Origin of the sequence: Desulfovibrio sp. SGI.133, from assembly GCF_050313955.1 — a bacterium.
Taxonomy (GTDB): domain Bacteria; phylum Desulfobacterota; class Desulfovibrionia; order Desulfovibrionales; family Desulfovibrionaceae; genus Desulfovibrio.
Map to the genome: position 1 here is coordinate 226,183 of NZ_JBNPMK010000002.1, position 57,671 is coordinate 283,853.

Annotated in this window: 43 protein-coding genes, 4 tRNA genes and 2 pseudogenes (2 of these 49 only partly in view); 8 read left to right on the top strand and 41 right to left on the bottom strand. The window is 59.7% G+C overall.

The window, feature by feature from the left end:
* Positions 1-3,076: the 5' portion of a DNA-directed RNA polymerase subunit beta gene (rpoB, locus tag ACQRBR_RS03775; protein WP_300706156.1), read on the bottom strand. It extends 1,061 nt beyond the left edge of the window; 3,076 of the gene's 4,137 nt are visible here — the first part of the coding sequence; the start codon lies at positions 3,074-3,076; its stop codon lies beyond the left edge, outside the window.
* Between rpoB and ACQRBR_RS03780 the strand changes: the two genes are divergently transcribed.
* Positions 3,075-3,581, top strand: coding sequence for a hypothetical protein (locus tag ACQRBR_RS03780; protein WP_303881404.1), 507 nt, complete (start codon positions 3,075-3,077; stop codon positions 3,579-3,581). The two genes, rpoB and ACQRBR_RS03780, sit on opposite strands and share 2 nt — an antisense overlap.
* 123 nt (positions 3,582-3,704) lie before the next feature.
* Here ACQRBR_RS03780 and rplL read toward each other — a convergent pair whose 3' ends face one another.
* From rplL to ACQRBR_RS03855, 15 genes are all read right to left on the bottom strand, one after another.
* Positions 3,705-4,091, bottom strand: coding sequence for a 50S ribosomal protein L7/L12 (rplL, locus tag ACQRBR_RS03785; RefSeq protein WP_006003610.1), 387 nt, complete (start codon positions 4,089-4,091; stop codon positions 3,705-3,707).
* A gap of 59 nt (positions 4,092-4,150) precedes the next feature.
* Positions 4,151-4,675: a 50S ribosomal protein L10 gene (gene rplJ, locus ACQRBR_RS03790; RefSeq protein WP_006003612.1), complete on the bottom strand. Its 525-nt coding sequence runs from the start codon at positions 4,673-4,675 to the stop codon at positions 4,151-4,153.
* 187 nt (positions 4,676-4,862) lie between these two features.
* Positions 4,863-5,570 carry a 50S ribosomal protein L1 gene (gene rplA, locus ACQRBR_RS03795; RefSeq protein WP_040368907.1) on the bottom strand — a complete coding sequence of 236 codons (708 nt, stop codon included), beginning with the start codon at positions 5,568-5,570 and terminating at the stop codon, positions 4,863-4,865.
* 109 nt (positions 5,571-5,679) lie between these two features.
* Positions 5,680-6,102, bottom strand: a complete 423-nt coding sequence (gene rplK, locus ACQRBR_RS03800; RefSeq protein ID WP_006003616.1) for a 50S ribosomal protein L11 — start codon at positions 6,100-6,102, stop codon at positions 5,680-5,682.
* 50 nt (positions 6,103-6,152) lie between these two features.
* A complete protein-coding gene (nusG, locus tag ACQRBR_RS03805; RefSeq protein WP_006003618.1) occupies positions 6,153-6,728 on the bottom strand; it encodes a transcription termination/antitermination protein NusG in 576 nt (191 codons plus the stop codon).
* A gap of 8 nt (positions 6,729-6,736) precedes the next feature.
* A complete protein-coding gene (gene secE, locus ACQRBR_RS03810; protein WP_006003620.1) occupies positions 6,737-6,973 on the bottom strand; it encodes a preprotein translocase subunit SecE in 237 nt (78 codons plus the stop codon).
* Positions 6,974-6,996: 23 nt separating this feature from the next.
* Positions 6,997-7,073: transfer RNA gene (locus ACQRBR_RS03815), tRNA-Trp, on the bottom strand.
* 45 nt (positions 7,074-7,118) lie between these two features.
* A complete protein-coding gene (gene rpmG / locus ACQRBR_RS03820; RefSeq protein WP_072334080.1) occupies positions 7,119-7,268 on the bottom strand; it encodes a 50S ribosomal protein L33 in 150 nt (49 codons plus the stop codon).
* A 4-nt stretch (positions 7,269-7,272) separates the two neighbouring features.
* On the bottom strand, positions 7,273-8,466 hold the full coding sequence (tuf, locus tag ACQRBR_RS03825) for an elongation factor Tu (protein WP_168935186.1): 1,194 nt from the start codon (positions 8,464-8,466) through the stop codon (positions 7,273-7,275).
* 173 nt (positions 8,467-8,639) lie between these two features.
* Positions 8,640-8,715 (bottom strand) — tRNA-Gly (locus ACQRBR_RS03830).
* A gap of 145 nt (positions 8,716-8,860) precedes the next feature.
* A tRNA-Tyr gene (locus ACQRBR_RS03835) sits at positions 8,861-8,946 on the bottom strand.
* Between the two features lie 258 nt (positions 8,947-9,204).
* On the bottom strand, positions 9,205-10,473 hold the full coding sequence (locus tag ACQRBR_RS03840) for a PqqD family peptide modification chaperone (protein WP_300706158.1): 1,269 nt from the start codon (positions 10,471-10,473) through the stop codon (positions 9,205-9,207).
* Between the two features lie 2 nt (positions 10,474-10,475).
* Positions 10,476-10,880 carry a hypothetical protein gene (locus ACQRBR_RS03845; protein ID WP_289615854.1) on the bottom strand — a complete coding sequence of 135 codons (405 nt, stop codon included), beginning with the start codon at positions 10,878-10,880 and terminating at the stop codon, positions 10,476-10,478.
* A 351-nt stretch (positions 10,881-11,231) separates the two neighbouring features.
* Complete coding sequence (locus tag ACQRBR_RS03850) at positions 11,232-12,668, bottom strand: sodium:solute symporter family protein (RefSeq protein ID WP_427812347.1); 1,437 nt, start codon at positions 12,666-12,668, stop codon at positions 11,232-11,234.
* Between the two features lie 48 nt (positions 12,669-12,716).
* The gene (locus ACQRBR_RS03855) at positions 12,717-13,154 is read right to left on the bottom strand and encodes a MarR family winged helix-turn-helix transcriptional regulator (RefSeq protein ID WP_427812348.1); all 438 of its coding nucleotides are present in this window, start codon (positions 13,152-13,154) and stop codon (positions 12,717-12,719) included.
* A 212-nt stretch (positions 13,155-13,366) separates the two neighbouring features.
* Here ACQRBR_RS03855 and dndC point away from each other — a divergent pair, with 212 nt between their 5' ends.
* The 6 genes from dndC to ACQRBR_RS03885 all read left to right on the top strand — a co-directional run bounded on the left by dndC (position 13,367) and on the right by ACQRBR_RS03885 (position 20,602).
* Positions 13,367-14,491 (top strand): DNA phosphorothioation system sulfurtransferase DndC, encoded by a 1,125-nt coding sequence (gene dndC / locus ACQRBR_RS03860; protein WP_427812349.1) that lies wholly within the window; start codon positions 13,367-13,369, stop codon positions 14,489-14,491.
* A complete protein-coding gene (locus ACQRBR_RS03865; protein WP_427812350.1) occupies positions 14,484-14,687 on the top strand; it encodes a DNA modification system-associated small protein in 204 nt (67 codons plus the stop codon). Before dndC ends, ACQRBR_RS03865 begins: the two co-directional genes overlap by 8 nt.
* Positions 14,687-16,723, top strand: coding sequence for a DNA sulfur modification protein DndD (dndD, locus tag ACQRBR_RS03870; protein WP_427812351.1), 2,037 nt, complete (start codon positions 14,687-14,689; stop codon positions 16,721-16,723). Before ACQRBR_RS03865 ends, dndD begins: the two co-directional genes overlap by 1 nt.
* 13 nt (positions 16,724-16,736) lie before the next feature.
* Entirely contained in the window at positions 16,737-18,278 is a 1,542-nt protein-coding gene (locus tag ACQRBR_RS03875; protein ID WP_427812352.1) for a helicase HerA domain-containing protein, read from the top strand.
* A 339-nt stretch (positions 18,279-18,617) separates the two neighbouring features.
* Positions 18,618-20,405: a 3'-5' exonuclease gene (locus tag ACQRBR_RS03880; RefSeq protein WP_427812353.1), complete on the top strand. Its 1,788-nt coding sequence runs from the start codon at positions 18,618-18,620 to the stop codon at positions 20,403-20,405.
* Between the two features lie 121 nt (positions 20,406-20,526).
* A tRNA-Thr gene (locus ACQRBR_RS03885) sits at positions 20,527-20,602 on the top strand.
* 873 nt (positions 20,603-21,475) lie between these two features.
* Here ACQRBR_RS03885 and ACQRBR_RS03890 read toward each other — a convergent pair.
* The 11 genes and pseudogenes from ACQRBR_RS03890 to ACQRBR_RS03940 all read right to left on the bottom strand — a co-directional run bounded on the left by ACQRBR_RS03890 (position 21,476) and on the right by ACQRBR_RS03940 (position 43,468).
* Entirely contained in the window at positions 21,476-26,152 is a 4,677-nt protein-coding gene (locus tag ACQRBR_RS03890) for a helicase-related protein (RefSeq protein WP_427812486.1), read from the bottom strand.
* Between the two features lie 639 nt (positions 26,153-26,791).
* Positions 26,792-27,640: pseudogene (locus ACQRBR_RS03895) on the bottom strand (DEAD/DEAH box helicase); the annotation flags it as partial.
* Positions 27,637-30,984: an STY4851/ECs_5259 family protein gene (locus ACQRBR_RS03900; protein WP_427812355.1), complete on the bottom strand. Its 3,348-nt coding sequence runs from the start codon at positions 30,982-30,984 to the stop codon at positions 27,637-27,639. The gene ACQRBR_RS03900 and the pseudogene ACQRBR_RS03895, both read right to left, overlap by 4 nt.
* Before the next feature lie 193 nt (positions 30,985-31,177).
* Entirely contained in the window at positions 31,178-32,614 is a 1,437-nt protein-coding gene (gene csb2, locus ACQRBR_RS03905; protein WP_427812356.1) for a type I-G CRISPR-associated protein Csb2, read from the bottom strand.
* Positions 32,614-33,618: a type I-G CRISPR-associated RAMP protein Csb1/Cas7g gene (cas7g, locus tag ACQRBR_RS03910; protein WP_337429325.1), complete on the bottom strand. Its 1,005-nt coding sequence runs from the start codon at positions 33,616-33,618 to the stop codon at positions 32,614-32,616. Before cas7g ends, csb2 begins: the two co-directional genes overlap by 1 nt.
* Before the next feature lie 14 nt (positions 33,619-33,632).
* Complete coding sequence (gene cas8g1, locus ACQRBR_RS03915; protein WP_427812357.1) at positions 33,633-35,702, bottom strand: type I-G CRISPR-associated protein Cas8g1/Csx17; 2,070 nt, start codon at positions 35,700-35,702, stop codon at positions 33,633-33,635.
* Entirely contained in the window at positions 35,695-37,989 is a 2,295-nt protein-coding gene (gene cas3g, locus ACQRBR_RS03920) for a type I-G CRISPR-associated helicase/endonuclease Cas3g (protein ID WP_427812358.1), read from the bottom strand. Before cas3g ends, cas8g1 begins: the two co-directional genes overlap by 8 nt.
* 2,319 nt (positions 37,990-40,308) lie before the next feature.
* Positions 40,309-40,479, bottom strand: a pseudogene (locus tag ACQRBR_RS03925) (HGGxSTG domain-containing protein); the annotation flags it as partial.
* A 199-nt stretch (positions 40,480-40,678) separates the two neighbouring features.
* Complete coding sequence (locus ACQRBR_RS03930) at positions 40,679-41,008, bottom strand: hypothetical protein (RefSeq protein WP_427812359.1); 330 nt, start codon at positions 41,006-41,008, stop codon at positions 40,679-40,681.
* 226 nt (positions 41,009-41,234) lie between these two features.
* Entirely contained in the window at positions 41,235-43,085 is a 1,851-nt protein-coding gene (locus tag ACQRBR_RS03935; RefSeq protein ID WP_427812360.1) for an AAA family ATPase, read from the bottom strand.
* A gap of 161 nt (positions 43,086-43,246) precedes the next feature.
* Entirely contained in the window at positions 43,247-43,468 is a 222-nt protein-coding gene (locus tag ACQRBR_RS03940) for a helix-turn-helix domain-containing protein (protein ID WP_278900502.1), read from the bottom strand.
* Between ACQRBR_RS03940 and ACQRBR_RS03945 the strand changes: the two genes are divergently transcribed.
* Positions 43,467-43,712 carry a hypothetical protein gene (locus ACQRBR_RS03945; protein ID WP_427812361.1) on the top strand — a complete coding sequence of 82 codons (246 nt, stop codon included), beginning with the start codon at positions 43,467-43,469 and terminating at the stop codon, positions 43,710-43,712. The two genes, ACQRBR_RS03940 and ACQRBR_RS03945, sit on opposite strands and share 2 nt — an antisense overlap.
* Before the next feature lie 24 nt (positions 43,713-43,736).
* On the opposite strand, the gene ACQRBR_RS03950 is transcribed toward ACQRBR_RS03945, so the two are convergent.
* The 14 genes from ACQRBR_RS03950 to prmC form a co-directional block, all read right to left on the bottom strand.
* Positions 43,737-44,705 carry a hypothetical protein gene (locus tag ACQRBR_RS03950; protein WP_427812362.1) on the bottom strand — a complete coding sequence of 323 codons (969 nt, stop codon included), beginning with the start codon at positions 44,703-44,705 and terminating at the stop codon, positions 43,737-43,739.
* A 155-nt stretch (positions 44,706-44,860) separates the two neighbouring features.
* Positions 44,861-45,217: a helix-turn-helix domain-containing protein gene (locus ACQRBR_RS03955; RefSeq protein WP_427812363.1), complete on the bottom strand. Its 357-nt coding sequence runs from the start codon at positions 45,215-45,217 to the stop codon at positions 44,861-44,863.
* Positions 45,186-45,464 carry a cytotoxic translational repressor of toxin-antitoxin stability system gene (locus ACQRBR_RS03960; RefSeq protein WP_427812364.1) on the bottom strand — a complete coding sequence of 93 codons (279 nt, stop codon included), beginning with the start codon at positions 45,462-45,464 and terminating at the stop codon, positions 45,186-45,188. Before ACQRBR_RS03960 ends, ACQRBR_RS03955 begins: the two co-directional genes overlap by 32 nt.
* Before the next feature lie 219 nt (positions 45,465-45,683).
* Positions 45,684-46,877 (bottom strand): tyrosine-type recombinase/integrase, encoded by a 1,194-nt coding sequence (locus tag ACQRBR_RS03965; RefSeq protein ID WP_427812365.1) that lies wholly within the window; start codon positions 46,875-46,877, stop codon positions 45,684-45,686.
* 477 nt (positions 46,878-47,354) lie between these two features.
* Positions 47,355-47,771 (bottom strand): hypothetical protein, encoded by a 417-nt coding sequence (locus tag ACQRBR_RS03970; RefSeq protein WP_427812366.1) that lies wholly within the window; start codon positions 47,769-47,771, stop codon positions 47,355-47,357.
* A 295-nt stretch (positions 47,772-48,066) separates the two neighbouring features.
* The gene (locus ACQRBR_RS03975) at positions 48,067-48,462 is read right to left on the bottom strand and encodes a YbjN domain-containing protein (RefSeq protein ID WP_427812367.1); all 396 of its coding nucleotides are present in this window, start codon (positions 48,460-48,462) and stop codon (positions 48,067-48,069) included.
* Between the two features lie 396 nt (positions 48,463-48,858).
* On the bottom strand, positions 48,859-49,257 hold the full coding sequence (locus ACQRBR_RS03980; protein WP_427812368.1) for a hypothetical protein: 399 nt from the start codon (positions 49,255-49,257) through the stop codon (positions 48,859-48,861).
* A 106-nt stretch (positions 49,258-49,363) separates the two neighbouring features.
* Positions 49,364-51,235 (bottom strand): ThiF family adenylyltransferase, encoded by a 1,872-nt coding sequence (locus ACQRBR_RS03985; RefSeq protein ID WP_427812369.1) that lies wholly within the window; start codon positions 51,233-51,235, stop codon positions 49,364-49,366.
* A gap of 13 nt (positions 51,236-51,248) precedes the next feature.
* Positions 51,249-52,058, bottom strand: coding sequence for an E2/UBC family protein (locus tag ACQRBR_RS03990; protein WP_303881140.1), 810 nt, complete (start codon positions 52,056-52,058; stop codon positions 51,249-51,251).
* Between the two features lie 86 nt (positions 52,059-52,144).
* A complete protein-coding gene (locus tag ACQRBR_RS03995; RefSeq protein ID WP_427812370.1) occupies positions 52,145-52,747 on the bottom strand; it encodes an NYN domain-containing protein in 603 nt (200 codons plus the stop codon).
* Between the two features lie 738 nt (positions 52,748-53,485).
* Positions 53,486-54,166 carry a phosphoribosylaminoimidazolesuccinocarboxamide synthase gene (locus ACQRBR_RS04000; protein ID WP_006003800.1) on the bottom strand — a complete coding sequence of 227 codons (681 nt, stop codon included), beginning with the start codon at positions 54,164-54,166 and terminating at the stop codon, positions 53,486-53,488.
* A gap of 452 nt (positions 54,167-54,618) precedes the next feature.
* A complete protein-coding gene (locus ACQRBR_RS04005) occupies positions 54,619-55,980 on the bottom strand; it encodes an alanine/glycine:cation symporter family protein (RefSeq protein WP_006003804.1) in 1,362 nt (453 codons plus the stop codon).
* 699 nt (positions 55,981-56,679) lie between these two features.
* Positions 56,680-57,144, bottom strand: coding sequence for a hypothetical protein (locus ACQRBR_RS04010; RefSeq protein WP_168935431.1), 465 nt, complete (start codon positions 57,142-57,144; stop codon positions 56,680-56,682).
* A gap of 341 nt (positions 57,145-57,485) precedes the next feature.
* Positions 57,486-57,671, bottom strand: the final stretch of a protein-coding gene (gene prmC / locus ACQRBR_RS04015) for a peptide chain release factor N(5)-glutamine methyltransferase (RefSeq protein ID WP_427812371.1). 663 nt of this gene lie beyond the right edge of the window; 186 of the gene's 849 nt are visible here — the last part of the coding sequence; the start codon falls outside the window, past its right edge; the stop codon is at positions 57,486-57,488.

Sequence of the window (57,671 nt, forward strand, 5' to 3'; positions counted from 1 at the left end):
CCTTGCTCTCGAACAGGCCCTGCAGCTTCTTCACCGGGATGGCGTCCAGCTGCTCGCGGGTCAGGGCGACACCGGCTTCCACCAGCACTTCGCCCTTCTTGTTGCCGGGGACGCTGACGGCGGTCAGCTTGCCCAGCACATGGGGGGCCAGCACTTCGCGGGTGCGGTTGCCCAGAGCGCGCATGTGATCGGATTCCTTCTGATCCAGCACGGCGGTGTCGTGGGCCTCGATGGCCAGGGTGCGGTCGTCCTTTTCACCGGAACGACGGTTGAACACCTTGACGTCGATGACCGTACCTTCCACTCCCGGGGGCACCTTGAGGGAGGTGTTCTTCACGTCGCGGGCCTTCTCACCGAAGATGGCCCGCAACAGTTTTTCTTCCGGGGTCAGCTGGGTCTCGCCCTTGGGGGTGATCTTGCCGACCAGGATGTCGTCAGGCTTCACGGCCGCGCCGATGCGGATGATACCGCTGTCGTCCAGGTTGCGCAGCATGTCTTCGCTGACGTTGGGGATGTCGCGGGTGATCTCTTCGGGTCCAAGCTTGGTGTCGCGGGCCACCACTTCGAATTCTTCGATGTGGATGGAGGTGAAGATGTCCTCTTTCACGGTACGTTCGGAAATGAGGATGGAGTCTTCGTAGTTGTAACCGCACCAGGGCATGAAAGCCACCACCAGGTTCTTGCCCAGCGCCAGCTGGCCTTCATCGATGCCGGGACCGTCAGCGAGGATCTCGCCTTTCTTGAACACCTGACCGGGGTAGCAGGTGGGCTTCTGACCAAAGCAGGAGTTCTGGTTGGACTTGTGGAACTTCAGCAGGTCATAGGCGCGCACGCCGCCCTGTTTTTTGTACAGGTCGCCTTCGTAGGAGACCACGATGCGGTCGGCGTCGGCGTATTCCACCTTGCCGTCGGCCTGAGCCACGATGCAGGCGCCGGAGTCGCGGGCCACGTCGATTTCCATGCCGGTGCCCACCAGGGGCTTTTCGCTGCGCAGCAGCGGCACGGCCTGGCGCTGCATGTTGGAACCCATGAGGGCGCGGTTGGCGTCGTCGTGTTCCAGGAAGGGGATGAGCGCGGCCGAGATGGAGACCATCTGGCTGGGCGAGATGTCCATGAGGGTCACCTCGTCACGGGAGCGCATTTCCACTTCACCCTTGACGCGCACGGTCACGAACTCGTCCAGGAAGTTGCCGTCGGCGTCCACGCGGGCGTTGGCCTGGGCCACCACCTGGTCGCCTTCGCGGGAGGCGTCCAGATGCACGATCTCGTCAGTCATGCGGCCATTGCGCACCACGCGGTACGGGGTCTCGATGAAACCGAAGTCGTTGACCTTGGCGAAGGTGGTCAGCGACACGATCAGACCGATGTTGGGACCTTCGGGCGTTTCGATGGGGCAGATGCGGCCATAGTGGGAGGTATGCACGTCGCGCACTTCGAAGCCGGCACGCTCACGGGTCAGACCGCCGGGGCCCAGAGCCGACAGACGGCGCTTGTGGGTCACTTCGGACAGGGAGTTGGTCTGGTCCATGAACTGCGACAGCTGGGAAGTACCGAAGAACTCCTTGAGCACCGCGGCCACAGGCTTGGGATTGATCAGGTCGTGGGGCATGAGCGTGGAGATTTCCTGGATGCTCATGCGTTCCTTGATAGCGCGCTCCATGCGCACCAGACCGATGCGGTACTGGTTTTCCACCAGTTCGCCCACCAGGCGCACGCGGCGATTGCCCAGATGGTCGATATCGTCGGCCGGACCGTGGCTGTCCTTCAACTGCACCAGCACCTTGATGGCGGTGAGGATGTCGTTGTCGGTCAGGGTACGGGAATCTTCGGTGTCGGGCAGGCCCAGGCGCTGGTTGAGCTTGTAACGGCCCACCGGCGACAGGTCATAGTAATCCGGGCTGCGGAACAGGTTGTCGAAGAAGCTGGCGGCGATCTCGGCGGTCGGCGGGCTGGAAGGACGCAGACGACGGTAGATCTCTTCCTGAGCCTTTTCCTGATCGGGGATGCGGTCCTGCATCAGGGTGTCGCGGATGGAGGAAGAGGTGTCGGTGCCCTTGGTGTGCAGCACGGCGATGCGCTCGATGCCGGCTTCGCGCATGCGCTCCAGCAGGCCGGGAGTGATTTCGTCGGCGGCTTCGGCCAGCACTTCGCCACTGCCGGGAGCGATGACGTCTTCAGCCAGGAACATGCCGTCCAGGGTGTCGGGACGCACTTCGATGGCCTTGATGCCCGCTTCACAGACCTGGCGCCAACCACGCTTGGTGATGGGCTTGCCGGCCTTGATGAGCACGGTGCCGTCTTCGGCCACGATGTCGGAGTAGGCGTTGTCCTTGCGGTACAGGGACTTTTCCACTTCCCACATCAGGGTGTTGTGCGGCTTCAGCAGGTAGTGCTCGCGGGTGTAGAAGTACTCCAGGATGTCCATCTTGCTCATGCCCATGGCCTTGAACAGGATGGTAGCGGGCATCTTGCGGCGACGGTCGATGCGGACATACAGGATGTCCTTGTGGTCGAAGTCGAAGTCCAGCCAGGAGCCACGCATGGGGATGACTCGGCAGGAGTAGAGCACCTTGCGGCTGGTGTGGGTCTTGCCGCCGTCGTGTTCAAAGATGATGCCGGGAGAACGCTGCAGCTGGTTGACGATGACGCGCTCGGTGCCGTTGATGATGAACGTGCCCTTTTCCGTCATCAGGGGCAGGGTACCAAAGTAGATGCCCTGTTCCTTGATGTCGCGGATGGTGCGGTTGCCCGTGGCTTCATCGGTGTCATAGACCACCAGGCGCACCTTGATGTGCACCGGGGCTTCGTAGGTCAGGCCCTTGGAGATGCACTCGGCCTGGTCGTACTTGGGCTCGCGGATTTCGTAGCTGACGAATTCCAGGCTGGCGGTCTTGTTGAAATCTTCGATGGGGAAGACGGTGTGGAACACGCCTTCCAGACCTTCCTCCTTATTTCGATCGGCTTCGGCAACGCCTTCCTGCAGGAACTTGCTGTAGGAGTCGATCTGAAGATTGAGGAGGTGCGGAATGGGGAGAGTAACGTTGATTTTGCCGAACTGTTTGGTAAGCTGGCCCATGCGATACCTCAAGGTAGGTAGCGGTTGCGCTTCGGCTGCCGGCGTTGCACCGGAACGTCCGGTCGGCATTCTGCCCGTGCAGACCGCTGTGGACAGACTGCCAAAACGCCAGTCATGCCGCGATCCGAAGCGTACAATCTATATCTCTCAGTGGGATCCGGTTTTCACAACGCGCAAAAAGGACAAACGACACTTCCCCGCGTTGCCGGCAGGGGTGAGGCCGCTTGTCTTGAAAGAAAAGGCTATGCGCGTCGGGCGTTATCTACCAGAAAAACCAGATACTTCTCCCACAACAGTTTTGGAACGAAGAGACATACCGCAAAAGCATGGTTTTTGCAAGCACTTTTTCCACAGCCCGGAAGCTCCCCTGGAAAGGAGAGAGGCGAGGGCGGGGCGGTTGCCGTTGAGCAGCCTGGGCAGTATCTACCATGCCTGTGCCGCCGGGGCAACGCCGAAAAAAAGAAACTCCGTCTTTTTTGTATGGAAAAAGACGGAGCGTCAATGAAAAAAAAGCAGGCTGCATCAAAAAGACACAAAAGGGACCCCGCAGGATACCGGCCGCCTGTGGGCAGGCAATAAAAAAGGCGGGGTTTGCACCCCGCCTTCAAAAAGATCGGAAAAACCGAACTTACTTCACTTCGACAACAGCGCCGGCTTCGGTCAGCTGCTTCTTGGCTTCTTCGGCTTCTTCCTTGCTCACGCCTTCCTTCAGGGTGGAGGGGCAGCCGTCGACCTTTTCCTTGGCTTCCTTCAGGCCCAGGCTGGTCAGAGCGCGCACGACCTTGATGACGCCGATCTTGTTGGCGCCGGCTTCCTTCAGGATAACGTCGAATTCGGTCTTTTCTTCGGCAGCGGCAGCGGCGCCACCGTCAGCGGGGGCGGCCATCACCATGGCAGCGGCGGGAGCGGCAGCGGACACGCCGAACTTTTCTTCCAGTTCCTTGATGAATTCGGACAGTTCCAGGACGGTCATGTTGGAGATGAACTCAACAACCTGTTCTTTGGTCACGGACATGGTAAACTCCTAGCTCTTTGGCTAAAATTTGGTTGATTGCTTTTCTTGCTGCGAAAGCCTTAGGCGGCTTCGCCCTTCTTTTCTTCGATGGCCTTAAGCGCATAGAGCAGGCCGCGGAGAACGTTGGCGAACAGCGAAACAAAATTGGTGGGCACGGCGTTCATGGTGCCGAGCAGCTGACCAAGGAGCTGTTCCTTGGACGGCAGCTTGGCCAGGGCTTCGACCTGTTCGGCAGACATTTCCTTGCCTTCCAGGCTGCCGCAGCGCAGCTGGAACAGCTTGCTCTGCTTGGCAAAATCACTCAACGCCTTGGCCACCGCCACGGGGTCATCGAAACCAAGGGCAATGGCGCTGTTGTCGTGGAACTTGTCCTTGACAACGTCATGCGTGCCACCGGTAAAAGCGATACGGGCCAACGTGTTCTTGACGACGTAGAATTCGCCGCCAGCCTTGCGCAGGTTCACACGGAGGTTCGTCAGCTCTTCCACCGTCATGCCCTTGAACTCGGTCAGCACCGCAAAAGAAGCACGATCGGCATTCGCTTTGATCGCTTCAATGACGGCTGCTTTTTCAGACCTGGTCACGTGATACCTCTCACGTTCGGGGTTGCCGGGTGGAATGCCGAGCCAAAGATAAGTCTGGACAGGTGGATTAAAGGCCTTGCGGCCTGCCTGCCGTCTTCGACTCGAATTCCCTTGCCTTAGCCAGTAAATTCAAATGCGGGGATTGCTATTACTGCAATCCCCGCACGATGTCAACTAAAAAATGGGCTTAGCCTTCCAGGAATTTTTTCACCTGGGACATATCGATCTTGAAGCCGGGGCCCATGGTGGTGGACACAGCCATGGAGAGCATGTAGGTGCCCTTGGCGCCGGAGGGCTTCAGACGATTCACGGTTTCCAGCAGGGCCTTGAGGTTGCCCAGGATCTTTTCGGGACCGAAGGAAACCTTGCCCAGAGGAGCGTGCAGAACACCGGCCTTGTCGACCTTGAAGTCCACGCGACCGGCCTTCAGTTCGTTGACGGCCTTGGTCACGTCGAAGGTAACGGAACCGGTCTTGGCGTTGGGCATCAGGCCGCGGGGGCCAAGCAGACGACCGATCTGGCCCACCAGAGCCATGACGTCAGGGGTGGCGACGGCGGCGTCGAAGTCCAGCCAGCCTTCCTTGACCTTGGCCACCAGGTCTTCAGCACCCACGAAGTCGGCGCCGGCGGCGGTGGCTTCGGCCTGCTTTTCACCCTTACAGAAAACGGCCACGCGAACGGTCTTGCCCAGGCCGTGAGGCAGGGTCACAGCGCCGCGCACCATCTGGTCGGAGTACTTGGGGTCAACACCCAGGCGGATGGCCACGTCGACGGTTTCGTCGAACTTGGCGAAGGAAGCGCCCAGGGATTTGCTCACAGCGTCTTCAACGCTCAGGCGTTCCTGCAGGTTCACGCCTTCGAGAGCTTTGCGAAAATTTTTGCCATGCTTGGGCATGTCTTTATCCTTTCGTTTTATCTCCTGCCACACATGGACTGCTCCAGGTCTGGCAGTACAATTGATCAACGAGGGGCAGCCAGGCTGCCGTCATCCGGTAAACCGGTCCCTACTTGATTTCGATGCCCATGCTGCGGGCGGTGCCGGCGATGGACTTCACAGCGGACTCAAGGGTGGCGGCGTTGAGATCGGGCAGCTTCAGCTTGGCGATTTCTTCCACCTGGGCCATGGTCAGGCTGCCAACCTTGTTACGGTTGGGTTCACCGGAGCCCTTTTCGATCTTGGCGGCCTTCATGATCAGCACCGCGGCCGGGGGGGTCTTGGTGATGAAGGTGAAGGAGCGGTCAGCGTAGACCGTGATGACCACAGGGATGATCATGCCCTTCTGGTCCTGGGTACGGGCATTGAATTCCTTGCAGAAGCCCATGATGTTCAGGCCATGCTGACCCAGGGCGGGACCCACCGGCGGGGAGGGGTTGGCGGCGCCGGCCGGAATCTGCAGTTTGATTTTGGCAACTTCTTTTTTGGCCATGATGTTCTATCCTTATGACTGGAACAGCGCCCTGCGGCGCTGCTCCGATGCTAGCCCTTGGAAACCTGCACGAAATCCAGTTCCACCGGGGTTTGTCTTCCGAAGATGGAAACGGACACGCGCAGCTTGCCCTTTTCGTAGTTGACATCGTCCACGACGCCATTGAAGCCCTCGAAGGGGCCCTCGATAACCCGAACGTCGTCGCCGCGTTCGAAGTTGAACTTGGGCCGGGGGGTCTCCTGGCGACTTTCCATCAGCGAGAGGATGCGCGCGGCGTCACTTTCGCTCATGGGAGTGGGGCGGTTTTTACCCCCCACAAAACCGGTGACCTTGGGGATGGACTGCACCAGATGGCAGGAAAGATCCGTCATAATCATGCGGATCATCACATAGCCGGGGTAGAATTTGCGGGTACTGGTGCGAGGCTGCGAGCCGTTCTTGGAAGGTTCGATGACCTTTTCGGTAGGCACGACCACTTCCTGGATGAGGCCATTGTCCTCGCCGGAATCCATCATCGCCTTAATGGTCTTCTGCACGCGCTGCTCGAAACCGGAGTAGGTGTGCACGATGTACCAGCGAGACTTCTTCCCCAGTTCGGAGTTCTCGTCGATAACGGGAGTGTTCATATGTGCCTTCAGGAGAGGATGCTCTTGATGATGGCCGAAAGCCCCAGATCCACGAGGCCAAGCACGATTGCCATGACGGCAACAAAGCCCAGAACCGCAAACGTCGCTTTGCGCGTTTCCTTGAGCGTAGGCCACGTAACCTTACGCAGTTCGCCGCGAGAATCTTCGATATATTGCGCCAGGCGGGAGATGGGGTTGGGGGTCTGTTCGGTCTTGGAGTCGGCTTGCGCGGATTTCTTTACCATGGTGCTTCCCACAAGATAAAAAATGGCAGGGCAGGAGGGATTCGAACCCCCAACTTGCGGTTTTGGAGACCGCCGCTCTAGCCGTTAGAGCTACTGCCCTGCGTACCGTCAGGGGGGAGGGGTGCTCCCCCCTGCGGAAGTATTGTTACCTGGTTTCTCTGTGAAGCGTGTGCTTCTTGTCCCAGGGACAATATTTTTTCATTTCCAGACGCCCGGTGGTGTTCTTCTTGTTCTTCCGGGTGCTGTAGTTGCGACGCTTGCACTCAGTGCAGGCAAGGATGATATTCACTCTCATGGTACTACTCGATGATTTCGGTCACCACGCCGGAGCCCACGGTACGGCCACCTTCACGGATGGCGAAGCGCAGACCGGCTTCCATGGCGATGGGGGCGATCAGTTCCACCAGGAACTGGCTGTTATCGCCAGGCATGACCATTTCCACGCCTTCGGGCAGGTTGATCACACCGGTGATGTCGGTGGTACGGAAGTAGAACTGAGGACGATAGCCGGAGAAGAACGGGGTGTGACGGCCACCTTCTTCCTTGGACAGGACGTACACTTCAGCCTTGAACTTCTTGTGGGGCGTGATGGACTTGGGAGCAGCGAGCACCTGGCCGCGTTCCACTTCGTCACGCTTGGTGCCGCGCAGCAGCACACCGATGTTGTCACCAGCTTCGCCCTGGTCCAGCAGCTTGCGGAACATTTCCACGCCGGTGCAGGTGGTCTGGGCGGTGGGCTTGATACCCACGATTTCCACCACATCGCCGACCTTGATGACGCCGCGTTCCACACGACCGGTGACCACGGTGCCGCGGCCGGAGATGGAGAACACGTCTTCGATGGGCATCAGGAAGGGCTTGTCGATGTCGCGTTCGGGATCGGGGATGAAGTCGTCGCAGGCCTGCAGCAGGTCGATGATGCACTTGGCTTCAGGGGCGTCGGCGCTTTCGCATTCCAGGGCCTTCAGGGCGGAGCCGCGGATGACGGGCACGTCATCACCGGGGAAGTCGTAGGAAGACAGCAGTTCGCGCACTTCCAGTTCCACCAGTTCCAGCAGTTCTTCGTCGTCCACCAGGTCGCACTTGTTCAGGAACACGACCAGCTGGGGCACACCCACCTGACGGGCGAGCAGGATGTGCTCACGGGTCTGGGGCATGGGGCCGTCGGTGGCGGCCACCACCAGGATGCCGCCGTCCATCTGGGCGGCGCCGGTGATCATGTTCTTGATGTAGTCGGCGTGGCCGGGGCAGTCCACGTGAGCGTAGTGACGCTTGTCGGTTTCATATTCCACGTGGGCGGTGGCGATGGTGATGCCGCGTTCCTTTTCTTCGGGAGCCTTGTCGATCTCGTCGTAAGAAACGAAGCTGCCTTCGCCCTTCAGACCGGCGATCTTGGTGATGGCGGCGGTCAGAGTGGTCTTACCATGGTCGATGTGGCCGATGGTACCAATGTTAACGTGGGGCTTTTTGCGTTCGTATTTTTCCTTGCCCATTGTACGTCTCCCTGAGGATAAAATTTGTTGCGGTTACTGTACTTTCAACCTTGAGCATGGTTTCGAACGCCTGCTCCCGGTTTCTTGCCACTGCCCGCATAAGTCCCTGTGTTGTTGCCCAGGGAACGTGCTTTGACAGGAAAAAGGATGACTGGAAGGGAAAAATGCAGGAATGGAGCGGGAAACGGGATTCGAACCCGCAACCCTCAGCTTGGAAGGCTGATGCTCTAGCCGTTGAGCTATTCCCGCATCCTCGATGCGCGTTGTTTTGCAGGTCAGCGAACTGGCCCCCGGGTTTCGGCATTGCCCGGTACTGCACCGTAGTTCCCGACAGTCTACCTGTCTCCTACAGCCAAGGCAGTTGTTAGCATGTGCCACACTTCTTATTCAGAAGTGGTGGAGGGGGGTGGATTTGAACCACCGAAGTCTTACGACGACAGATTTACAGTCTGTTCCCTTTGGCCACTCGGGAACCCCTCCACTCTGAGTTGCAAGCGATGTTGGCTTGCAAGATTTTCAGTCTGGCGTGGGCTTGTCCGGCTTTGCTTCCGGTGCCCTGCTGCCCCGTTCGGCTTTCGCTTTCGTGAGGCATTCGTCAGCAGCAAGGATGTGTTTACGGAAAACCGGCCCCTTTGGCAAGCACTTTTTTGCATTTTTTCGATTTTTTTTCGTCAAAAAATAAAAAGTAAATAAAAACAATATATTATGAGTACACCTAAAAAGCCCGTTTTCCTTGCTTCAGGGACGTTTATGGGCTTTTTCGATCAAACGGGCTTCAAAAAGGGCCTGAAAAAGTCGTTTCAGTTCGTGCCGGATGCGTGCTTGGGGGACGTCAGGGAAGGTCTCGGCCAGCAGGGAAAGAGCCTCGTCACGCGAAAGGGGAGCGGAAAGCAGCTGCCAGATCACGGCTCCGGTACCATCGAGACGGAAGATGTGGTTACCGTGGCTGTCCGTGAGGAAGATGCTTTGTCCTGCCTGCCGGCAACTCAGGCCAGACCGTTGTTGCCACGGTGTCCTGCTGTCCCCCGCATCACCGGCGGCCTCGGCTGAGGGAGGCTGTTCGGCTGCGAGACGAGCATAAGAGACAGAAGAATCCGTCACAGGAGGAAAATCCGCGGGCAGGAGCGCAGCCGGGGGCAGCAAGGGCGCCTGCTGTGCGAGGAGCTCTGCGGCTTCATCCAGGTCATCATAGCGGAGGATGCGGCAGGGCAGGGCATCCAGCAGTTGCGAGCCCAGCCTGAGGACCTCCGGTGCACCGCCGTCGGGGATCAGGAAACGGGCCAGCACGTTGTCCATGCCGGTGGCGGCAGGGGCGGGCAGAAGAACAGCCCGGCTGCCGGGTGTGCGTTCCAGCAGGATCACGGCATCCGGGCCGTGGCGTTCGCCCCAGGGCGCCAGATTATCCGGGGAGGGGGTCAGATAGCCATAATGGCGATCATGTATGCCCGGACGTTCGTTCATGAAGCGTTTCAGAACTGGGGAAGAGGGTAGGGGCAGGCGCAGGCGGGGAGCTACGCCGAAGGAAAAGATTTTTCCCTGATGGAGACCCAACAGGTCGTCACCGAGCCCCCGGGCTGCATCGGCCATGAGGCGGGTGACCAGCGTGCTTTTCCCGGCGCGGTTGTCGCCGCAGAAGATCAGGGTGCGCCCGTGCAGGCACACGGCCGCGGCATGGAGGGAAATCAGGCGGGGGCAGGCATGACAGCAGGCGGCCACCAGCTCGATGGTCAGGCTGCACAGCAGACAGGCCCGGGAGGGCTCGTAGCGGGGAGCGGGCAGCCAGGGAGAGCGCAGACGATAGCCGCGCCCCTGTGGAGTGATGGCCAGCAGGGGCGCAGTTTCGTGCAGGCCGGATGGCAGCGTCCCGGAGATGGTCGGGAGCCCTGCTGGTTGCGGGGCGTGCGGCCAGAGCCGGAAAAAAGCATCCAGTGCGGGTAGCAGGTCTTGGCAGTCATGCAGTCGCACGGCTCCCGGCACACCGGCAAAAAAGACGTCCTGGTGCGCCATGCCTAGTAGCGATCCGGCCGGAAGCCCCCCAGGGCGTCATTAAACGTGTCGCGCAGGCGATCCCCGGCCTCACGGTGCCAGCCTTCATTATAGCGGCCGTCGTAGCGACCGTCGTAACGGTCGTCATAACGGTCACGGTAATCATAGTTGCGGGAGGGGCGGGAATGACGGCGCGAGGGACGGCTGCGGCGGCTGCGCCTGGAGTAGCGGCTGCGCCGGGAATAATGGCTGCCGCGGGTATAGCGGCTACGGCGCCGGTGCGAGGGGCGGGAGTGGGCCTCGGCCTCATTGACGCAGAGCAGGACCGGCGTGGCATAGAGCAGGCCCGTGGCGACCAGACCGGCCAGGAAGGAACGGCGCTTGCTGCGGAGGCTGTCTTCGGAAGGGGCGGACGATTCTGTCTTCATAATGCCCTCCTGCCCGGGAGCGGGTCAGGTAAAAGTATCCTGAATAGCAGACGAAAAACGGCCTGTCAGAGATTGTGCCAGCAAAGCGGGGCCTTGCCAAGGGGGCTCCGCAAGTCTGACGGAGCCAGTCTGCTGCGGCAGGCATGAGCAAAGCGTCAGGGCGTGGTATGGCCGTACGCCCTGTGCCGGCATTTTATCGTCAAGGTATCGTCCGCCAAAGGATGCGGCTTTGCAGGGCATCCTTCCGGTCTGCTTCCATGTGCCGTGGCCGGTGGGGGCCGGGTATATCGCGGGGGCTCCCGTTGCAGGCTGCGTTCCCGGCAGGCGCGTCACGGCACGGGCACCACACTGTCAGCAGGCCTGTTGCCGGGTCCGGGCCAGAAAGGCGTCGGCCTTGTGGTATTCCGGCTTATCCAGCAGGCTGGTCACGGTAAAGACCAGCAGGGAGAGGCAGACGCCCAGGATAACCTGCAAGGCCGACTGCTGCTCCCAGAAGGCGGGCAAGGGTAGCCCCAGGAAGATGGCCAGATTGTATAGGCAATAGGCCAGGCCGCAGAGCATGGAGCACAGGGCGCCCCTGCTGGTGCCGCGTCGCCAGAAAAAGGCAAGAACAAGCGGTACGAACACGCCGGTGGTGATGATATCCGAGGCTATCCAGGTGATCTCGAAGATGGAGCGGATGCGCAGGGAGATAAGGATGCCCACGGCCACGATGACCAGCGTGGCCAGTCGGGACAGGCGTAACCGGGTCTTTTCGTCGTAGCTGCCGGGGAGCAGGTCCATGACCAGGGTCATGGCGCCGGTGTTGATGAGGGAATCCATGGTGGACATGATGGCCGCTGAGATGCCCACGAAGACCACCGCCGCCAGCAGGGGCGACATGGAGCTTTCCACCAGGGCGGTGACCACGCCGCCCTTGGGCAGGGTATCGAACAGGACGATGCCCGCCATGCCGGTAAGGACCACGATCAGGTACAGCGGGATGTAGACGAAGAAGCTCATGACCGTCATGCGCCGGGCGTCCCGCGTGTCGCGTGTGGCCGAGATGCGTTGCCAGACATTGGCCTGGATCATCCACGAACAGCCGAAGGTGATGACGTACATCAGGTACTTGGGGGCGCCTGCGGTCAGGCTCATGAATTCCGGCCTGCCGCTGCGGGCCGCTGCTTCCGCGATGGGGTCCAGGCCGCCGCATTCCTGCATGGCCACCACAAAGACGGCCAGGGCGGACAGGAGCAGCAGCACGAACTGGATGATGTCCGTGAGCACCACGCCGCGAAAGCCCCCGAACATGGAATAGACCAGCACGATGAGCGTCCCGGCCAGCACGCCGCCCTCATAGCCCATGCCGAGGAAGGTCCCGAAAAAATCCCCCACGGCCACCATCTGCGAGGCAGCGGAGAACAGCATGAAAAACAGGATCATCAGCGCCAGCAGCCGTGCCACGGGACGGGAATAGCGGGCCTCCATCATGGCCCCCTGAGTCAGATAGCCCACGCTGCGGATGGCCCGTGCCCCCAGGCCCATGAGCAGGGTGGCCACCAGCACGGGCACGCCGTAGTACCAGAAGGCCCCCATGCCGTCGGCAAAGGCCAGATCCGCCGTGGACAGGGCCGAGCCCCCGCCCCACCATGAGGCGATGAAGGTGATGGACAGGGCCCAGAACGGCAGGCTGCGCCCGGCAAAGAAATAGTCTTCCACGTCGCTGTTCTTTTTTTCCTTGAGGACGACCAGCAGCAGGACGGCAAAATAGAGGACGAGCCCGATAAGGGAAGCGGTCTTGAGCATGGGGATTCCGCGAATGGCTGAAAGTGGCGGGACGTTGGGGATAAGGGATTAGCGGGCCAGATTGCGCAGGAGGCTGTCCAGCACAGCCATGCAGGCGGCCTGATCCGCGGGCGGGATGTCCTGCCAGAGCCTGTGGTGCAGTGCTGTGGAGATATCCGTCTGTACATGGCGCAGGGCCTCGCCTCTGTCGCTCAGGGACACGAGCTGCACCCGTGCGTCCTGCGTCGAGGGACGCCGCTGACAGTAGCCGCGCTCCTGCAGGGTATCCACCAGGCCCGTGATCGTGTTTTTTTTGCGACCTATACGCCGGGCCAGCGTGCTCATGGGCTGGGGGGATTCCTCGAACAGGGCATGGAGCACGGCCCCGTGGGCGGGCAGCAGGTCGGTGATGCCGCGGCGGGCAAGTTCGTCGCAGATATACTGGTTGGCCTGCTCCCGGATACGGGAAAGCAGGTCGATGATGTCATCAGGTGAGGTGGCAGGCATGGGGCCTCCGTGCAGGAATCGAGTGTTTTTAGTTCGTGGGCGAACTAATTGCACGAATGTTCTGGAAAATCAAGCAAGAAGCTTGGGCTTAACTTTTTATATATAATTTGATATTTATTTATACTTATTTATAAATTGTGCTGGAATTCCTTTTTGCCAGCAGAGCAACAGGAAAAGGCAATCACGCTACTTTTCCATAAAGTGAAGGATTCATGGATAGTTGTGCCCTTGAGGCCAGTGTTGCGTATGAGGATTTGGTGGAGAGCGTACTTCATGCTTATCGGGATGATTCCCAGACTTATCCTTGGATAGTGGGATTTTCCGGAGGCAAGGACAGTACGCTTGTAGCCCATCTTGTCTTTGATGCCGTAATGCAGGTGGCCCCTCGCAGGCGAAACAGACAAATCTATTTTGTTTCCAATGATACGCTGGTGGAAAGTCCCTTTGTGACCCGGCAGGTGCAGGAGCAGTTCGATATGGTGCAGTGCGCTGCGGACTGCTTTTCCTTGCCTATAACCACCGTTATTACCCGTCCCAAACTGGAACATACCTTTTGGGTCCTGCTCATCGGCAAAGGCTATCCCTGCCCCAACCAGAAGATGCGGTGGTGCACGGACAGGCTAAAAATCAAGCCCACATCCCAGTTCATCTTGGACAATGTTTCCCGTTTCGGGTCGGCCATTATTGTATTGGGTGTCCGCAAGGATGAGAGCTCTAGTCGCCGTCAAAGTATCGAGCGACATAAAAATCTGGAGAATTCGTACCTCACACCGCATGGTACCTTGCGCGGGGCCTTTATCTATCGGCCCATCGTGGAGCTGACCACCAGTGATGTCTGGTATCTGTTGGGGCATTACGATCCCCCATGGGGCGGGACGCATGAAAAGCTGATTCAGATGTACCGGGATGCTGAAGGGGGAGAGTGCCCCATGGTGTTGAGCCAAGAGGAGGCGCCTGGCTGCGGCACCAGCTCCAGCCGCTTTGGTTGCTGGGCCTGTACTGTGGTCAACAAAGACAAAAGCCTGCAAGGCTTTGTGAACTCTGGACAGAAAAAATACCAGCTACTCATTGATTTTCGGGACTGGCTTCAAGCCATTCGCAACGATCCTGCTTACCGCCAGGCACGACGGCGCAACGGCCAGCTGACCTTCCTGGCAACGGGCAGGATCATGGGGGGACCATTCACCCTCAAGGCCCGGCAGGAAATTCTTCAGCGCCTGTTAGATGTTCAGAAACAATACGGTGAGCCCCTGATTTCCGAAGAAGAGATTCGTCTGATCCGGGAATTGTGGGCCACGGAGATAGCGGAAAAGTTTTCACGAGGTTGCGATGAATAACGATGAATTGAAAGATCTGCCCCTGTGGGGAGATCCTGAGACCAATGCCCTGTTTGAACAACTGTGTGAGGAATCCGGTATCCCTTCCTCCCAGATTCGTGCGCTTCTGGCTTTGCAACGGCGCTTCAATCATATGGAAAGAGCGCGCGGCATCTATGAGGAAATGGACAACTGTCTGTCGCAGGGAGAATTTTGATGCGTATTTCCTATTTGAAGCTTGTCAATTTCAAGTCATATAAAAATCAGATCTTCGAGTTTCCCCCAAGCAGAGAGGACAAGAACCTGATTCTTGTGGGGGGATTGAATGGTTTTGGCAAAACTTCCTTTTTAGAAGCCTTGTATCTTGGCCTTTATGGGGCACAGGCTCTGCACTATCTTGGACGGGCCGGTTTCAACCTTGATAAGAAGAAAGAAAATTACAGCAAGTTTTTGAATCGTGCCTTCTGTGGAATTGCAGATACGGACAGTATGTCCATCACTATTGAATTTGTTGACGACGATAATGACGGATATCGGATTACGCGAACATGGCATTTTGATAATAACCGCCATTGGGATGGCGATACAAATGATATCAGAGTGTTTTCTGTGCAGAGTGGGGTCTGTCGCCGTCCTGTGAATCCTGACGAATGGGACAATGTCTTGGCCAATGACTTTTTGCCAGCCAATCTTGCGCCGTTCTTTTTCTTTGATGGTGAGGAAATCAAAGAACTTGCTGCCGAAAGTATGGTCAAGCAGGTCAAAGTTGGCATAGAAACATTTCTTGGTGTCGTTGAACTGTATCAGCTCCAGAAGCGTTTGAGAGAGTATGGATTAAATAGGAATAAAAATGTTTCCAAGGAAAATAAGGATACTGTAGAAAGACTTGATAAAGAACTGAAAATAATTGTCAAACGTATCTCGGAAAATGAAACAAAAGAAAATGAACTGCACGAAAGACAGAAAACTATCGAACGGGAGATCCAGCGGGTACAGGACAGAATGATCACGCTTGGCGGAACTGACGGCAGTATCGCGTCCATCAAATCGCTGACAGAAGACATCAATACTTACAGAAATTTGATAGATACGACACGTAAAGAACTCAGCGAACTCCTCTGCAAAAAGCTTGCCTTGCACCTTATGGCGTCCACAACGGTGCATTCCTTCTTTGAGCAGGCTCGCCGGGAGCAGGCGACCCGTCAATGGCGGAGGAAATGTGCCGCCCTGGAAGCCCAGAGGGAGAAGTTTTTGACCAGCTTTATGGCGATGGATGCCTATACGCCTCCTTTGGATGAAACCCAGAAAGGGCAGATGCGCAAGGCTGTTTGTACCGCCTGGGAAGGGATGTTCTTTCCCATGCCTCCTGATTGTGCGGAAAAATGCCTGCACGACTATTTGGGTGATGAACAGTTGGGACGGGTCAGCCAGTTGTATGAAAAAACGCGTGTGGGGCGCCGGGAAATCTTTGCCAAGCGTGACGAACTTTCCAGCCATGAACGACAGCTGCAAAGCCTGAACATGCAATTGGCCAAGCTGGAAGGTCTGGACAGTTCCGGCAAGCTGGTCGAAGAGCTGAAGGCTGATATGGAAAAGTATACAGCCCTGCGCGATACTTGCATGAAGGAACAGACGATTGTCGAAAACCAGCTCATAGATGACAGGGCGGCCTTGCCACAGAAAAGGGCAGAATATGAAAAAGCCTATAGTCTGTATATACAAAATGCTCCCATGCATATGTTGCTGGACAGGGCCAAGCGTCTAGAGAATTTTATTGTAAAGAAATTGATTCCTGGCCTGTATCCTGTAAAGAAAAAGCAGCTTCAGGAAGAGTTGACGCGGGTTTTTCGTGTCCTTTCCCACAAGCATCATGTGGAACGTATCACGCTGGATGACAATGCAACAGCGCATCTGTGGGGAAAGGATGGCAAAGAGCTGGATTTTGATAAATCTGCAGGCGAATCCCAGATTTTTGCGACAGCCCTGATTCTTGCGTTGTCAAATCTTTCTGGTCTGAAAGTCCCTATGGTCGTGGATACGCCGCTTGGCCGCTTGGACAGCTTGCATCGGGAAAAAATGTTGCAATTCTGGACGGAAACCGACCGTCAGGTGATTTTGTTGAGCCAGGATGAGGAGATTGACAGGGAGCAGTTCGAACAGCTCAAGCCTTTTATCCTCAAATCTTATTTGCTGACCCATACGGACATGGGCAAGGGGATCGGCCTGACTGTGGCCCGTGAAGGATATTTTTAGGTAGGTACTTGCCATGCAATTCAGTATCAGTGAATTTTTTCTGACGAAATTTTCCATAGGCCGCAGCGGGGCGAGTCTAACCAAAGATTTTAGGGGGAGGCTTGGCCTGGCAACCAATTATGAGGTGGCCCGCTTGGCCATTGGTCTTTCCATGACACAGGGGACGTACCCCAAAAGTACTTCCGGAAGCGCGCTAAGCATTTGGAGCGGCACGCTGTTCGACCATGACGACTACTCCTTGTGGATAGGCCTGCTCATCACCAACTATGTCCAGTTCCATCCCGAAAAAGCAGGCAATATTTCTGTGGAATTACTCCAGGAGATAGTACAGGCCCATTGGGATAATGGGCTGATCATCATGCAGGACATCTGGGAAAAATCTGATGGGGATTCCAACAGGTTTTGGCAGATGCTGCTCCATAGTTACGCGGATATCCCCGATGAGGTGGCGCCCGTCATCGATCCTGCCCCCGATTCTTCCCCCTCCTTCGCCGCCGGTGCCGTGCGCCTCGTACTGGGCCGGGTGCTGCGCAAGAACGGTGAAACGGGTGATGACTTCGTTCATGAGGTCAATGGGGCGGGTTATGCGCCGCACATTGCCATCATGGGACAGGCCGGCTCGGGCAAGACGCGTGTCATGACACATATCTTGCAGCAAATGAAAAAGCAGGCCCAGTGTCCTGTCATCCTGGTGGATTTGGGCAAGGGGGATTTAGGGCGTAATAAATACTTGATCCAATCGCTGGGCGCTACCGTGCTTTCCGTGCCGGAACAGCCTATTCCGTTGGACATGTTCCATGTGGCTGACATGTCCGACACCAACTTGACCACAGCGGCTATGGAAAATTTTCGCGATGCCTTCACGCAGGTGGCAGGCAAGCTGGGGCCAAAACAGAGCGACAATATTGCCGAAGCTCTGTTACCGCTTTTTCGTACCCAGCAGCGCATCACCTTCCAGAAGATTAAAGAGACAGTAGATACTTTTTACGCTGACAACGGGCTTTCCAAGGACAGTGTGGTCTCCACGGTTAATAGCCTCACCCTTCGTGAACTGTTCCGGCCGGAACTTTCGCCGGACGAGTTCTTCCGAAAGAGCTGGGTCATTACCTTTGCCAATGCCCGTACAGAGGTCAAAACTTTTGCTGTTTGCCTGTTATTGTCTGCGCTGGACTTCTACCTCAAGCGTCAGCCTGAAGCCGCGCTGGATGCAGACGGCTATCGCTCATTACACCTGGTGCTGGCTATTGATGAAGCCCGGGAACTGCTGGGCATGAACCATGTGGGCCTGGCTAACAATATCCGTCTGCATCGCTCAAAGGGCCTTTCTGTGATTCTGGTCTCCCAGAGCCCGGATGACTATGACGGCAAGAAAGATGACTATCTGGAAAATATTGGTCTGCCTCTTTGCCTCAAAACTAATGCGGCTAGCCCGCGCAGTCTGAAAAATATGTTTAAGGGAGACGTCAATTTTGCTTCTTTGCAACCCGGGACTTGCTATAGCGTAGACGCCAGGGCCAGCAGGCCGGTTTTACTGAAACTGCAATTCGATAACTAGCTTATCTTCTACAGCTAGCGAGCGCATAGGAAGAAAGCGGGGCATTGTCAAATGTCCCGCTTTTGCTTGGCCTTTTTTCCATTTCCTGGAACATCCATACGGGATAACAGGCAAAAAAGGAGATCCTTATGAACGAGAACAGGCCTGCGTTTCTTTGTCCGCATTGCGGCTCCCGTCATACGGAACTCTGCCGGACAAGCCTGTCTTTTCTGCCGGAGTGGCTGCGCCGTCTGATGCCCGTGTCCGGGACTTGTCCTGCGCAGGGAAGGATCATTCTCATCTGCAAGGATTGCGGGAAAAGGTTCGTCATGTATATCATGTAGGGGGAGGGCCCCTGCCATGGCGACCATGTTTCCAGCTGATGTGACGTCGTTCCTGACGACCGGCGAAGAGGCGACGTACAGTTTTCTGCAACGTACGGCCCGGCCGGACGGCAAATTCCTGTGCTGGTACGCGCCGGACATCGAAGAGCGCGAGCCGGACTTCATCCTGCTGTCGCCCGATTGCGGCCTGGTGGTGCTGGAGGTCAAGGACTGGCTCATCGACCAGCTGCTGGAAGTGGACGGCAAAAGTGTGCTTCTGTCGGTCAACGGCCGGGAGGAGCGGCGCAAGCAGCCTCTGGCCCAGGCACGGGAATATGTGGGCAGCCTGCTCACCCTGCTGAACAAGCACGCGCCCCGCATGGCGGACGGCAAGCCTTTGCTGCCCTGTCCCGTCACCGGCGGGGCCGTGTTGCCGCATATCAGCCGTGAGGAATTTAGAGCGGCCGGTCTGGGCGAGGTCATGGAGGAGGGGCGGATCATCTTCTGGGATGAGCTGCACGAGGAGTCCCCGCTGCGCCGGGATACCTCGGGCCGCAGTTTCGCGTGCTGGCTCGCGGAGCATTTCCCGCCGCTGTTCCCCTTCCAACTCTCGGGCTCCCAGATCGACTGGCTGCGGGCCCGGATCTTCCCGGTAGTGCGGCTAGAACTGCCCGTACGCGGCGGGACGCATGCCTCGGCCCAGGACGAGACCATCCGCGCGCTGGACCGCGACCAGGAAAATCTGGCACGCGGTATGGGCGCCGGAAAACAGCTCATCATCGGGCCGTCCGGCAGCGGCAAGACGCTCATTCTGGCGCATCAGGCCTGGAACCTGCCGCGGGTGGACAAAAAGATCCGCCGTGTGCTGATGACCTGCTTCAACCTTTCGCTGGTGGGCTATATCCGCCGCCTGCTGGCCCGCAAGGGCGCCAGCCTTGGCCCGGACGGGGTGGAGGTGGTGCCGTTCTACAGTGTTTGTGAACGTATCCTGGGCGAACCGCTGACCCATGCCGAGGAGAGCGAGTACTACAACCTTATCGTGCAGGAGGCGCAGGAGCGCCTGCAAGGGGAGCATCCGCTCAAGGGGCACTGGGATGCCATCCTGGTCGACGAGGGGCAGGATTTTTCCCCGGAGATGGCGAACGTTCTGCTGGCCCTGCTGCCGCCGCATGGGGTGCTGACCGTGGCCCAGGATGAACAGCAATGCCTGTACCAGCCGGAGGACAGCAGCTGGGAGAAAATGGGCATCGCCGGTCTGCGGCTGCGCCGTCTGCAACGCCAGTACCGCAACACACGGGCCATCGCCCGGATGGCCTTGCGTCTGCTGCCGGACGGTGAACCTGCGCCGGAGCTGGCAGGCGCGGAAGGTGAAGCGCCCTGCTGGTTGCAAAGCGCCGATGCGTCCTCGCTGGTGCGTGACGTGGCGGATGCCGTGGCCATTCTGGTCCGGGAGGGCGTGCCCATGAGCGAGATAGCGATCCTCTACGCTCATTCCAGCATGGAAGGGCTGGCGTCCAGCCTGCCGGAAAGCCTGCTGGAAGCGGTGGAGGCCCGGGGCGTCATGGCCCGCTGGGTGGCCCGGGATACGACCAGCAAGCGCTATTTCGACATCACCACGGACAGCGTCTGCATCTCCACCATCCACAGCGCCAAGGGGCTGGATTTTTCCCATGTCTTCCTGCTGGGCATGGATCGCCTCCAGCCGGAAAAGCCCCGCCAGCGGCGTCTGGCCTATGTGGGGATGACGCGCGCCCGGGAGCATCTGACGCTGGCTATTTGCGGCCGGGAGGGGCTCGTTCCTTTGCTGACAGCGGCAGAGCGGTAGCCGCTTGAGAACCAGCTGTGATCTTTGCATACGCTGGGGACGGGATACGCCGGCCGGGGAAAAGCCCCCCTGTGCGAAAGCCCTTGCCAAGCGGTTAGGATTCATCTAAAAGAGGAGAGATGCTGGTGTGGCTCAATCGGTAGAGCAGCTGATTTGTAATCTGCAGGTTATGGGTTCAAGTCCCTTCACCAGCTCCAGGAAAAAGCAAAAAGCCCTTACGGAAATCTCCGTGAGGGCTTTTTTGTTTGGGGTTCCACCGGGGTTCCACGGTAAGCCCTGTGCGGATTTTTCCCGCTGCGGAAAAATATTTTCAAAATCCCTCAAAATAATCTCTGAAAAATATTTTTCACGACATATCGGCGCGACAGCGGGAAGGGGGGAGCGGCGCTATTGGCAGCGATGTGCGCATGTATTGGCCAGCAGGAAGAAAAAATCAGGGTGGGAGATCCCGGCCTGGTCGCTGAGGCGCGTTTTGCTGAAGGTTGGCTCGAAGGTGACCAGTCGTTCATTCTGAGGACCGACCCGGGGGCGCTCTCCTCTCGCCCGGGGCGTCACACATATGGGCAGCGCAAGTTTGCGGTACTGCCTATCGTCAGCGGCAAGACAACGATCAAGGCGGGATCTCTCCCGCCTTTTTCGTTGTCGGTTATCGTGCCCTGCCTTGCCGGGGCGTTGTCCTGTCCCGGAAGAGGAAGGAGGAAACGCCTCCCCCCACATGGTCTCCCGGCCCCGTGGAGCAATGCTCCTGATCGCTGTAAGCGGCTTTCCCGTCCTTGTACCGGCAAACCTCCATCAACCTTTTCCCTGTCTTGCCCGGGGCCACTGGGGCAAACGGGGCGGAGCCCGGGATCATACAGTGTGGCGCCGCCCCGCTTCGGGCCCCGGTAAGCGGGGCGCTGGAGATGTCCGGGGCAGCAGAACACCATGATACATACTTCCCCATCCTCTGGTATCTATCAGCTTTCTCACGTGTGTAATCGTTGCGACCACCGGGAGCTTTTTTTAGGGGAAAGGACAACAGCCTGTCGGCATTTCATGGCAGGCCGTTGTCACACATCAGGAAAAGGATCTCAATTATTGTGCAGCTGCATGCTGATGATGGTCCCTCCTGTGACGACATTCAACGCGTTATCCATGCTTTTCAAAGCGCGTACCTGCTCTGAGCAAGCCCCATAGAAGGGAAACTGCGTGTCTCCATGGAGTACACGAAGAAAGCCCAGTCCCTGGTCAAGCCATATCTGCAACATGCTGCCATCCTGAAAATCCAGTTTGAGAGATCGGGCATGGGGCATGTCCGTTTTTTTCATGGACAGAACGGAGATATTGCCAAAACCAGAGAGTATTTCTTTGATCGCGGTATTCCTTTCACTTCCGTTTCTCCAATTATCCCATATGGATGTTCCTTCACCAGTAATATATTCCGTAAGGAAGATATGACATGAAGGGAATGTCCAGGCATCGTCATAACTTTCCTGAAGGTAGCTGAGCATCTTGTGGAGCAGGGCCGCTGTGAGTGGTGAATTGCAGTATCTGTCTGAGAACATGATACGTTTGACAGGCTGCCGGCAGGCGATAAAGTCTTTGCCAAGATTTTCGGCAAGAGACTTGCGCAATTTTGTCCATAACCACGGACCGAAGTCCGCAATAGACATATTTTCGTTGCTCCCGATCTTCACGATAGCGCTATTGCCTGAAACAGGAAGCAGATCCTTTGGGGAAAGAGCTCTGTCTGTGCCAAGGGTATCGTTCGTATATCCTTTGAGCAGCAAAGAGGAGGAACCATCGCTGTATATGGCCCACCGATGCAAGGTCTCATGCTCTTTGATGCTTACGGCAAGTCTGGCCTTCGGATCACGAAAACCTCCTGAGAGAGTAGCGCATCCTACGTTGGCATGAATCAGGGGAGCAAGGAGCATGCGTTCTTCTGACGAGAAACTGTCGAAAAGTTCCTGTTCCAGAAGCAGCGTGACCTGCACTCCCCGCAGCCTCAGCATATCCAGGAGATGGAGCATACCCCTGTCTCCGGGCTGCCAGAGCGCATGCTCTCCCAAGTGCAGGTACACTTCGCATGCCGGATGCTGGAGGAGCGTGGAAAGGACAGCCTCTTCAAGCCTCATCGTTTCTATCTGGGTCGAAGGGCCGAAAATGCAAGCTTCCGCCGGGAGTTCGAGCATACTCAGGTATTTTTCCGTCAGGATCTCCAGCCCCTTGTGCCTGTCGAGTTCTTTGCTTTGATAGCGCAGGTCAAAGTTAAGGATGCAGTGAGGGCAGGCGGTCTCACAATCGTGTTCCCGGCAGAGCAGACGTTCGCGTGCATCGCGCAAAAGACCGGTCATGTGCTCTCCGGCGGAAGATGCATAACCTGCGGCATTTTTATCGAAGATGAACAGGGAAGTGCAGAGGTTACCATCCTCCATCCTGCGGGATGCAACGGCACATTCCAGCTCTTCCGTCTGGATGCCGAGTCGTGCGGCCAGGGCATCCCGCAGTGCGACAGCTATGGGGAAAGCCTGTTCCTTGTTGTTGAGCCAGGACTGATCCTCTTTGCGTATCTGCAACTCAAGCACGTCAGTTTTGCTCTCACAGGCAAGCCAGAGCGGCGCTTTTATCTTCCACTGCATCCCTTCCCGGCAGGCAGGGCAGATATTGTTGGCCGGGTCGTTTTCATTTTTCCCACCACGGAGTTTCTTGTGATGCAGCATGGTAGGGAGAATCTCGCCTTTTTCAGATATGGATTCCACTTTGCCGCAGGCCAAACACACGGCGTATCCCTTGCCGGACAGACCGCGTGAGCTGTGGAAGACAGTGCCGGATGTCGTACAGCGGAAACGGGCCGCTTCGGGAAGGCCCAGGGATATCCATGAGCCGCCGGCACACACGTCGGCTTCGGCATGGCTCAGGCCCATCACGCCCAGGCTGGCATTGTTGGAAGGCTCCTCGAAAAAGTCGACGGCAAAGCCGGCAGGTTCAAGGTATTCATGCCAGTTTTCCTTGGTCAAAGGCGCTCCACAGTGCGTGCACATGGCCAGGGAACGGCTGGCCGCCGTGCCGAAGTTGCCGCATTTCCGGCAGCGCCAGCGGCTTCGTATGTTCTGCAGCTCCGCAGCAGCTTCCGCGGAGGCAGGGATATGCCAGTTCAACGTGATCCCTTTTGATTCGTACACAAGACCGTTGATGGCGACGCTGTTGCCGGGAGCGTATTCGGAGAGGGCCGTGGCCAGAGAGCGGCTGGGCAGTTCCCTGCGCAGGAACATGTTGTCCGCATTTTCCCTGTTTTCCAGTTTTTTGCGCTGTTGAGCCCGAAATAGCGCAAGATGCATGGTGTCGAATGTGGCCACGTGGAGGGGGAAACCGTGGGCGGGCAGGAATTCCTGCGAGATGAGCTCCTTGAGCAGGTATTCCCTGGCCATGCGCTCCTTGCGGAGGACAACGGCCTTTTTCGCTGCGGTGTTCTCCAGATCCGGGCTGCCCAGCATGTTTTTTTCCGCCTGGCACAGGGCATCGTAATCACCTCTCCAGCGTTCATAGGCCCTGTCCATGGCGTCAGCGGCCTGTTCCGCCATGACCTCTGGAGATTCATTCTGGAATATGCTGTTGCGGCACAAGATGCCTATGCTTTCCCGCAGAGGGGAATCCTTTGCCAGTGTCTTGAAACGAAGGGAGAAAAGCTGGGCAGCCGGTTTTTTGCCGGTGAAAAAGGCTTCACAGGAAAGTTTGGCCAGATCTTTGTCGTCCTTCTGATGCCGCTCTTTGAGGAAAGCAGTCAGCAACAGGGCGTTGACATGCCTTTGCAGGATGACGGGACTGTTCAGCGAGACCCGAGGGACAGGAAGGGGCGTGTCGAAAGCCCAGCGACTGTTGGCGTATGCCGCCATTTCGTGGGGGTTGTTCTTGCACATGGTCAAGGTGAGCGCGCGTGTTTCCCCACGGCGTCCAGAGCGTCCGGAACGCTGGAGATAGTTGGCAGGGTGGGGAGGCACGTTGTTCATGCCCACGATGGAGATGCCCCCTATGTCGATACCCATTTCCATGGTGGTGGAGCAGGAAAGCACATTGATGTCCCCGGCCCGGAACTTCTGCGTGCATAGTGTCAGTTCAGAGGAAGAGAGCTGGGCGGAATGTTCCTGCGCCCGGAAGTAAGGCGTCAGCTCGATCACGCTGTCATGATCGGCAAACCAGAGACCGGCCTGACGGAGCACTTGGACATCCGGGTTTTCTGCAAGCCAGGACCGTGCTTCTAGTTCATCGTTTTCAGAAGCAGGGCCGAAAGGATGCGGGTAGAGCGGTATGGCGTATTCCCGGCAAAGGAGGCTTTTCTCGCTTTTGCGGGGAAGGTAGGGGGACAGCCCTGCAAAGGTCGTGTCGAGAAAACGTCGCGTATAGGGACAGAGCCAGGCTTTTTTCAGCGGTGCGAAGCCCATGGCCGAGGTGCGCAAGAGGATACCACCATCTTCGTGACGCGAGCAAAGCGAAGGAAGGCTCGTCAGCTGGTTCCATGCCTGCTGGAGGATGCTGTCGATCTCTTCCGCCTGGTCCCATTGGCCGGCATCGAGGTGGAGGGCACGTTCGAGCAGACGCACCAGTTTGTGCTGTTTGTTGCGGCGGCACTGGGGCCAGATAATCTGAAAGCGTTTGTGCTCTTCTGTACCGGGGGCCAGGATGGAGCTTTGGTTGTAGGGCATGCCTAACAATTTCCGCCAGTTTCTGGGAAAGTCCGTGGCTCCGTTGGCCCGGAACATGACATGGAGGCAGATCTTCAAAAAGTCCTGCCAGTCCGCCAGCTTCAGGTTTGCCTGCTGGAATTCCCGGGGAACGCTGGAGACCTGATCCAGCGCCGGATAGCACACGGCCATGAGCCCCAGTGTCTCAAGGTTGGCTGCTTTGGCCGGTCGTCGGCCGAATTCACGGAAAACAAGCATCCTGGCAAAATCTTCCATGCCGGAAGCTGTGGACAGCAGCATGGGCGATTTTTCCTGATAGAGCCGGTACAGAGCCTCAAAGCTGGAGCGTTCGTTCTGAAGGCCCCTGGCCAAGTCTTGAAAGGAAATGGGAGTAGTTTCGCCGAGCTTTTTGAGTTCTTCCCTTTTGCCGTCGATCACGCTCTGAAGCTTGGTTCGGGTATTTTCGGGGAGAGATTCCAGAGTAGCGAGTTCCTGCTCCACCACGGCGCGTTTTCCGTCATCAGTACGCCCACAGTCCTGCAGCCCGATGTGGTAAAGAAGACCGCGTATGCGGGTAAGCTCGGAAAAAAGCTGCATCCGCATGGCCGAACGGGCTGTTCCCTGTCTGCTGTCATTAAACGTGAGTATTTTCCGTCCACGGCAGGGATGCTGCACGGGATCCGTACCATCAGGAGCGAAGTCCAGAAGCACTGGAGCGATGGTATTCTGCAAGTACAGAGTACTGATGAAGTTGTAATAATAAAAATCCTGTTTGCCCTGTGATGTCTCCTGACAACGCGGACAGACAAGGCAGCCTTCCTCATGCTCCGGCTCTTTCAGGCAGACACGGATGGCATTGCCGTTATCCTTCTCCATGAGGCGGCAGGATTTTTTATCCAGGAAAAGCCCCTGCGATGAGTCCTCGGTCGAGGTCAGCAGGACGGCATAGGCATCGGACAGACGTCTGATGGTCTCTTCCTCGTCAATCAGGGTATCATCTTCCTCCAATTCAGGATGACGGTCTTTCTGTCTGAGGTATTCTGCGGGTAGCCCGTCTTTGTCGGTAAGATCCTGCTTTTGGGCCACGAGGAACGGTGTGCGGCATCCCCTGCAGGTAACGATCTCATAGACCGGGCTCCCGCAAGAGCAATGTATGCGCGAGTCTGTCCAGACGGCGCCATAGGGCCAGTCATCCTGCAACTCCTTTTGCCTGTGCGGACATTTGGGATCCACGCACGCCCAGAGACCGGGAAGGCCCTTGCCGAAGATATGGGCACGCAGCGGCAGGAAGGGAGTACCATCATCTCCCAGTGTCCACGACAGCACATCCAGCCAGCGCAGGGCTGTAGCGACATCGCCGGAAAGGCCGTGTTCCTGCAGCAGGGCGCAGATCTCAGAGAGCCGGGCCACAGTTTTGTCCTGGGTAAATAGGGAGCGTATGCCTTTTGCCGTTTTCGAGCGACAGAGAGCGGCATGACGGGGAGCGTCCCGGGAAGTTTCGGGAGACATGTCTTCCAGAGTTTCCAGCGTGATGGCCTGCTCTTCCAGAGGAGGGAGTTCGGGGATCATCCTCTCCCCGGCAATGAGGGAGACCTGGGAGACAGGGACCCCCGCCACATCCGCAAGAAAGCGTTTTAGATCCTGTCCGGCAGGTCCTTTGGGATCGCCGATGGTCGCGGACGTCGCCACGAAGCGTACGCTGTCAGGTGTCACCCCGAAGGCCATTTGTACACGCCGCAGGAGGAGCGAAAGCTCCGCGGCCTGGGAGCCTATATAACAGTGGGCTTCATCGAGCACGATCCATTCCAGCTTGCCCTGGGATCTTTGCAGGATAGGGGCATCTTCCGTACGCACCAGCATGTATTCCAGCATGGAGGCGTTGGTGAAAAGGATGGGAGGGGGACAGGCCCGCAGCTCTTCGCGAGACAGGACCTCATTGGCATGCTTCTTTTCATGCGCAGGCAGGCTGTTGGGCGTATTGCCGTTGTACAGGCAGAAGCGGACGTCGCCCTTGAAGCCTCGCGTCCAGGCATCAAGACGGTCGCGCTGACTGCTGATGAGGGCATTGAGCGGATAGAGGAAAAGTGCCCGCACGCCCTCGAGCGGCCCGCCCTCTTTCGCGCTTTGCCGGGCCAGCCTGTGGAGGATGGGAATCATGAAGCATTCCGTTTTGCCTGATCCCGTACCGCTGCTGATGACGGTGGAGGCCGGCTCTTCCCGGCACAAGGTCTTCCAAGCCTCAAGCTGATGCATGTAGGGACTGCGTTCAAGAGGAAAGGCATAATCCTGCCGCAGCTCTTCCGGAGGATCGTTCAGGCATTGGACAAGACGTTTATCCAGCAACTGGCCCGTCAGTTCCGCAAGAGTGACATCCGCCTGTCGCCAGCCGAAGGTGGCCTCGAAAGAAGGATCGCCTGTGAGGCTGCCTTTTTCTCCCGGAGCGCAGGTAAGCATGGCGTCCAGACAGTGGCGCAGGGAGTCATTGTTCAGGGGTAGCGCAGCGGGGATGTCTTCCCGTATGCGATCCTGAAGGCGGGGAAAAAGCCTGGAGAAGTACGACAGAGGCATGATCATTCCTTTATGGTGAAGTTTTCAGCCGCACAGCGGTAGGTCGTAAGCGTGGAGGCCTGTTCGAACCATTCGGCATCAAAATGGAGGTGTTTGCGGATATTGAAGATAACGTCCTGCTCCGGGGGAAGGGGGATGGAGACTTCCCTGGAGACGAAAGCCTGGATCGCCAGCAGGATGGGCAGACCGAGCACGCCGTTTTGGTGCCGCTGGGCGAAGAAAAGGAAGGGCGTGATGTCGTTGCGGTACCGTTCCTGCTCGACCGTAGAGATGAAGTCTATGGGCCATTCATCGTCAGCATGACGTCGCAGCAATTTCTGCATCTCGGAATTGTCATCTTTGAACAGAAGGCTGGTGACGTGCGGAGCTGTGAAGACGATCTTGATGGCATTCAGATCCTTTTCTTCACAGGGCAGGCTAAGAGCGAGATGCAGCAGGGCATTGACAGCAGGGCAGCAGGAGCTGAGCTTTTCCATCCTCCGCTGCATGAGATCCTGCCAGACTTTAGGGGCCATTTCGCCGGGAATGAGCGTTTCAAAGTACTGTCTGACGCATGTACTGGCAGCAGCCCAGTCCTCTCGGGAAATGAAGGTCCACAGGAAAGGGAGTTCCGTACTGACCCTGGAAGTAAGGGACTGGAACGATATCCCCGGATGCAGGGCGATCATGGCCATGATCCGCGGCGAGTGCAGGAGGGCTTGCCAGATCTCCAGAGTGGAGAGCGGCAGGTTCTTCACATGGCCCAGCAGGCAGACAAGTGTCGACCATTCCGAAGCTTCTAGGCCCTGCTCCATGATGCTGACACAGTCCCGGAAAGCCCTCTGGCGGGCTCCCCGGTCCTTTTCGGCGATCGCCCTCTGGAGGCGGTCACGGGAAAGATCATCATGTCCGTCATCGGTCACAGACCACAGGAGCGGACGCAGAGAGGTCCCTTCCGTATCATCGAAGATGAGCCAGGGGCCGGGGCTGTTCAGGCATGCCGCGACTTCCCATGATCCCGAAGGGCTGCCGTCATCGAGCAGCGTTTCCGCAAGCGGCATCAGGCCCCGTTCCGGCTGGTCGAGCAACAGTGCCTTGATGGCATAGCCCTGCGGCGGGCGAGTCCCGTGTGCGGGCAGGGACAGGACAGCCTTTGTCTCCTCCGGGACCAGGCTGGCTTCGTAGCGTGCCACGCTCCAGCCTGCGACCTTGCGCCCGTCAAACAGGATCTCCAGTGATACATAGGCATCCAGCCCGCTTCCCATGGCCAGCATCTCCAAAAGAGCGCCCTGCCAGTCCATGAGGCGGATGATGGTGCCATTGTTCTGCGTTGCCAGAGGATAGTGCAGACTTTTCCCGTTATTCAGGGAAAGCCGCAGCGCGGCACGGCGCACGCCCGTACTGAAGCAGTACAGGCAGAGCCCATGCAGACGGAACGCGCAGATCTGCCTTCGTGGCAGGATTTCCTGCCCATCGGCATTGAAAAGGCGGGCCCCTTTCTGGGGGAAGGGGACGCGGATCTGCGCGGGCTGGGGGGTCTCCTTCCAGTGTACCCACAGATCCACCGTTGCCGGAGGAATGTGCCCGGGCAGGGCTTTCAGGGCAATCTCGAGACTGTCGCCCTGGCAGCGGCAATCCAGCTCCAGACCTTCCTGTGAACGGGCAAAGGTGACACTTGCGGCACGCCACCGCTCAAGACGTACAAGGCCTCTTCCTGCCGCATCCGTCCCCAAGGACACAGAGGCGTCCGAAGGGAGCAGGAGCATGCGATTGCGCAGGCTGGCCCCGCCGGTCGTCCTGAACCAGACCTGCATGACACCGGCGGGCATGTTCGTTGCGGAGAGCGTGGAAAAGGTCTCCATCCCCGGAGTTTTCTTCAACAGATCGCCACGCGGATACCCCTGGCTGTTGCCCGTGGAAAAGATGGCCTTGGGGATACCGCGGAAGGCCAGGGCGGGCTGGATCACCTCTACGTCCCAGAAGCGGTTGTTCCGGCTCCAGTCGTATTCTTCCCCGCTCAGGACGGCGGTCCGTACCCGGAAGGTGAGATCGGCATTTTTCAGATGGCCGGACTCCACCATACGATAGACATGCCTGTCGGTACCTGTCAGGGGGCCCATGTTCTCCGCATGTTCCGCATGCCATCCGGGCGCAAGGGCAACGTAGGCCACCTTGCCGCGTACGCTGCCGCCACCCTGCTGCCGGAAGCGGTAGTCATACTGTTCTCCTTCGAATATCCAGGGCAGGTCCGTGTCGAGCTCCGTGCCGCCGGGACAGACGTGGGACTGGCAGAATCCCGAAGGCGCCGTATATCGGATGCGGATTTCCTGCGCAGCATCCGGACCGGAGAACAGGACACTCTTCTTTTGCTGAAAAAAGTAGAAGTCATTTTGGGCATGCTTTTTCAGCACAGCTTCGAAGACCGCTTGGCCGGAGCTGATGCGCATGGAGAGGAGCCGGTATTTGTGTTCTTCGAGCCTGGTGTCTATCCTGGAAGGCATATCCAGACGGGCCTGGAGTTCCCAGTCCTGTCCATTTTGTCTGGCAAGGCAGCGACGGGCAGAAACAGGACTGCCGCTTTGTTTCGCTTCCGTTGAGGTGGTGGCGTCTTCCAGCAGACGGTTCAACAGGTCGCGAGCCGCCTCATCATAGAGCGGCAGGGGAAAGCGGGCCCGCCAGTCCGGGACCTTCGCGTCCAGCTCCGTCATGGCGTCTTCGAGCGTGCTTGCCTGGATGGACTTCCTGATGTCGAGGATGGCATTGATGGAGTGGGCCAGGAGTGCCGTGATATCTGCATTTCGATAAGATTGGGGCAAAAGATTCGTAGAATTTTCCACCCAGGCCGTGATGATGTCGCCGGACTGGTTGGATTGCAGGGCCCCCCGCAGGACGGTATGGAGGATGCGGCCTACGGCGCCACGGTTCTCGGACAGCAGCTTTTGTGGCAGGCCGGCTTCGCGTGCGATGGCACCAAGATATCTGTATCCCTTGTCATTTTCGACAAGCCCCCAGAATCGCAGGCCATTACTGATAATCTCTTGTCGAATCTGGATGGAGATATCCTGGGTGACGCCGAGACCCTCTAGGATGACATCGTAGGACCATGTTGTCCCGGCATAGCGCTGCTGCCAACAAAGAGAGGCATACAGCACGAAGACAGCGTTGAAATCAGGGGAATTCTTCCACAGGATAAAAGGATTCCCGATCACCAGCCTAGAGACCGTGTCTACATTTTGCCGTAATCCTTCTTCCAGCGACAGGAACTCCTCCGGGGTGGCATGGTAGGAAAAAAGATGGCGTCCATCCGGTCTGGAAAGCCCACGCCGGGCCAGAAAATCGTTCAGCCAGTCTTTGCTTTTGAACTGTGGCACTATGTCCCCCTGTTTTTATCGTCTCACGTTCGCAGAAAGTATGTCATGACTGGCCGTGAGGATTTCCAAGCATGTTCCGTAGCATCTGGTCACCGGACCCATATGTCCGGCATCCATGGTATGTGCGCCCCTCTGGGGGGAGGTGATGTCCCCTTTCATGGCCCGGGCACAGGAAGAGAAGGTGAGGGCTCTCCTACCCCGCGACAAAAAGCCCCAGGCTGAAATGGGCCAGGCTGCCGATGGCAAAGGGGACGGGAACCGGGCTGTCGAAATGGAGCCGGAAGCCGTAGCCAGGCTGGGGAGCTTTGTCCTTGCGTTGCCGGACGAAGCTGCTCCAGGGCAGTTCCGCGCCGTCCCGGATGGGAAGGAAGGGGAAAGGCTCGACCCGCACCGGTTCCGGCAGGCCCTGGACAGCACAGGCCCGACGCAGTTCCGCTTCCAGCCAGTCCCTGTGTGCCCCTTGCCGGGCCTTGTAGTGACGGCCAAAGACCACCGGGGTCGCGCTGACCACTGTCCGGGCACGGGGAAAGGCGGCAAGCGGCAGGCAATGCAGGTAGATCAGTTCCGCCAGCTTGGCGCCCCGGGCCCAGACATGACGCAGGCTTTCCAGGGCTGCCCGTTCATCCTGAGTCAAACCTCGCGGCAGGAAGACGCGTACATGGTCGATCTTGCCGTCCCCGTCCGTATCGCAGGGCCAGTAACTGGCATGCTGATGCCCGCACAGGGGACGTCCTGAGGCATCCTTGCCGCTGAACAGGGGCGAGACGGCATCGGGATCACCGCAGCAGTGCTTGTGGCGGCTCATGAGCCCGGCGCGTATGCGTTCCGCCAGGATCAGCCCATGCGTGACCGGCGGCAGGGGCGTGGCTCGCAGCGCATAGGTCACGCAGCAAGGGCCATCCCCGGACAGGGGCAGAGCTTTGGAGGGCATCTCCTGCTCATGGAGGGCATAGGTGCATGACCCAAGGAGCGGATGCCTGTTCCAGCCTTCCGTCAGCAGGGTCTTTGTGGAAAGGGCCAGAGCTTCCAGCCAGGAGCAGGGGCGTTTTTTCTTCCCTGAACCCGTGGACGGCAGATAGGGCAAGCCGCTGTAGGCCTCCGGTGACAGGAGCGTCTGGACACTGACAAGGCTGTCCAGCGGGGCATCCTGCTGTGCGGGACAGCAGTTCCAGTGGCGGTGCGGGGGCAGGGCATCGCACAGCTGGGCCGTGACCCAGGATTCCGAGCGGCCCAGATAGGGCAGCGCCCCGGCCAGCTGCTCCAGAATCCGCAGCGACGTTGCCGGAGCCTCCGGCAGTTCCATATACAGCGCATCGTCCTTGCCCAGGCAGACAAAGGCATCCAGTACGGGTTGCCTGTCGAGTTCTTTGGCTCCCTGGTCAAGATAGCACTTCACGGCCATCTTGCTGACGGGCGGCAGGCTGAAGCGGGGCGTGCCGACCAGCGGCAGGAGCGCGGCCTCCAGCTCGCTGTCCGTGATCCCGTCGAAGCGGCGATAGCGCATGTCCATCAGGGCCCGGGCCAGACGGAAGGGGGAAGGTGGCCATTCGGGATCCCCTTCATTGACGTTGCGTCCCCAGGCTGTGGCGTGATAGCGCCCCGCCGGAAAAGTGATCTCAAGGACAGGCATCAGGCCTCCTCGCTGTCGGTGCTGTCGTTGGCAGCGTCCTTGTTCTTGTCATTTTTGACCGTGATGGGGGCCTGCAAACGGGTGACCGGCGGCTGGGCGAACAGGGGCGCGCAGGCCGCCACGGCCTGCTGCAGGGCGGCGAGCAGCTCTGCTTCCGTGGGCAGGCTGTCCATGCCGGACAGACGCGGCTCCCCGTCCAGGCGCAGGTCGCAGGCCGTACGCAGGCGCAGGCTGCCGGACAGCAGGCGGCGCATCTTGTACAGGCCCAGGCAGAACAACAGCTCCTGGGCTTCCTTGGGCAGGCCCAGGGCCCGGATACCGCCCACATCCAGATTGAAATAGGCCGTGATGCGTTCCGCCGTGTATTCGGTGCGCTGATAGGGCACATTGCTGTACACGTCTTTGTCGTACTCCGCATGGCGCAGGCTGCCGGTAGGATCGAAGCTGTTCTTGACGCCGCCGGAGATGGCCTCGCGCACGTTCCGGGCCTCGATAAAAGCAGAGATGAGGCGCGGTACCTTGATACGGCCGCCATCGACGATGGAGAGGAACACCCCGTGCAGCAGGGAATTCACATCATACTTGAAGATGGTGGCATGGATGCGCTTCCAGTTCAGGACGCCTTTTTTGCTGTAGGCGGCCTCTTCGCAGAACTGCTTCTGGAAGGCCTTGTCGGCAATGATGAAGGGCGAGGCAAGACGGTGGGCCTCCAGCAGGGTCGTGGTGGAAAGGGGCCCCACATCTTTGCCTTTCAGGTCGGCCGCGACATAGGAGAGCCCTTCCAGCTCAGGGATGACCTCACCGTCCGGGGTGACGATGGTCTGTTCCAGACGGTTGGCCATGGACTGTGCCGACTCCACCAGCAGCATGCGGGTGCCGTCGGGCAAGGTATAGACAGCCGCGCCAAGATCGGCGAAGCCGGTGGGCTGAAAGCGCTGTCCCTGCAGCGGGACGAGGTCGGCTTCCACAAGCAGGCGTCCGGAAGAGCAACGATCCAGAATCATGGGAACTCCTTTTGTCAGGATGGCTGGCGAAGTTGGTGGAGCAGGGCGCGTCCGTCTACAGGTACGGCAAGGCAGGCCAGGACAGCCGCAGGGGACAGGGCGCGGACGCTTTCGGCAAAGGACGTAGGAAGATAGAGCCCCCCGCCTCCGGCGATGCGCAGACGCTGGGCAGCCAGGGCGCAGGCTTCCGCAAGGCGGCCGGCCTGTACCAGTCTGAGGATGCGCTGTTCCGGGCGCAGGCGCTCCCTGTCCAGACCTGCATCCTGTGGCAGCGGTGTATAGAGCAGTTTGAGCAAAGCCACAGCATGGGGGAGACGTGTCTGCCGGAGGGGAGCACACCAGGCTTCCGGCAGACGTTGCGGCCTGCCTACGAGGGAAAAGGCCCGTAACAGGTCGCGCAGCAGCTCCACATCCAGTCTGCCGTCCAGCAGGGGCAGCAGGTCGGCGGGAGACAGGCGCAGATCGGCCCGCAGGGGATCTTCGCCGTAGCGTTGGGCCAGGACGAGGCGGCGCAGGAACATCCTGCCCAGGCCTTCGAGCGTCTCGCCGCGCCACGGCACATGATGGTCAGACGTATCCTCCCAGCGGTACAGGGCATGGGGCGCGACCGGTGAGAGATGGGCACGGAACGGCCCCAGTTTGCCGGAACCGCGCAGGGAGGCCAGGGCGGCGGCCAGTCGTACCTCCGGCCCGCCGTCGTCGCAGGCGCTTATCCAGTCCGGTGACAGGGGCGTACAGGGGGCGGCCAGCAGGCCGGGCAGGCCCGGCAGGGCATCCATCCGGGCCAGGGCCCTGCTCACGGCCACAAAGCGGGGAGCATCCGGGGTGCGGGTACACGCGAAAACAGCAGCGGTAAGGCGACGCCGGGCAGCGGTCAACGAATTTGGCTCTTCTTTCTGGCGGCAGCGTTGTTGTACCCAGCGTGCCACAGGGTCCAGCAGGGCTACCTGTGGTTGATATTGTACGGACAGGCTCCCGGACGGCAGGGCCACATAACTTTGTCCCCGGCGTTCCAGAAAACTGTAACGTTCGAAACCGTCGATGCCCCGTTCCACGCCAAGGGACGCGATGGCGCGGGCAAAGTCCAGCCCGTTCCGGGCCTGACGGCGGCCCAGGCTCGCCCGGCCTTCCCCCAGCAGGCGGCGTACTTCCCGCAGAGAGGCTGTACGCGACCAGAGCGGCATCCATATCTCGCCTCGGCCCTTGTCGGTCAGGGAGGAAGAAGCAAAGCCTGCTGCCAGTCCTTCCACACAGAAAGGAAAGCAAACGTCGTTCGGATCTTCCGGGGCACGGCGGGTCAGGCTCCCTGCAAAGAGCAGCGTACCTTCGAACAGCAGCAGGAAATCCCAGGGATTGACCGGCACGTCGGCACGATAGGGGCCCGTATCCTGGTTGCAGCCACCGGCATGACCGGGGTCGAACTGGCCTGCGGCGGACTTGGGCAGGCCATTGACCGGCAGGCCGAACAGGGCACTTTCCAGCCAGGTGCGGGATTCTTCCGGCGGGCAGGCGAATATTTTGGCCACATGGCGCATGAAATTGCTGCTATATTCCAGCCGGCCTTCATTGCCGCCCGTCCCCAGCAGGGGAGCGAACACCGCCTTATCGGTACGTAGGATGCACGTAGCATCCAGCCAGGGCAGACAGCTCTCCGGCAGTTCGGCACGACAGCGCTGCAAAAAAGTCTCCTTGCAGCGTTTGCGCAGTTCATCCAGCTGTTTCTTTTCTTTGGGGGGCGCGACCAGTTCCGGCCAGTTGCGTATGCGGGCGATGACCTCCCGGTAAACGGCAAGGCGGGGGCTCGTGGACTGGGCCAGAGCGTCGATGCCTTCCCTGTTGTCGCCGGGGTAAAAGCCGCTGCCTCCGTTCCACGGAGTGACAAGCGGTGTCGGCTGCCATGTTTCCATAAAAAAGTCGCACAGCGCCTGCCGGTCAAGGCTGGAGGAAAGGAGAAAGGCCCCGTTCTGCCACGCCCCGCGGGCGTTGGCGTCGGCCTGTTCGCCCACGAGCCGCAGGATGCCCAGGGCCTTGAGATAGGCTGCCAGCGGGCGCGAGGCGCAGCCTTCGAGCAGGATGTCAGGCATGGTGTCTATCCTCCGCGCTGGCCCGCCAGTCGGCAAGGCGCAAGAGTGCTTCCCAGAAGGCCAGACGGAACGGCCCCCAGTGTTCCAGCAGGGCGCTCATGCGGTCGGCCCAGCTGGCGCCCTGTTCGGAAAAACCCAGCTCCATGCAGGTCAGGGACAGAGTGACGCCGGGCATCCCGTCCACCGGGGGCAGGTAGTCCCCTTCATGGATGCCGCGCGCGAAGCGGCGTACCCCGGCAGGGGCCTGTTCATTGGGCAGGGCCCGCAGGGAAAGGCGTATCTTGCCGTGATGCGCCGCCGCCAGATACACGACCAGATCATCGTGCCCCGTATGCAGCAGGGCCAGGGCCGAAGCCAGCTCGTGACGGAACCCCGGCCGGGCATAAACCCGCATCTGTGGCGCCTTGGCCCAGACCTCCCCGGTATCCGGGGCCTGACAGGCCTTCTGAAAAACGGCATGTGCCTTGCCCCAGTCATGCCGCCGTGCCGCGGTGAGCAGGGCGGGCAGACAGTCCGGGGGCACAGGCCCGTCCAGATTCGAGAGCAGGGCCTGCAGGGCGCTCAGGGTGCGTTCGCCATGTTCCTGCAGGCTTTGCCATGCGGCATGGCTGTGCGTGTCGCTGTCCAGTCCCGTAGGGGCGGGCGCTGGGGCCGCCGGGATGACGGGTGCGACACGGGCCGTGGCAGCGCTGTCCCAGCCGCTGTGCGGCGCATAGCCGCCGGCCGTGTCCCTGAGCAGCACGACCATGCCGGGCCGCAGACGGCGGACTTCCTGCCAGTGGCCTTCCAGACTGTCCCAGACCCAGGCATGCTGTCTTTTGTCTTTGAGAAAGTCGCGCATCTCGCCCAGCGGCACGGGGCACAGCTCCTCGCGAGCCGGGCCGGGCATGTCCCCGCCGGGCATGTCTCCCGGCCAGGAGCGCCAGAAGGCCTGCACGTCGGTATCATCGCTTTCCCGGATGAAGCGGGAAACGTCGATGTCCGCCCCGGCAAGATCGGGCGTGGTGTCGAAAAGATCGAAGAGGTCAGGAGCGCGCAGCACGGCATGGGCATCGTCCCGGTCTTCGCTGCGGGGCAGCAGGGCGGGCGCGGCATCCTCCAGCCCGGAGAGCAGCGCGCGGGCCCTGGCCAGAGCTGCCGGCGTGTACGGGCGGGCCGCCTGTTCCGTCTTGCAGGGGGCATCCAGCCAGAAGATGCGGGCATCTTCCAGCTCCCCGGCCCGGTTGCAGCGTCCGAAGCGCTGCACCAGCGATGACCACGGAGCCAGATCCGTGAACAGGGTGGCGGCGGAGATGTCCACACCGGCCTCCACCACCTGCGTGGTGACGATGATGCGCCCCGCCTCTCCCGGTGCGGAAAGAGCCTCTTCCAGCACGCGGCCGCGGTCAGCGGGGCGGAAGCGGGAATGCAGCAGGCACAGGGGCGGGGCTTTTTTGTCTTTTTTCAGGGTCGCGAACAGACCCACGGCATCCTTGACCCGGTTGCGTATCACCAGGGTCAGGGTGCCGGGGCGGTGTTCTTTGAGGACGGATGCCGCCAGGTCTTTGGTTTTTTTGATGGCCAAGGGCTGGAGGCGCTTGGCGGCATGGATGCGCCGGATCACCTGCGGGAAGGTCGTATCCGCCGCGTCCAGTGTCCGCAGCTGCGGGGCGGGACAGCGGGCGGCAAAGTCCACACTGGCCAGCCAGCGCGGATGCAGGGTGGCGCTGCACCACAGGGAACGGCAGGGCAGGGCGACGCCGAAGCGCTGCCGGAAGGCCTCCAGCTGGGTGGAGGTGGGCAGGCCCGCGCCCATGAGCTGCACCTCGTCGAAGACCCAGAAGGCATCGTTGTGCAGCAGGGCGAAATCCAGCGGCCAGCGGAAGCGGCTCATGGCGTAGCCGCGGTTGAGGGCGCGGGACAAAAGCTGGTCCTGGGTGCCGATGAGGATGGCGTCATCTTCGGGGCGCAGGTCCCAGTCCCGCGCCACGTCACCGCCCATGAGCACATGCACTGCGGGCGCACGGGAGAGCAGGCCCGCACCGGCCAGAGTGGCGGTCCATTGCCGTGCCAGCCGCGCGGTCTGCTCCACCAGCACGCGCATGGGCAGGCACCAGACCAGCCGCCGGGGCGTGTGGGCATCCTGTCGCTGCCGCTTGTGGAGCCAGGCCAGCAGGATGGCCGCTGTCTTGCCGAGGCCGGTGGGGATCTCCAGCACGTCGGGCCAGGGCTCGTCCGCCAGACGCTGCTGGTAGGGATAGGGGGAAACGCCGAGCGCTGCCGAATACCAGTCAGACAAGGATGGCACGCGGGACTCCTCTTGCTGGAAGATGGCGCGGGCGGGCCTGCCCGCGAGGACCGGAAACATACTTCAAAATACCGTACCTTTCTCGCTGGTGCAACCGGACTGAAAAAACAGGGCTTTTTCTTGCAGCGGGCACGGCAGGCGGTCTGCCGCGGGGCAAAGGACGACAGGTCTTCGATCCATGCCTTTACAGGCCGCGCCGGGCCTTGCTAGAACGGAGGAGCCGTTACATCCGGGGAGCGATCCCCGGCTCCGTTGAAGCACGCCGGGCAGGATGCAGAGATATGCCATCCGTGGTTACATCCGGGGAGCGATCCCCGGCTCCGTTGAAGCCTGCAGGTCGTCCCGGCTCATGACCACCAGTTGCTGGTTACATCCGGGGAGCGATCCCCGGCTCCGTTGAAGCGATTCAGAGGAAAGGGGGAGGGGGAAAGAGGGGCGGGTTACATCCGGGGAGCGATCCCCGGCTCCGTTGAAGCCAGATCCAGCAGGCCCTGCGCAAGATCAACACGGCGTCACATCCGGGGAGCGATCCCCGGCTCCGTTGAAGCCAGATCCAGCAGGCCCTGCGCAAGATCAACACGGCGTCACATCCGGGGAGCGATCCCCGGCTCCGTTGAAGCCAGTAGACCTGCACGTTGTTGTCGATGACGTTCACGTTACATCCGGGGAGTGATCCTCGGCCCCATTGAAGCGCGCTTGTGGACTACCCCTCTATCACCACGCGGGATCTTACATCCGGGGAGTGATCTCCGGCTCCATTGAAGCTGGAGACCGTCAATCTTGGCGTCCTTGGCGATGCCGTCCTATCCGGGGAGTAGTCCCCAGCTCCATTGAAGCAACTACATCTGTGATTCCGAGGAATCCTTCTGGACGCGTTACATCCGGGGAGTGATCCCCGGCCCCATTGAAGCAACCGACAGGTCTACACCGCTGCCACCGAGGTGGTTGTTACATCCGGGGAGTGATCCCCGGCTCCATTGAAGTATCAAGGCCACCAACCGCGCGGCCGCCTGCGGCGTTACATTCGGGGAGTGTTCTCCGGCCCCATTGAAGCGGTTACCAGAATCGCTATGACGAATACTGGTGGCATGTCCATCCGGGGAGCGATCCTCGGCCCCATTGAAGCCAGTATGAGAACAACAATTCCTATGCATCTAGCGAGTCACATCCGGGGAAAATCCCAGTTCCAATGAAGTCCATATATGAGGATTATTCCAGTATATGGAATGGAAGGATTCTGGGAGATAATTTCCGGCCCCATTGAAGCATGTTGGCGTATTCGTCCAGAATGCCGCCGTTCCAGTCACATCCGGGGAGTGATTCCCGGCTCCATTGAAGCGTTGCCACGGCCACACCTTCACCGAACCGCTACAAGTTACATCCAGGGAGTAATCCCCGGCTCCATTGAAGCATCGTGGACATGGCCTGCGCTGCCGTCACGGTGAAGTTACATCCGAGGAACGATCCTCGGCCCCATTGAAGTTATTTCTACGGTGTGGTGGGCCTGCGCAACTACGGCGTCACATCTGGGGAACTATCCCCGGCCCCATTGAAGCGGATCTGCCTGGGAACGCTACTACCATGACTGGAGTCACATCCGGGGAGCGATCCCCGGCCCCATTGAAGCGACGGCATCGTTGACGGCAAGTATCACGACCAGGAGGTTACATCCGGGGAGTGATCCCCGGCCCCATTGAAGCAGGACAGGCTGGACAACCAGCAGTCTGCCACGGAGTTACATCTGGGGAGTGATCCCCGGCCCCATTGAAGCCTCTTCCGGCCTGACTGCCCGCCGGGCTCGCAGCTCGTTACATCCGGGGAGTGATCCCCGGCCCCATTGAAGCATCAAGGGCCACGCCCCGACGCCTGCCGAGCGCAAGGGTTACATCTGGGGAGTCATCCCCGGCCCCTTGGCAGCGTCAGGCATCCTTCGCCGGTGCCTGACGCTGTTGCGTATCTCTATTCCCCCGGCTGCCTTGCCATGCCGGCAGCACCCGCGTTGACGATACCGTATTCCTCACCGCATGACGGACAGGATTCAGACAGATCATCTTGAACAGATCCAGCGCGTACCGCCTCCAGCTTCGGCCTGGGGAGCGGGGGTACGCTCTTGCAGTTTCCCCTGGTCTCTACGCCAGCGCCATAACTCCCCGGCATGGACGCATGGCTTTTCCCGCCCCGGCATGCCAAAGGGGCCCCTTTCCCGGATTAAAAAAACAGAAGGGCGGCCCCGAAGACCGCCCCTGTCTCACTCCCCCCGGCAGGGATGGTACTGTCCGGCGTGCTTGCCATAGTCAGACTTCAACATTTCTTACCCTCTCATGGGGTTTGCTTTTCTCCATCTGTTTTGCGCTTCCGTTTGGGCCGTTTGCCGTTGGCTGCGGAACGCCGCTTGCCTTTCTCTGTCCTTGGCCCTGTGGACAATCCGCCATGCAGGCAGCACCGGCCATTGCCGTACAGGTCTTTGCGCTTGCAGGGCGTCCCGGCCCTTGTCCTGGCGCCTCATGTCTGGCCCGGCAAGGTGCGACCGGTACGCGGGAAGGATTGTTTCATATATTCCTGAAAGTCTTCCTGCTGCTGACGCAGGAGAGTACGCAACATCTGCTGCAGATTTTTCATGTTTTTCCTGTACTCTCTTTGCTCTGCATACGTCGCGAAGTGGCGATCCGTACCGTGAGCCCTTGTTTTTTCATGGGGCCGAAGTGTGTTTGGCCTCCGTGGTGCTGCCTCTATCCGGAGCGATGCCTCCGCTCTTCCTGTCCAGCCATACCTGTCGGGGCAGATACTCAAGGGCCAAGTCGTGAAGCAGGGCATCCAGATTGTCCCTGGCGTAACACAGGGCCGCTTCCTTCTCGGACAGGAGCAGCCCCGCCGCCGGGTAGAGGACAAGGCCGCTCCCGTCTTCGGCAGGCAGGGCTCCCATCTTGTATGTTTCGTTCAGCTCGTGCAGCACAGGCCAGGGATGGGCCGTTTTCGTGGCCTGTGCGTACGGGCCGTGAGCAGGGCAGGGGTGGGACAAAGTAGGGTCTGCTGTCCCGGAGCATGGGGCAGGGCCTGTCCCGCATTTGTCCCTTGACCTGTCCCGCGCCATTATCCTGCATGCCAGTGTCTTGAGAGAAACCTGTCCCGCTCCTGTCCCGGCGGATGGTCCGGAAAAGGGCTGTGGTACGGGCCGTGTCCCATTGTCCCCACACAAGGGTGTGGGACAGCGGGACAGAGTGGAAACTGTCGTGCTCTGTCCCATATCACCCCCTTTGCGACTTGAGGCCGTGCTGTTTGCAGAGGCGGGCGATGCTGCTTTTTCCCTTGCCGACTTCTTCCGCGATCTCCCGGTAGGTCAGGCCGTCCGCCAGCATCTGTTTGACCTGCTCCAGGAGCGCATCTGTGGCGGGACGGATTTGCCAGCGGCAGCCTTCGACGAGGCAGGCTTCAAAGGGGTCGGCGTCCGCCCCGAAGATGCCTCGGGCCTTGGTCAGGGTGACATCGAAGCGTGCACCCTGCTCCGGCGTGTAGTCCCGGGGACGGCTCAGGCGGATGACCGTGTCCAGCACGTCCTCTTTCGCCACGGTGCCGCGCTGGGAGCCGTTTTTGCTGGAATGGTGGATCAGGAGGACAGCCTTGCCCTGTCGCCGCAGGCCCAGGATCCATTCCTGTACAGGCCGCCAGCTGTCCTCGTCATTGGCGCGTCCTGTTCTGGCCAGCGTCGCAAGGTTGTCGACCACGAGAAAGTCGATATCCGCCAGATAAGGAGCAAGTCGATCCTGCCCTTCCCGGGTGGCCAGATTCGGCATCAGGAAGTCCCCTTGCAGATCCGGGGTCAACAGGCGCAGGAATTCTTCAGGCGGCTCGGTGTCCGCCGCTGCCACAAGGGCCGCGAAACGCTCCTGGACAGAGGCAAGGGGCATCTCTCCGTCAAGATAGAGGGTCCGACGGGGGCGGTCGGCCTTCCAGCCAAAAACGCTCCCGCCCGAGGCCACGGCATAGGCCAGATGGAAGCCTACGAAGGTCTTGCCTGTGCCGCGTTCCGCAAACAGCATGGCAAGGCCCTGTTCCGGGATGATGGGATACAGCACATGACCGCGGGGCGGGATGTCCAGCTCCAGCAGCTGGCGCAGGGACACGATCGTGAGCGGTTGTCCTGTGGCCTGTCCCTTGGGCTCTGGAGTGGCAAGGGCCTGTTTCACCGTCTGGCGTACTGCCTCAAGGCTCCTGGCCCTGTGCAGATCATTGAAGTCCGCCTTTGCGCCGTCCAGGGCAGGGCAGACGGCCAGCTTTGCACCAATGGCCTGAGCGGCTTTGGTAGCCGCATCCACGCCTGGATTCCATGCCTTGCCCTCCTTCATGGTCTCGCAATCGTTGTCAGCGCAGAGGATGATCTCCCTGTCGGGATACTTGTCCCGGGCCATGCGGGCCACGGCCTCAAGGTTTCCCGCATTGAAGGCCACAAGGCAGGCGTGGCCCGTGGCAAGGTGTAGGCTTGCGGCGGTGGCGTATCCTTCCGCTATGAGCAGGGGGCCGTCCTTGGTGCCGTCCTTTGCCGGAATGGGGAAGTAGCCGCTCGCCGTTTTGCCACCCTTCAGAAAGAGCTTGTCCGGCAGGATGCTTTGCAGGCTCACCAGCGTGCCGGAAGCATCCAGCACAGGCAGCAACAGCTCTACAATGCCCTGACATTCCCGCTGCCGGATGCCACCAAGAGCAGGGACACCTTTCCGTTGCAAGTAAGGGTGTGCATCCGGTGCACTTCCCGCTCTTTTCCAGATGGCCCGGGCCAGCTTGGCAGACGCGGCCCAGCGCGTGGCCTGTTCTTCTGCGGCAGCTTTCCGGGCAGCGGCGATGCGTTCCCGCAGGGCCTTGCGCTCGGCAGGGGACAGGTCTTTGGCCGGTCTGGTAGACCGCGATCCTTCATCACCGGTGATCCAGTTCTTCCACCAGCAGCAGGCCGGATCATCCAGGTGGATACGGTAGGCCCCGTCCTTGCCGCGGGGCTTGTCCGTGGTGCCGCAACGGTGCAGCACGCCGTCCGTTTCGAGGTGTTCCACCAGCAGCCCGGCAGCCCGCAAGCTTTCTTCAAAGGCGTTCAGGGTGTCATTACTCATGATCCCTCCTGTATATGGTCGCACTCTGGAAATGATGGTGGATGTGTTGTCCAAGCGGTCTGCGAGCCATGGCGGCAGGCTGTGCGGGAGCGGAGTACAGGGCCTGTCCCTGCAGCAGGTCCCTGTCCGCAAGGTTGTCAAAACCGCGCTGGAGGGACATATCAGGCCTCCTCACGGCGGCGGACGCCCTCCATGCGGGCGAGAAGATAGGCGTCCAGCTCCTGTCGGTCATAGAGGACACGGCGCCCCAGACGGGTGAAGGGGATGTTCAGGGAGCGCGTGACGCGGTCGTTGCAGAGTGTGGAAGGCGAGACGCCAAGATAGGCAGCGGCGGCTTCTGTGGACAGCCAGCGGGAGGGGAGAACGGCATGGGTACGGGGCATGATGGACCTCCTGTTCTTTTTGCCAGATAAAGGATCGGGATGTATCCCGGTACACATCATGCCGCTGTCTTTGAGAAAGAAAAGGCTGGAAAACCAGAATCGTGGATCTGTAAAAATGGAGAAAACCCCGAACACCTTGCAGGACAAGGCGATCGAGGTTCGAGATTTTTTTGCCGGGGGAAAATGGGAGCTTCCGGAAGATAAATGCCCGTTCCTGACGTATGAGTTTATGGAAAATAGCTAACAGTTCCGGAGTGTTCAGGTTTTTTCATATTTTTTTCTTGCGCCCTATGCCGTGCTTGTAACTATCCGGCAGGGCCTTCCAGACGAGCTTTTCCACCTCCGTGAGGTAGCGGGGACACGTGCGTGCCAGCGCTGTGGTGAACTCGTCCCTGATCCAGTCCGTTTTTGTCCCCTGCATGATGGAGACCAGCAGTTCGCATACGGCTGCCATATTGTCCCGCCAGCGCTGGGCATCGACAGGTCCCTGTTCCTCCAGGACAGCTATCTGCCGGTCTTTTGTCCTGAGCAGGTCTTCCAGTTCTGTTATCCGTATATCCCGTGCGTTGAGCTGCTCTTCCAGTGCAAGGATCCGGGCCTCTTTTTCCTGCGGACTGGCCGTTGCGCTGCCGGTTGTGCCGGGCAGTGCCGCGGGAGCGATTTGCAGGAGCTGTCTGTGCTCTTTCTGCCATTCTTTCCAGTCGAGGATGTGGAAGGTGAGGCGCGCATCCTTCAGGTCTTTCAGAGAGAAATACGCTTGGCCCAGATTGAGAGGGTTTTGGCGATTCTGCCTGAAGGCTTCTTCCCATGACGAAATGGGGCCTCGTCCGCTGTTCAGGAGGTCAATGAAGGTCATGGGGCTCATGCCCAGCCACTGGCGTACGACTTCGGCAGGGATGCGTTCTCCGTATTCCTGCACGAGGGGATCCCCAGGCTGAACAGGTTCCCACAGCAGTTCGGGATGGGCCTGTTCATAGGCTGCCACATCTTCAGGGCGCAGGAAGATGCCTTCCGTATCATATAGATGATGGAGCAGATCGATGCAGCGGAGGCTGTCGAGCTGCAGGCAAAAATAAACCGTCATGCCATCCGCGGGACGTATGCGACTTTCCTGTAGGTAGAAGAAGGGGATCTTTTCCGCCTGGGCGACGGTCTGCAAAAAATCGGCCTCTTTGTGCCAGCGCCGCAGGACATCATCGACAGCCTCGATCTGTTCAAGCAGGACATATCCGCTCACGGTGCCTCCTTCCTTTTACAGACTTTCTTGGGATGTCCCCGGCAGGGCGGCAAGGGAGGCCGCCGCAGCAGTATGGTCCATGATGTCATGCCGGGCCGGAGAAAGATCAGATCATGACGGCATGCGGTAGCGTCGCGCCGGCCAGCAGGACGGCCTCAGACCGCCAGCAACAGGCGTGGTTCGATGCCCAGGGCCTCGCCCAGCAGGCGGGCGTTCTTCTTGCCGATGGGGCGCTTGCCGTTCTCCATCTCGCTGATGTGGCGGCGGGGGATGCCTGTCTTTTCCGCCAGCTGCACCTGGGTCAGGCCTTCCCGGTAGCGGGCGCCGGAAAGCAGCACACCGGGCATGGCCTCCGCCGTGTAGCCCAGCGCTTCCCGCCACGGCGTGCTGTCATGCGTGGGCGACAGGCCCAGGCTCCGCATGGTGCGCAACACTTCCTCGATCCTGTCCGGGGGGACGGCGAACGACAGCATGACCGCTTCAGTACGGGGCGCGTTCGTGTGTTCCTGCATAGGTCACCTCAACGAGTTGGATACCGTCCGGGGATTCTTCCCAGACAGCGACATAGGTGGGCCGCCCCTTTTTCAGATGACAATGGTGGCGGCGGGGACCGAGCTTGCCGTAATTGGGCCAGTTGCCGCGGATGGGCCCGGCTGTTTCGATCTCGAGCATCAGCAGGGCCAAGACGCGCCGGATCTTCTCCGGGAGCTTGTCTATGCCCTTGCGCGCGGAATTTTTGACAGTGACAGTCCAGCTCATGGACTCCCCTCACTCTCTATTTTGTACTATTTTGTAGTACGGTGCAAGCAGGTCTTTCTGCGCCCGCCCCGGATGCCCCGCTTCCTGGGCGCGATGCCGCGGACGGGGCCGCCTGTCAGCCCATATGGGGACAGGACAGGCCCCACTCGCCCCGGATGCCCCGCTGTGCCGACCTGTTCCGGCTTTCCGGGACATAAGAGGCGGTACGCGGAGAAGGCGTTATCTCGTTGTTTTTCCAGAGGGCAGGATCATGCCCGCACTCAGGTCCTTCTGTATCTGCCGTGCTGTTTCTTCCGCTGCACGGGCCACGGGATTTTCTGCCACATGGGCATAGCGGGCCGTGGTTGCAGCCTGACTATGGCCCAGCATCTTGCCAATGATGGGCAAGGCCTGGCCGCTATTGGCCGCGTATGAGGCGAAGGCATGGCGCAGGTCGTGGATGCGCCAGCCCGGGAGACCGGCATGGACGAGGAGGCGCCGCCACGGATCTTTGATGTTCACGATGTGGCCCCGCTCGTATTTGCCGGGGAAACAGTATTCATTGATGCGGGGAAGGGCATCCAGCACCTCCCGGGCCGCCGCAGGGAGGTGGATGGTCTTGGCGCCGGTCTTGCTGTCCGGCAGATGGGCAAGGCCATGCTCCATATCGAGATAGCTCCATTTGAGCGTCGTCACTTCGCCGGAGCGGGCACCGGTGAACAAAAGAACCTTGAACACCGCCGCGACGACGGGAGACAGATCGCCGCATGCTTCCATGCGGGCAATGCTCGCTCCAAGGGCTTCCACCTCCTGACGGCCCATGAAGACCGTCCGTTTTTGTTCCTTGTAACGCTCAAGACCAAAGGTGGGATTGCTCCCCCTGTCCCGATAGCCTGTGATTTCGCACCAGTTGAAGAATTTGGAGAGCAGGGCCAGTACCCGGTTGGCCTGGTAGGGGGTAGCCTGCAATTTGTGGTGGAGCCTGCTCACATGCCGGGCCGTGACTTCCGTGATCTTGAGCCGGCCGAGTTCGGGCAGGATATGCCTCTCCGCCTGCTGCCTGTAGTTGCGTACGGTACCGGGCTTGAGTTTGGGCTCTACATGCTCGGTAAAGAACTGCTCCAGGACAGCTGCCAGGGAGCGGGTACCTTTTTCTTCCCGCAAGGTCGCAGCAGGATCTTCGCCCAGCGTGATCTGGGCGAGCTTTTCCCTGGCCAGCGCCCGGGCCTGATCCGCAGTGACGGCCGGGAAGGCCCCCAGGGCAAGGCGGCGCTTAGTAGCGGCGCGCCCCTTGCCGGCACGGTACATGAGATAGAAGGTCTTCTCCCCGGTGACGCCGACGCGCACCAGAAAGCCCGGCAACAGATCATCCCGTACCTCATATCGCTTGCCTGTGACAGCCAGTCCTTCAACAGATCGTTTTGTCAGCTTCATCGCAGCCTCCATGCCTGCTGATCCTTTCCCGGTCGCCCGCTGATTTTCTCTTTGGGGTTCCACAAAAACGGGAATAGCATGGAATCATGGCTAACTCAATAAAACATTAACATATTGAAAATATGTATAAATAAAAAATGACGTAATTCGATGTAACGTAAACCGTCTGATTTGTAATCTGCAGGTTATGGGTTCAAGCCCCTTCACCAGCTCCAGGAAAAAGCAAAAAGCCCTTACGGAAATCTCCGTGAGGGCTTTTTTGTTTTGGGGGCCACGAGGAGCCCTGTGCGGATTTTTGCCGAAGCGGAAAACTATTTTTAAAATCTCTTAAAATACGTTGGGGAAATATTTTTCGCAACTTATCCGTGCGGTCGGGGAGGCCACGCTATGCGTATCTGCAGGAATACGTTGAGAGAAGCAATTCTCGGCTCCATGCAGCCGGAGGCTACCGGGCCGGTCCCGGTATGAGCGCTGCTATCAGTTCGCGTGAGGAAGCAGGGGCGCAGCTCTCTCCACAGCATCTACCAGTATGGTAGCGGCCTCGCAAAGACTGTCGACAGAGCGTGTGGTGCAGCGGCTGAGGAGATCGGCATCAGCAAAGCATTCGATGGTCATGCGTATGAGATAGCCTTCTTCGTCCTGCCGGAGCAGCAGGCATTTCACCCCTTTCAGGACGTACTGGATGAAATTGCACCCCTGGAGCAGGACAGTTTGAGACCCCTCGTCGGCATGGATCTGGACATCGAGGAAAAAAGTAACGAAGGCCGGATCCTGCTCCAGAACGGTGGCATAGACCGGTCCATTCCGGGCTTCAAAAACGATATCGCCGTCGTCATCGATTCGGGCATTGTAGCCTTGGGCCAGAAGGATCTGTTGGAACTGTGCGGTCGTCATGGAACGTTCCTCCTGCTGCTGAAGGGGGAGCCGACGTCAGGAGCGGAACGCTCCGTGGCGTCAACACGTTTTGGGCCGTTCGGAGTGGCAAAGACCAGCCCTGCGGAAAGTGTTATCCGTGCGCTGTGTGACCGGGGCAAAGTCTGCCCCGGCATTCTTGAGCGACTTCCGCGTGAAGCAGGGCGAAGGAAGGGGGACGACAGAAAGCGGTACCAATAAAGAAGACCGCGGCACCGCTCCCGTCTCTTTCGGTCAGCCGCCTGTCCGGAACAGGCGGCTGGGGAGAGCATCAGTCCTATTCGTCGTTGGTGATGCTTTTCTGCACCGAGTGGGCAGCCGTACAAAGGATGTCGATACAGCGTGTGGCGCAGCGCGAAAGGACATCCATGTCCGTGAACTGTTCCACGGAAAGGCGGATCAGGAATCCATCCTCGTCGCTGCGGAGCAGCATGGACTTCACGCATTTCAGCTTGCGCTGGGCATGATTGGCAGCCTGGAGCAGCGCGGCTTTGGACGTTTCTCCGGCATCGATGTAGAGGTCGAGAAAGAAACGCATGAAGTCGGGGTCATCCTCTTGGGCAGAGGCAAAGACATGCCTTCCCTGTGCCTTGAAGACGATGTCGCCGTCGTCGTCGAGGCGGGGCAGGTAACCTTCGGCCTGGAGGAGCTGGAAAATTTGTTCGATAGTCATGAAAGTCTCCTCGTGTTGGATGTTTAAAGAGAGGTCCGCATGATTCTTCGGCGAGAGGCGGGCAGCCGGGCGTACCGGAGCTGGTCGGCGTCTTTTTCACGCCCGGAGAGATTTTCCCCGGGCTTCGTTCGCCGGGACAGAGGAGAGAGGGCTGTCCCGGCGGGCGGAGCAAGGGGAGCATAGCAGCGGCCGCCCGTGGCGCGGTCTGTGCCGCATGTCTCCCGCCTTCATGAGGTTGTTCGGCGCTGGTGGCGGAATTTCCACGGAGCTGGAAAAATTTTTGCAAAAAGGGAGAGGCAGAGTCGGAGGCCTGGGGTGATGCGACAGGGCGCGAAGGGGCGGCATCGTTCCGGCCTTGCCCCTTGCCCATCTGTCCTGGTCCGACGGCTGGGGGCCTTAGCCCTGCCCGTTGCTGGCTACGGCGTCATCGACCACGTTGGCAGCCGTGCAGAGGATGTCGATGCAGCGTGTGGCGCAGCGCGAAAGGACATCCATATCCGTGAAGAGTTCCACGGAGAAGCGGACAACGAAGCCTTCTTCATTGCTGCGGAGCAGCATGGCCTTCACGCATTTCAGCTTGCGCTGGACGTGATTGGCGGCCTGGAGCAGGACGGATTCGGACGTTTCCCCGGCATCGATGTAGAGATCGAGGAAAAAGCGCATGAAGTCGGGGTCATTCTCTTGGGCAGAGGCAAAGACATGCCTGCCTTGCGCCTTGAAGACGACGTCGCCGTCGTCGAGACGGGGCAGATAGCCTTCGGCCTGGAGGAGCTGGAGAATCTGTTCGATAGTCATGGAAGTACCCTGGTGTTGGATGGTTAGAAGGAGGGCCCGCAAGGGCCCTCAACAGGGGGAAGGACGTGACGGATCTCAGGATGTGTGTGCCGCGGCGCCGGAAGGATCAGTCCCGGAGGTCCCCGGACGGAGCGTCATCAGCGCGCAGGAGGCTGGGAAAGTCACGGTGGGGGGCCGCTGTCCCTCCGGATGCGGGCACGGCATCCGGTACGTCTTCGTCCATCGCCTCATCCGCATTCGCGAACATGCCGGGCCCTTCTTCCGCTTCCTGCCGGTCTTCCTGCGGGCAGGCGTCCATGCCCGTGCCTCCTGCCGCGCGGGGGATGCCGTCATCCCCGTTGTCTGCCAGTTGGGAGACTTCCTCTCCGCCGGGCTCCGTGCCCTGCCGGGAGGATGCCTCTTCCGCGTCCTCCTCCTCATCATCCCTGCTCAGGTCCCGTCCGCAGGAGAAGCAGTGCCAGGGCAGGTCCGCCAGGCTGTCCCAGTCCGCATACATGCGGCCTCCGTTATGGCTTTCGTACACGGTGATGGGCTCATGGGCCGCGTCTTCACGGTACTGGTCCATGAGGGCCTGCACGGTTTGGGCGGCCACCACGGCGTTGAGAGGCATGACGGCGGGTTCCTTCACGTCCATGCCCTGGACGTAGCCCCGCTCCACGAGCCCCTGCCGCACTGCCGGATCGGGATGGCTCTCGGCGGCCACCCTGGCGGGCGCGATGCGTCCCAGGCAGCCCAGGCAGAAGCCGTCGCCGTAGCGGATGACGATGACCTCGCCGCTTTGGTCCGTGATGTGCGGCCGGCCCGCATCGTCCTTTTCCACGCTGATGTTCACCCCGGCGGAGATGAGCGGCACGGCGTACTTGAGGCAGGTCTGCTGCACCGTATGGCGGCTGCTGTGGCTGTCCGTGGAAAGGAGCACCCAGTCGGCGGCGGCCATGAGGCTTTCTGCTTCCGGGCTGTCCACCCGCTGTTGCAGGGCCGTGACTTCGATGCCGGGGCGGATGCGCTCCAGATGACGTGCGATGACCTCCACCTTGGGCTTGCCCACGTCCTCGTGGTAGCCGCCCGCGAAGCGGTTCAGGTTGGTGACCTCGAGCAGATCATCATCGATGAGTCCGATGCGGGTGAAACCGGAGCGCGCCAGCATTTCGGCCAGGACGGAGCCGATGCCCCCTGCCCCTGCCAGGACGATGCGCTGGTCGGCGGTCATGCGGCGCAGCGTGTCCACTCCAAGGGCCAGCTCGGCCCGTGCCAGCATCTCGCAAGGCACGGCACTGGTCTGGAACCCTTCGCAGGGGATGGTCTCCAGGGCGGCCTGCGCCTTGACGCGAGCCGGGGTGCAGATGGCGGCACCATCCGCCATATGCCAGAGACGGGCCGAGCAGGAGGTGGTCCCGAGCACGATGCTGGCGTAGTGGATGCGCTCGTCCACCTCCTCGGTGAGGCAGCGGCAGAAGGTACGCTCGTCCTCGTCATCCACCCCGGAAAAGTGCCCCCGGGCCGCAAAGGGATGGGTGTGCACGTCCACGATGCAGTCCACGTCGGGGCGGGCCTGCACCTCGGCCAGTACCGAGGCGATGAAGGCACGCGAGGGGCGGACATGGAAGCGCGCGGAGGATTCGATATCTCCCTTACCAGGCAGCTGGGCCTCCTCCACCACCAGGATAACCTGGCCTGCCGGGCTTTGTTCGCGCCGCGCCAGCAGCAGGGCAAAGTGCTCTTCGCGGGTGTCGCTCAGCAGCGAGTCGTGCAGGTAGCGGAGCAGGCCCTGGGGAAAGCGGATCTCGGGGACGGGCCAGGACGTGCCGTGCGTGTCCGGTGCGGGCGCATCCGTCATTCCGGCGGGTACTGTAGTGGATGCGGCCTGGGCCCGGTCTTCGCAGGAAGACGGAGCACAGGGGGGAGTCACATCAGCGGCTGCGCTTCTAGTGTCGGCGAGTGCCGCGGTAGGAAAATCGGGGGGGATGATGTTCTCCATGAGGTCTCCTCGATTAGTCGTTGGAAGCAAGGACTTCGTTGATCAGCGTCAGGTACGTCCAGAGACTGTCGCCATCCCGCCAGCCGTTGCGGGAATTCAGGGGCGCGGGCTGCCATCCTCCGGGGGTGATGTAGCAGCAGTACCAGTCCCATTCCTTCAGCAGAGGGGCGCTGCTGGCGTTGTGGTAGGTCCGGCCGAACTTGTGCCCGTGGGGAGAGGGCAGGTTGCTGGGCAGGTAGAAGCCGATGGGCGGCAGCGCAGGGTAGTCCCGGGGAAAGTTGATCAGCAGGGGCGTCGTGGCCTGGCTCCAGCCCCGGGGCAGGCGGAACTGAGGAAAGACGACCCAGTTCGCGTTCTCCTCGTCAAAGCTCACCGGGCTCTTGAAGTAGTTGCGGGCCACGTCGATGACCTGCTCGGTGATGATCTGGCGGGAGGTGGGGGTGCGGCGTCCTTCGAAGATGCCCTGGGGCGTGGAGATGGGCGCCTGGGCCTGCGGGCGCTGGCCCAGGCCGATGAAGTCGAAGAAGCCGCCCTTGGTGCGCTCGGGCATGGTCTTGATCTTCACCGGACGGCCATACTTGTCCTTGAGCTCGTGGGGAGCGTAGTGGCGGCGCGGATCGATCTTCTGGACATAACCGCCAGAGACCTTGACCACGCGGCGGCCGTAGGAGTTGCCGATCTGATTGATGATTTCCTGTCCGGAAAGGCCTGCGCCGCAGGCCACGCGGCGGCCGTTGATGATGACGAAGTCTTCGGTGCAGGGCTGCTGGTACTGGGGCTGGGCCTGAGTCTGAGTGAACGCGTTAGCGGAAGGAATGTTCATGAGCACTTCTCCAAAGTTCAGGGTGATAGGCGGGGCCAGCTGCGGACAGGCCCCGGGGCATAAGGATACGGTTGCAGGCGGTGCCGCTACACAGGCCTGCGCAAAAAGGCATAATCAGCGTTGTTGAGATACGGATTCGTCCCTGTGTGGCCTGCTTGGTGCGGGAAGGGGGCCCCTTGATGCACGGGGGAGTCAGGCGTCCGTTGCAGGAATTGGCGGCCGCATTCGGCATACCAGTAGTCGAGGTCGATGAAGCCGCTGGATTCGTTCCTGACTTCGCGGGAGGCCGCCCGCTGAAAGGCCGCCACCTCGATGCGCACGCCGCGCTGGCGCATGAAGCGAATGAGCGGTAGAAAATCGCCGTCGCCGGAGCAGAGCACCAGGATGTCGGGGCGTATGATCTCGGCGCACTGAATCATGTCGATGGTCATCTCCACATCCACGTTGGCCTTGTAGGACGTGCCCGCGGGCTTGCCCATCTTGGTATGGACCATCCAGCCACTTTGCTGCAGGTGATTGATGAGGCCGTCACGTCCCTGGGGGAGGCGGGGATCCACCGGCACATAGGCGTAGGCTTCCTGCAGATAACGGCCTTCGCCGAGGTAGCGGTGCAGGGCTTTGTAATCCACACGTCCGGGGGCGGACGCTTCGATGTTGGCCAGATCGAGGAAGACTGTGACTCGTTCCATGAGCACTCCTGGGTAAGAGGGTGATGGGGCGTAGCATGGGATTCCGGCCCGGTGCATGTAGGAGCCCCGAAAGGGAAGGCGCTTACGATCGTGGCCTGTGCCGCGTATCTCCTGCCTTCATGAATCTGTTCGGCACTGTCGCCAGCTTTTTCACGCTCTGAGGAAAATTTTTTCTTTTCCCTGTGCTCCAGCCGCTGTGGCAGGGAACAACCTGCCGTGTCAGCGGCCGGAGCAGGGGGAGCATCGCGGCCGTGCCCGTGGCGTGGTCTGTGCCGCGTGTCTCCCGCCTTCATCAATTTGTTCGGCACTGTCGCCGTCTTTTTCACGCTCTGGGGAAGATTTTTTCTTTTCCCTGTGCTCCAGCCGCTGTGACAGGGAACGACCTGTCGTGTCAGCGGCCGGAGCAGGGGGAGCATCGCGGCCGTGCCCGTGGCGTGGTCTGTGCCGCGTATCTCCCGCCTTCATGAATCTGGTCGGCACTGTCACCGTCTTTTTCACGCTCTGGGGGAAAAAATTTGCAAAAAAAGAGGAAGGATTGGGGCGAGGAAGGAGGCTGGGGGCCCGACGTATGCCCATTATGCCGGGCCTGCAGGAAGCAGAGGGGGGACTCTGCCTGTACGCCGGTCGGAAGAAAGAGCCGGGCGCAAAAAAAGCCCGGTACGGAGCATTCCATACCGGGCGAGCCTTGCAGGCGGATGCCGTCAGCCCGTCAGGCCGCGGCGGGGAGGTCCTTGCCGATTAGGCAAAGAACATCTTGGACAGGGTCATGGGATCGATGTACTTGCCGTCCTTGTAGACGCGCATGTTGCCGGAGGCGATCTCGTCGATGAGGATGACCTTGCCGTCGGCGTCATAGCCGTATTCGAACTTGATGTCGTACAGGACCAGGCCCTTTTCCTTCAGGTCGTCGGCCACGATCTGGGTGATCTTCTGGGTCATGTCCTTGATGTCGTCGTACTGCTTGTCGGTCATCACGCCCAGGGCCACCAGGGCGTCCTTGGTGACTAGGGGATCGCCCAGGGCATCGTTCTTGAAGGTGGTTTCCACATAGGCGGGCAGGTCGGCACCTTCTTCGATGTAATCACCGTAACGGCGGATGAAGCTGCCCACGGCCTTGTGGCGGCAGATCACTTCCAGGCCCTTGCCGAAGGGCTTGGCAGGCAGGACTTCCATGGTGGTGTCGGCCAGGTTGGCGCTCACATAGTGGGTCTTGATGCCGGCGGCATTGATCTTTTCGAAGAAGTAGATGGACATGCGCAGGTTCACGTCGCCCACGCCGTCGATGGTCAGGCCCACGGAGTTCTCGCCGGGATCGAAAACGCCGTCCTTGCCGGTGCAGTCATCTTTGAACTTCAGCAGATAGTTGCCGTTTTCCAGGGCATAGACGTTCTTCGTTTTGCCAGTGTAGATGAGCTCCATTTTCGATACCTCCGTGAAGCTATGGTGGGAGAAAAATTTTGCTTCGGCCCGGCAGGGCCGGTCAGAATCAAAAAATGTCCGGTATGCATATAATTATTATAGTGTGAAATCAAGCAGGGAATATAGGGGATATTTTTTACTGCATAAAGGCAATACATTCGGAAAAAGAATGAGTAAATTTTTTATTTTTTATCTAATTTTATAAAAATATCCTGTGCGATGGATGAAAAAAAATTCCATAAATGGCATTATTATGTAGTGTTACATTTGTTTTTTCTGTTTTTTGTTGCAGTATGTTGAAAGCATGATGGCTGCATCGGGACCACGCTTTGATTCCCGTACGCTTTTTTCCCTGATGCATGGCCCTGCGGCTGTCTGCGAGGCCTTGAAAAAAAATGAAAAAAGTCCCCTGGCCACGATGGTCAGGGGACTTTTTGTTTCAGGCAGGGACCCTACTTGTTGTCAGCCAGGTTGGCCTGTTCGAATTCGTCCAGGGCCTTGCTCACGACCTTGGCCAGACCGATGAGGGCGATAAGGTTGGGGAAGGCCATGAGGCCGTTGAACATGTCGGCCAGTTCCCACACCAGGTTAACCTGCAGCAGGGAACCCATGACGATGAAGCACATCACCACCACGCGGTAGGGGGTCACGCCGCGGGTACCGAACAGGTACTTGACGTTCTGCTCACCGAAGAAATACCAGCCCACGATGGTGGAGAAGGCGAAGAACAGCAGGCAGATGGCCACGAACTTGATACCAAAGGCACCCAGACCGGTGGAGAAGGCCTTCTGGGTCAGGGCGATACCGGTGGTGGTACCGTCCAGGGCGCCGGTGACGAAGATGACCAGAGCGGTCATGTTGAGCACGACGAAGGTATCGATGAACACGCTGACGATACCCATCAGGCCCTGCTGGGCGGGGTACTGCACCTTGGCCACGGCATGGGCGTGAGGCGTGGAACCCATACCGGCTTCGTTGGAGAACAGGCCGCGGGCCACACCGTAGCGGATGGCTTCCTTGACACCGGCACCGATGATACCGCCGGTGGCGGCCGAAGGATCGAAGGCGCCCACAAAGATCATCTTGAAGGCGGGGATGATCTGGTCGGCATTGCTGAGGACCACGAACAGGCCACCGATGACATACAGCAGGGCCATGAGGGGCACCATCTTTTCGGTCACGGCAGCGATACGGCCGATACCGCCGAAGAAGACGAAGGCACCGCAGGCGGCGATGATCAGGCCCATGACCAGGGGCGGCACGTCAAAAGCGGTCTTGAAGGCGTCGGCGATGGAGTTGGACTGCACCATGTTGCCGATGCAACCCAGGGCGATGATGATGGAGACCGAGAAGAACACGGCCAGCTTGTGGCTGCCGAGACCTTTGGAAATGTAGTAGGCGGGGCCGCCGGTGATGTGACCGGCGTCGTCGCGGGTGCGGTAGACCTGGGCCAGCACGGCTTCGGCAAAGATGGTGGCCATGCCGAAGAAGGCGGCGATCCACATCCAGAAGATGGCGCCGGGACCACCCATGGCGATGGCGGTGGCGGCACCGGCCAGGTTACCGGTACCCACCTGGGCGGCGATGGCGGTGGCCACGGACTGGAAGGAGCTCATGCCGTGCTTGTCGGCGCGTTTGCCCTTCAGGGAAAGGTCACCGAAGAGCATGCGCACGGCCTGTCCGAACTTGCGGACCTGGATGAACTTCAGCCGGATGGTGAAGTATATGCCCACACCACACAGCAGCGGGATAAGGCAGTACATGCCCCAGATGAAGCTGTTGATGTTGGAGACAAGTTTCGTCAATTCTTCCATGGTTTCCCCCTCAGGCTATCCGGCCTGCATGTCATCCGGCAGGAGAACCCCGTGTCCGTCCGTCGTCTGGCAAGGCATGTCGAATATGGAATGATGGTGTCATGTTCCCGGCAACCTTCGCGAGATTCATGTATGGATGAATGATCTGCATCCATACAGGGGCAAAAAAACAGCGCGTCTTTTTCCCGCTTTGGGATGGGCCCGGTCCGGATGCCGGTATGCTTGTGCCCGGCGGGCAGAGGCGCTGTCGTTGTTCGCTATGGTTGTCGTCAATTTATCTATGCATGTACGACATTAAACCGTAACGCGAAAAATGTCCATGCCGGAATTAATTGAGAATCATTTCCCAAGCATCCGTGGAGAGCAAAAAATATGCGGATGCCGGCTTGTTGGCTGCCGTTTCTGAAAAAAGCCCTGCCCCGGGATGAGGGGTGGAAGCGTCCTTGCTTTTGCGGTCCGGAGAGGGACATGCAGCCCGCCAGAGACGGGAAAGACCGGGATCAGGGGCCGGAAGGGCGCGTGCCCCGGCAGTGGCGGACGCCGTAAAGAAGAGCGCCGTCAGGGAAGGCATGCCAGGGCAGGGGGAGGCGGACAGGGCTGGCAGATCCCGGTGATGGAAAAGGCTGACCTGCATCCCGAAAAGGAAAATCAGCAAAGGAAAAATAAAAAGGGACCGCACGGCTGCAGTCCCCAAGGGCATCAGTCCTCGTCCCGGACGCTGCTGCGGCGTCTGCGGCGGGGCTTTTCTTCTTCCACTTCCTCGGGAAGATCGGGCGTGGAGAGCTGTTCCCGGATGCGGTCGCGCTCTTCCCGGGGCTTGGCCACCAGGCGCAACTGCTTGACCAGCACCTTGCCGATGACCAGCACTTCTTCCACATCGGCCAGCTGTTCGAAGTCCGGGGCATCGGGGCTGAAATCTTCGGGAGCGTCCCGCAGTTCTCCAGAAGTCATCCTGAAAATATACATGACGTGCCTCCGTGGCAGCAGTTTTGAGTTTTTCGTATCCAGCTGGACAAAGGGCGATGTGCGCAACAGGGCCAGCCGTTCTTCCGTCATGGCGCGACAGGGGAAATGCCGGCAGGCCAGACAGGCCAGCAGGGGCCGCTGATGCCCCTTGAGCGGGCAGCGGATGGCTTTTTCCGTGGGGTCTGCGTATCTTCCCATGACGAACACCTTTGCCTTGCTATAGCAAAGAGTGCCTTCCGGGCCTAGCCGGGAAGAGGGAAATTTTTTTCGCCGTGCCCGGCCTCGGCGCGCGACGTGCCCGGCGGAAGATACGGAGTGCCGGAAGGCTGCCCGTCCTTTCCGTACAGGATCGCTGCAGGGGAGAGGAGCCGAAAAAATTTTATCAAGATGCGTACAGCTCACGGGCGGCACACATCGCAGGCCTCGTTAGCGGCGGCGACGGCGTGAGCAGCTAGGGGAGCCGTGGTGCCCCTGGGCAGTTCCCTGCCAATGCGGGAGGGCAGGGACTCCCCTGTCCTTATGGATCTTCTTCCGGCGGATCAGCCCCGGCGGGCCCAGGTGCAGCGGTCCAGACCGGCCAGATCCTGTTCGGTGCGGGGCGCGCTGTAACCGGCCTCCATCAGCAGACGGCGCACGGCCTCGCCTTGGCGGTAGCCGTGTTCCATGGCGATGAGCCCGCCCGGTTTCAGGGCCTGCTGTCCGGCACGGATGACGGCGTGCAGGTG

Coding starts and splice junctions, on each gene's coding strand:
- ACQRBR_RS03845 (WP_289615854.1), bottom strand. CDS start 10,880: ATGAAGACAGAATCGTCCGCCCCTTCCGAAGACAGCCTCCGCAGCAAG.
- ACQRBR_RS03840 (WP_300706158.1), bottom strand. CDS start 10,473: ATGGCGCACCAGGACGTCTTTTTTGCCGGTGTGCCGGGAGCCGTGCGA.
- ACQRBR_RS03940 (WP_278900502.1), bottom strand. CDS start 43,468: ATGCCCCGTACCCATGCCGTTCTCCCCTCCCGCTGGCTGTCCACAGAA.
- secE (WP_006003620.1), bottom strand. CDS start 6,973: ATGGTAAAGAAATCCGCGCAAGCCGACTCCAAGACCGAACAGACCCCC.
- tuf (WP_168935186.1), bottom strand. CDS start 8,466: ATGGGCAAGGAAAAATACGAACGCAAAAAGCCCCACGTTAACATTGGT.
- ACQRBR_RS03875 (WP_427812352.1), top strand. CDS start 16,737: ATGCAATTCAGTATCAGTGAATTTTTTCTGACGAAATTTTCCATAGGC.
- ACQRBR_RS03985 (WP_427812369.1), bottom strand. CDS start 51,235: ATGGAGAACATCATCCCCCCCGATTTTCCTACCGCGGCACTCGCCGAC.
- ACQRBR_RS03970 (WP_427812366.1), bottom strand. CDS start 47,771: ATGACGACCGCACAGTTCCAACAGATCCTTCTGGCCCAAGGCTACAAT.
- ACQRBR_RS04010 (WP_168935431.1), bottom strand. CDS start 57,144: ATGGGAAGATACGCAGACCCCACGGAAAAAGCCATCCGCTGCCCGCTC.
- dndD (WP_427812351.1), top strand. CDS start 14,687: ATGCGTATTTCCTATTTGAAGCTTGTCAATTTCAAGTCATATAAAAAT.
- ACQRBR_RS03780 (WP_303881404.1), top strand. CDS start 3,075: ATGCGATACCTCAAGGTAGGTAGCGGTTGCGCTTCGGCTGCCGGCGTT.
- dndC (WP_427812349.1), top strand. CDS start 13,367: ATGGATAGTTGTGCCCTTGAGGCCAGTGTTGCGTATGAGGATTTGGTG.
- ACQRBR_RS03945 (WP_427812361.1), top strand. CDS start 43,467: ATGATGGACCTCCTGTTCTTTTTGCCAGATAAAGGATCGGGATGTATC.
- ACQRBR_RS04005 (WP_006003804.1), bottom strand. CDS start 55,980: ATGGAAGAATTGACGAAACTTGTCTCCAACATCAACAGCTTCATCTGG.
- ACQRBR_RS03975 (WP_427812367.1), bottom strand. CDS start 48,462: ATGACTATCGAACAAATTTTCCAGCTCCTCCAGGCCGAAGGTTACCTG.
- ACQRBR_RS03995 (WP_427812370.1), bottom strand. CDS start 52,747: ATGGAACGAGTCACAGTCTTCCTCGATCTGGCCAACATCGAAGCGTCC.
- csb2 (WP_427812356.1), bottom strand. CDS start 32,614: ATGCCTGTCCTTGAGATCACTTTTCCGGCGGGGCGCTATCACGCCACA.
- ACQRBR_RS03990 (WP_303881140.1), bottom strand. CDS start 52,058: ATGAACATTCCTTCCGCTAACGCGTTCACTCAGACTCAGGCCCAGCCC.
- ACQRBR_RS03850 (WP_427812347.1), bottom strand. CDS start 12,668: ATGCTCAAGACCGCTTCCCTTATCGGGCTCGTCCTCTATTTTGCCGTC.
- rplA (WP_040368907.1), bottom strand. CDS start 5,570: ATGCCCAAGCATGGCAAAAATTTTCGCAAAGCTCTCGAAGGCGTGAAC.
- ACQRBR_RS03855 (WP_427812348.1), bottom strand. CDS start 13,154: ATGCCTGCCACCTCACCTGATGACATCATCGACCTGCTTTCCCGTATC.
- ACQRBR_RS03960 (WP_427812364.1), bottom strand. CDS start 45,464: ATGAGCTGGACTGTCACTGTCAAAAATTCCGCGCGCAAGGGCATAGAC.
- ACQRBR_RS03965 (WP_427812365.1), bottom strand. CDS start 46,877: ATGAAGCTGACAAAACGATCTGTTGAAGGACTGGCTGTCACAGGCAAG.
- cas8g1 (WP_427812357.1), bottom strand. CDS start 35,702: ATGCCTGACATCCTGCTCGAAGGCTGCGCCTCGCGCCCGCTGGCAGCC.
- ACQRBR_RS03980 (WP_427812368.1), bottom strand. CDS start 49,257: ATGACTATCGAACAGATTCTCCAGCTCCTCCAGGCCGAAGGCTATCTG.
- ACQRBR_RS03935 (WP_427812360.1), bottom strand. CDS start 43,085: ATGAGTAATGACACCCTGAACGCCTTTGAAGAAAGCTTGCGGGCTGCC.
- rplK (WP_006003616.1), bottom strand. CDS start 6,102: ATGGCCAAAAAAGAAGTTGCCAAAATCAAACTGCAGATTCCGGCCGGC.
- rpmG (WP_072334080.1), bottom strand. CDS start 7,268: ATGAGAGTGAATATCATCCTTGCCTGCACTGAGTGCAAGCGTCGCAAC.
- ACQRBR_RS03955 (WP_427812363.1), bottom strand. CDS start 45,217: ATGCAGGAACACACGAACGCGCCCCGTACTGAAGCGGTCATGCTGTCG.
- ACQRBR_RS03880 (WP_427812353.1), top strand. CDS start 18,618: ATGGCGACCATGTTTCCAGCTGATGTGACGTCGTTCCTGACGACCGGC.
- rplL (WP_006003610.1), bottom strand. CDS start 4,091: ATGTCCGTGACCAAAGAACAGGTTGTTGAGTTCATCTCCAACATGACC.
- nusG (WP_006003618.1), bottom strand. CDS start 6,728: ATGAACACTCCCGTTATCGACGAGAACTCCGAACTGGGGAAGAAGTCT.
- cas7g (WP_337429325.1), bottom strand. CDS start 33,618: ATGATTCTGGATCGTTGCTCTTCCGGACGCCTGCTTGTGGAAGCCGAC.
- ACQRBR_RS04000 (WP_006003800.1), bottom strand. CDS start 54,166: ATGGAGCTCATCTACACTGGCAAAACGAAGAACGTCTATGCCCTGGAA.
- ACQRBR_RS03865 (WP_427812350.1), top strand. CDS start 14,484: ATGAATAACGATGAATTGAAAGATCTGCCCCTGTGGGGAGATCCTGAG.